Origin of the sequence: Anaerotruncus colihominis, assembly GCF_010206195.1 — a bacterium.
Classification (GTDB): Bacteria; Bacillota; Clostridia; order Oscillospirales; family Ruminococcaceae; genus Anaerotruncus; species Anaerotruncus colihominis_A.
This window is the reverse complement of the sequence record NZ_VIQT01000020.1, coordinates 1-51,202: the sequence shown is the minus strand read 5'-3', so window position 1 is coordinate 51,202 and position 51,202 is coordinate 1. Positions and strand designations below refer to the sequence as shown.

Genomic DNA, 51,202 nt, shown 5'->3' with positions numbered 1-51,202 from the left:
GAGCAGAGGTGGACGCAGGCAGATCTTGCAAGGGCTACCGGAATCAGACCCAACACGATTGGAGAACTCTATCATGAGTTTGCCGAACGGGTCAGCCTTGAACATCTCGACTTGATCTGCGAAGGAGGTGGACGCAGGCAGATCTTGCAAGGGCTACCGGAATCAGACCCAACACGATTGGAGAACTCTATCATGAGTTTGCCGAACGGGTCAGCCTTGAACATCTCGACTTGATCTGCGAAGCGCTTGGTTGCGAGCTATCAGATCTCATTGTTCGCGAGCCGAATAACGAGGCCAGGAGCAAGAGACGAACCGGCAACCCCTACATACTAAAAAATGAGCCAGTCTCCACCGACCCGGACGTTCAGGCGTCTGGGGCTTTTTTATAGTTCCTCTCCATCAGGCAAAGTGAAGCGAATCTCAACAGAACACCCGAGAGCCTTAGCCAGTTCTCCGATATCCTTTTCGGTAAAATTATCCCGTGTCATTTTATTTGATAGGTTTTGACGTGTCTGGCCGGAAACCTCGGCCAAGTCGCCCATTGTCATTTTCCTGCGTTTCATAATTAAACGGATTTTTTCGGCAACCGAAATACCCATGCGCTCACCTCCTCATTTATAATATACACTAAATCATGTCTACTGTCAAAATATTTTTTATATTTTTCATTAAAAAGTGTCAAATTTCAGTTGACAAATAACACGAATTAGTGTATCATAATACTTGTAAGGCAGAGGCGAATACCTCTTACGAAAGGAAGTGAGGACTTGGACGAGATGACTACGGCAGAACTCAATCAGTATCTCGAGAACATCGCAAAACTGATTGAGGCTACCGCCAAAGACCCCGAATCTGCCGCTAAGATTGTGCGGGACAGTAAGGTCAAGGCATAAAAAAAGAGTAGCGGCCCCCGCAAAGAACGCCGCTACTCAAACACCCCAAAAGGCGAGCCGGGAGCCTTACCCCGGCCGCCTCCATGATAGCAGAGTAAGGCAAAAAAATCAAGGAGGCAAGCAAAATGAAACTCGACCACACACTTACGCGTGAAATTAAGGCCATAAATGGCGATGGCAGCCGGGAGGCGAGGTTTTTTAGAATACGCGGGTGCTGGATGACTGTTAAGGCGACCTGCTTAAAACAAGCCCTCTTGAAACTGGTAGATGCCGACGGGGATTTCACCTACCGGGCGCACTGGTACACCAGAAGTAACCGGAAATCCTGGGCAGAGTTTGAAACTAGTTATGGTTACAAGGGCGTTGTTGAGGAAGTTTAACCCCACCTGACGAGAGCCGGACAGCGACTGGCCGAAACGCCCACCAGGGCGTCGCGGGAACCCGTCGACACAGGGGGAAATCGCCGCCCCTTTTACATATACGACCTTGAAAACCGAATAGGAGGTATACGCATGAGACATTACACGAAAAAGGAATGGGACAGGATGGTGAATCAGTGCCCAGACTACTTCGGGAAATGGGAGCCGACCCCGTTTAACCTTGACCGTGTGGCGGCTGGAGAGCTGCTCGCCGAATACATAGGCCGCAGAAACATGATGACCTATGAGCCGGGGGTGGGGACGGTTTTGCTGACGGAAGATGTGCATTTTACCGTAGAGGAGTGACGACCGTGAGTAGAGACTGGCCCCCCACCGAGCTCCAGGTCGTTAGCGCCGCCATGGAGGCCCGGGGAGAAATGGGCTACGAGGAGTTCTGCGCCGAGATGGAGAGGCAGGGCTGCTTCGGCCGTTTGACCCGCGTAACGCTGGCCGACGGGAACACCATCACCACGCGCATCAATGGCACAGATGAAGAAATTCTGGCCTACTATCGCGTCGGCTCAACGCTGAATGTCGGCGCCGTTCATGACGATCTGGTGGAGATTGCCGCAGTGGAGATTGTGGCAAACGGTTAGAAATGCCCCTGACGGCCCCATACTTGAGTTGCAACGGATACTTTGCGCCATGGGAGAGTAGACGCCCCCCACGCTCAAAAACGTTCTAAAAAGCCCTCTAGAACGAAGCCGTAAAAACACCAAAAGCCCCCCCTTGCAGGAACGATTCCTGCAAGGGGGGGGCTTTTGGTCTAAACATAAAAACATATTGAATGAAAAAACTTGCGTAGAGTAATTGCATCATTAGATTATTATATCTTGTCGGTCCCCAATATCCGCGTAACCGAATTGAGCGCCGCCGCCAGGTCATCCCGCAGCCCTTCCAGCTCCGCCTTTGGAATGGAGATCATTTCATCCTTTGGCTTGTCCGTATTTCTCCAGCCGTTGAGCAGGTTTGCCCGGATGATCTCCGGGTAATCCCGATAGCAGGCGTTGATATCCACCGGTACGGAAATGCCGTCCACACGCCCCACAAAGCCCCGCGCGTCCCCATGATGCTGCCACATCCCGTAACTGCCGGTGTAGGTGCATTTTTCGGCGTACTGCGCAACCCACTTGTCATATGCTTCAAGCTGTTTGTCGTCCACCCAGTATTGCAGCCAGTTTGTCGAAGCGTACAGCCCCGCGTAGTACCCGGCGTCCTCCAGAACTTTCAGGAACGCCTTTGCCATGTCGGTGCGAAGCTGCTTTCCCTTGCCCACTCCCCAGGCGTTACCGCAGGGAGATTCGTATTCCTGGTCCATGTACACTGGATAGGTTGGACGCAGGCCGTCAAGCGTCTTAACGAACGCTGCCGCCTCCTTTTGCGCTTCGGCGACTGTCACGGCGTCGCTCCACCAGTACGCGCCCCAGTCAAGTCCCGCGGCCAGCACTTCGGGCAGGTATTTTTGACGAAACGTCCCCATCTCACGAAGGCCCTGTCCGGCCTTGATGATCACAAAGCGGATGCCGTCCGCCTTCACGCGCTCAAAATCAATGTCCCCCTGGTGCGACGAAATATCAACGCCTTTAATCTCCATAGTTTACCGCTCCTTTCTGACATATAAAAACCGCCGACCGTTTCCGGCCAGCGGCTTAAAAGCCTACTATTAAGCATACAGTACTTTGCGTTTCATTTGGCTTTCGCCGTATCTTTCAGGCGGCGCTTTCTATTTTTTCATAAATTTATATTTTATCATTTTTAAATAGGTTTATCAACAGACTTGCCGCCCTTGAAACATGATACGACTGACTTATACAATTATTTCCATAAATCATTATAAAACGAGGCGGGAGGAAATAATTGTGAAGTACGATGAATGCAGAGTTATTTTGGCATGTAATCTTTCCGAATACCGCACAATCAATGGAATCAGCCAGGAGGAGCTGGCGCTTCGAATCGGTATCGAAGTCAAAAGCTATGCAAAAATCGAGCGGGCGGAGGTTTATACAAATTTGAAAAACCTCGATCGTATCAGCCGTGAAACTGGCATGACGCCTGCCCAACTATTGACGCCCTTCTATCAAAGCATTCCCCTGGCTTCCAATCAATAAGCCGCAGGCCAAAGGGCCTGCGGCTTGACAGATATCTCCGGTACGGATATAATAAAAACAAAGAGGCGCTGTCGACAGACGGTTAGCCCCTAAAGTTTTACGGAATGACCGCTTACTTTGTCAGGGTAGGGCGGTCATTTTTTTATGTATTTCACGGCTTCTGTGATCGCCACGACCAATAAAATCGCGAGCAACAACTCAACCATACATAACACCCCCTTTCGCAAGGGAGTGACTAACCGCCTGCCGTTTGCGACAGCGCCAGCCTTATTTTACCATGTACCGCCCTTTTTTACAAGCCGCAATCCGCATTGGCCGCCTTTATTTGTCACGATTCGGCGTCTTATACCTGAGCGCCCGCCGGCTGTCCCCAACGCCGGCCGTCGTCGGGTCGGTCACAGCGTTAAACACGCTGGCCGCCGCGGCGAGCAGCACAACGGGATTCTGTACCGCGCGCTGCAATACGTCCCACAGCGCTCCCCAGGAGGTCATATCCTCCCAGGCCAGGCCGAAGTACGCGAGTACCGGCAGCACCAGCGCCGCCGCCACCTGTGCCCACCACAGCGGGTTTTTAATGCGTACCTTCCAATTAATCTTCATTGTATTTCCTCCAGTCTCACAATCCCATACGTCCCAGCACAAAGGCGATCACCGCGGCGAGCACGGCCCATATCGCCTTATCTACAATGCTTTCCCATCGCTTCGCCGGCTTTTCCTTGAGCGCCGCAATAGTTGCCATTGCCTCGTTGAGCCGGACGGACAGCTCCGTCAATTTGTCCATGATCGCCTGGTACCGCGCCTCCTGCGCCGAGCCGGACCGTTCCAACGCTGAAATGCGTTGGAACATCTCGGCATGTGTCTCGCGCGCCTGGGTGCGGTATTCCGACATTTGCTTTTCCAGAGCGATTGCCTTATGCAGGCCAAGGCAGTCCCGCTGCGGGTCTACGATGCATTTTTCATCCGCCATATTTCTTTCACCATCTTTCTGTACGACAAGCAGCCCGGCCAAAAGGCCAGGCAAAAATCTGTATAAACGGCAGTCAGGCCACTATTTTATTGTACTGATAACGCACAGCCTCTTCGGACAGTTCAGCATAAATCAGAGTTGTTTTTGTATCCTTGTGGCCCAAAAGCCGCTGGATAACTGTGATGTCCATCCCGCCTGCCAGGGCTTGCGTAGCGAACGTATGCCGCAGCAAATGGGGGTAAATATGTATCCCCGCCCTTTCGCCAAGTCCCTTTAAGATACGCTGAATCGCTCTGGATTTCATCCCAGGATATGGCGTTTTCACACTGGAGAACAATGCCTCGCCGCCTTTCCTTTGGTGAAGATATTTCTCCAGCATCACTTTAGCCCGGACGCTGAAATAAACCGTCCTGCTTTTATTGCCCTTCCCACAAACTATGACGCTGCGTTCACGCCAGTTGATATCTTCTAGACGCAGCCCTGCCGCCTCGCTTAAGCGGCACCCGGACGACACAAGAAATTCCATTAACGCTTGTTCCTTGCAGGTTCGACAGGCTTCCCGCAGCTTTTCCAATTGTTCCTGTGAAAGGGCGCGCCGCGACCGGTTCCGGTCAAATCTCTGAGATTTAATTTTGAGCATTGGATTTTTACGAATAACATCCTCTGCGGAAAGCCATGAAAAAAAGCTGCGCAGGGTGTTGATGTGTGTTGTCAGGCTTCCATCCTTCAGTCCGCGTTTCTCCGATAACCAGGCAATGTAACTGCGCAGATCGTCTGCGGTAATTTTTGTGACGGTACGATTTACCTTCTCTACGAAAATATTCAATGTGTACCGATAATTTTCCAGTGTCTTTTTGGATAATCCATCAATGCGTTTTGCAGCCAGAAACGCCGCTACACGTCGTTTTAGGCTGCCTTGTCCTGACTCATCGCGCCGTGTTATCTGATATCCCTTCAACAAGCTTTCCGCCTGTTCCCGCGAAACGCCCGCATCCTCCAGTCTGATCATAAGCTCCTGTTTTGCATCCATCAATTTTCCCTCCCTGACATTCAGTATAACCTTGATCGCGCGGACAGGACAGACGCAATTTCCGAATAAGATGGATATGCTGGAGGCGGGAACCTGCCCGCCTCCGGGATTCTTTTTTACAGGGAAATGTCAAGATCTCCGAGAATCTCCCGCACCTGCTCCCTGAGCAGCGCCGGGACGTCCTCCAGCGTCTTTTTGCCTTTCACGATCAGCGTTGCGTAAACAACCGCCATGATGCGCACCTCCCTCCGGCAGAAGATGTTTGCGAGGAAAAGAAAAAAGCTACTCATGTTCGAGCAGCTCCTTCACCTCGGCCTGTAGGGCCTTGGGTACGTCCCCGATTGCCTTTAAGCCCTTGCGAATCAGCTCCGCGTATACTTTAGCCATTTACTTCACCTCCCTCCAGTGCCGTCACACGCGCTTGCAGCGCAAGCATGGATTCGTACACTTCGGCCAGCGCGAGCAGGGCGTCCGTGTTCTGCCTGTCCGCCGTCTCATACGCTTCGACCTGCGCCAACATGATGACCGTCGCCTGTTCGTCCGCCGCCTCGTATGCCTCAACCAGCGCCATCTGCGTGTCTGTTATCTGCTGCTCAAGTATTTCGGCCCGTTCCTCTACAGTCGGAATAGGCCCCAATATTTCCGCGCCATCCATGGCCTTCGCTTGCTCGCCCCATACCGCTAAAATTTCATCCAGCAGCTCCGGCGCCACCTCCGCCAGCATTGCCCGCCCTGATTCTGTGTTGTAAAACATCTGGCGGTGCGGTAAGGTGACCGGCACACCGTCCTCAAAATCCTGCGTCTCGATAAAAACGAAACCAGCGCACAGGCTGTCATATATTTTTTCCGTTATTTTCCCCACAATATTTTCCCTCCCCCTTAAGTCAAAATCACACCATGTCCGTAATACCAAAAATCCGTGCCTACCGACATCTGTGATTCTGTCGCAAGCGTGCCACCGGGGATGAACATCCATGTGGAATTTGTATTTGTGTTTGCCAGTACCCAATTCTTTTTAAGCGTCGGACTACCCGGTCCACGCATAATCACTCTTCCAAACGTATGGCCGGCAAACGGCGTCGTACAATACATGTTTGCGCCGTTGCTGGCTTTCCGGGTTATTTGGGTCTGGAAGTAAAACAACGCGACATTTCCAGCCTGGCACCAGACGCCGCTTGGATTTGTGTTGGTAAAACAGGCATTGTATGCGTCGTTGAGATTGGGCGTCCATGTACCTCTGGCCACCGCAGCCGCGCCTACCTGCGCCGCCGTATGCGTATGGGTCGTATCGGATTTTGCGTTTAGCTTTGTTGTTATCTCCGTCTCTGTAAAATAGCGGTCGTCGTGGGTATGGGCTGCGGGCGTAAAGCTGGACGGTTTGTTTGTCAGATCGGCGTAGCTGCCGCTCCATGCCACGGATTTTAAGTCTGCATACATCCTGGCGATCTTGCCCAGGATAATTGCCAGGGTATCGCCATTGGTAATATTCGCGCGGGCCGCTGCCTGCGCAAACGCAGGTTTGATACCTGCCAGCTTTGTGGGATTGATTGCCGGGTTGGGATAACGCCCCTGCAAGTCGCCGCCTGCCGTGCCGTCGCCCAAAATCCCGCTTAATGCAGCAATATTCTGTATCGCCTGATCAAGGGCAGCTTTATCCTCCTTCGACATCAATCCGTCCTGATCAGGTGCGGCGGTGTCAGTGCCCGCTTTGCTGTCAGCAATGCTCTTGACCGCCGCAGTATTGACGATCAGGCGGGAAAATATCTCGTTAAACATATCCGCATGGGCCGGCGTCATGGTCGTCGGCCTTAGAATATTGGATGCGTCATAAGCCGGATTCTCTGGAATCTGGTAAGGTTCTTCCATTGTATCCTGCCAGGAATTATGTACCTCTGCCATAAATATCCTCCCAATTAAAATTCCATGTCGAAGGTAAAGGAAAACTCCACATCGTCATCCTTCTGCTTCACATACATTGTCTTGATCGCAACAAAATTCCCCTCTGTATCGACCAACCCCATTTCGGAAAATTTGGTCCCGGCCTGTTCATCCTCCGGGATAACAATTACGAATCGCGCCGTTGTCTCCACCGGGAAGGCGACAGGCTGCTGTACCGCATACCGGCAAACCTCATGCGTCAAAGCCCCCTGTTCCACATCCGGGGCAACAGGCTCCCCGCTTTCATTCACCCCGCCGTCTCCCAATGCGATAAAGGCAACCGGTGGGACAGTTTCAATCACGCCGGCCGTTAATTTGGCCAGCGCAATCCGCCGCGCTTTTGTAATGATGCTGTTTTTCTCCGCCAAAATAATCCCTTCCTTCCATGATTTAAAGATCGCTTGTGATGACATCCGCGTTCAACAGCTGCTCGCCGTCAAGACTGCGGGAACCGTCCAGGCGCCACATGTTGTTTCGGCTGAGGCCGGCCTTAATACACGGGCTGGCACTTACAGACGCCCGGAAAGCGCACATCCGCAATGCGCCGCCCCGTATAAACACCGTCCCAAGCTGCCCCCCGCCGGCCAGCCTGTGGGAACCGTCCAGCATCAGCGTTTGCGGGCTGTATACATTGTTTCGGGTCCGCACGGCAAAACGGGGCAGTTTCGGTATTTTCCGATATTCAAAGCCAGTTCTTTGTGTGATGGCCATATATGCCGCCATCCGGAGCGGCATCTGTTTTTGGTGATGCAAAGCAAATTTCTTTAAATGCGCGCCCCGCTCCCAAACGCTGGACAATATCCATTCGCCCTTTAGATTACGGCTGCCGTTCAGCCGGACTTCCTGCATCCCCCATATGCTTAAACGAGTCCGCATTGCAAGCCGCCACGAGAACCCAAGTTTGAGCCGCGCCGCAGCTTCGATGATCATCGTGATTTTTTCCAGGTGGGAACGCAGGGACTTATAGAATTCAACGGCCTTTCTGATTTCTTTGGCCGGAATGGAAACAGGCATATCCTGATCGTACAGCAGTATTTTAAAGCAATACGGATTCCCGCCATACTCAAACCATTCTTTGACTGATGCGGCAGAATAGATGCCGGTCAACGCCCTGGTTACAGCGCCTCGTGTTCCCAAAAACCGGTGCACAGCGAAGCTGCTTTTAAACAACGCCCGCTTTATATCCGCGTCATAATTGTAATCATACCAATCCACTTTAAAATCACGGGCCAGGATATCCAAAAGCGATTCATCCAGGTCATCAATCGAGGGATAAACGGCAATCCGCCCGATTTCTTTTGGCCTTTTGGACAGGATATCCGCGACAGCAGAGGCCAGAGCCGCAAGCGACGCATCATGCCGCAATGCTTCGGGGAACGACGCCAGTAAATTTCCCGTTGTCAGGCCATGATCATTCATCCTCGTACCCTCCGTCAACCACATTCAGCGACCGCAGCGCGGCCACCTGTGGGACGGTCCGGTCGCTTCCATCACGCAGGACGGTAAATACAGGCGCGGTCAACTCCACACGTTTAATCCCGGTCTGCATAAGTAATCCCACCAGATAGGACGGATTGATATCACGTCCCATGCGCGCGCTCTGCCATACAGCGTATTCTTTTACAGCCGCATTTACCGCCCCTTTTAATTCTGCCGCGCTTTTTTGTACGCCCTCCTGTATATAGTAGGTGAAGGAAATGCCATACTCTATCTTTTCGGCATCCTCTACAAACACCTGATCTGTCAGAGGCCGCACAGTATCTTCGTTGCAGGCGGCCAATACTGCGTTTTTAATTTCCTCTCCCGCAGGTTCCCCGTTTTCCATCAACACATACAGCTTGACCACACCGGGAGTGGGGGAATTGGCGATTACGTCCGCGATCTCCGTACTGACGCGCCGGGCAAAGTAGGTATAACCGCCTCTGGCGCCGGCGCAGCTATATCCGTCCATACTGGCCCGCATAAGTTCATAATATTCTTCGTCCGTCGCCATGTCCGCGCCTGTGTCGGATGCAGTGATATTGACACATTTTGTGCAGTAATCGTACAAGTCCATGATGGTGTCAATCTGTCCGGGTACATAGCCGTTTCCCACCGTACCGGAGGTCTGGCATACCACTTCCGCGTCCACAGCGGTTTCACCGGCCGGGACATAGATATCCGTCTCCGTTTGCCAGATCAGGGCGCCTCCTGTATCCGTAACCCTTGTTCCCGCAGGCACCAATACGGCAAATAGCTGCGCCTCGGAAATTTCAAATCGGACGGTGCATCGGGCCGGCTTGGCTCCGGGGCGGGTCTGCTCTAAAAACAGCTCGCCCAATGCATCCAGATTCCTGCCTTCGGCGCGGCTTGGGATGTTCTGATTGCCGGTATAATTATTTAAAACACGCTCTTGTATGATTATGTTGCCCATCCATCGGATGAACAGATGTTCCGGGCTGGCGGGATGGACCGTGATACCAGTGATCTTTTCGTAAGCTGCTGTCAGCAGGGATACGATTTCGGCCGCATCCGTTGGGATAAACTGATATTCTGTATTTCTACCCATGATCGATCTCCACCTCTACCGTCGGTATCAATTTGCCTGGTTCGGACGCGTCCCCTGAAAAGGCGATATCCACAACTGCCGCCCTCGGTTCCCACCGTTCGATCGCTTCGCGGATATCGGCCCGCATCATCACTTCGGCAACAGAAACCGGCCGGTCAAGGGCGTCCATTGCTATCCCGAAGTCACGATGCAGAGGAACAGAACCTTTTGCTGTCGATAAAATGATTGCAATATTTTGAATAACAGAGTTTAAAGCATCGGTTTGGTTCAGCTGGATATTACGTAAATCCGCGGCGCTGATCGTATAGGTCATTTGTTTTCACCTCCTCAAATATTCTTGCAGGCTGACGGACAGCACCGCAACATACAGATTTCCGTATTTATCGAATGTTTGCGCTTTGACACTGTAGCTCAGAATCACCCATCTGTACTGTCCATAGACATGGCTACCGATGGTCAGAGGCAGCTTTTTGCCGCTGCTTACATATTTGGCGATCCTGGCGATTTCCTTTGCGGGTGTTACCCCAAGTTGTGCGGAAAGTGTGATATCAAAAGATATCTTATCGGGGTCCGTCCCTGTAAATTCCAGAAGTCCCCGCCCCAAATGCCGCTGATGGGTCGCATAACGCGCAGAACCGGACCATTGAAAATTGGAGAGCGTCCGGATGACGGAATCGGAAACTGTAAAGGCCACATCCCCAAGGCATCCGATCGTTGCCATGCCTAAACCCTCCCCAGGACAAAACCGTCCGTATTATCTCCCGGCAGGTACAATATCAGGACCGTTTCGTTCACCTTTGGCATCCATGGTTTTATGATCAGCTCATGGCTATGGCTTTCATAAGCCGCTTCACCGCTGCCGCCTTCTTCAAATTCTGTGCGCTGCGGCGCGTCATAGTCCGGAACGGATGGAGGGGCCGCGAGGACATAAAGCCATCCAGAGGGTAAACCCGTATCCTCATACTTTACCCGCGCCCGCCGTCTTCCGGTGTCCACAGCCGTCACAGTCCCAATGCGCACCAGCTTTTCCAGGTTTATATCCAAAGCCATCAATATCCCTCCAGTACTTTACGCAATTTGATTTGCGTCGTATAGCCGGACCCGCTGACAGAATGGTTCGCCTGCGTGATGATATACTTTCCGCCCCAAGCGCCCCACCCCTCCAGCAGAATTGTCACCCCGGCCACGAGGTCAGGATTTCCCGGTAAGGTAAATGCCGCTGTCCTGGCGTATTTGTTGTGTAGCCGCAGATGCTTTTCGGCCAGCGCCTTTGCCTCGGCGATGCTGGACACCTTTGCCGAAATTTCCAGCTGTTGATTGTTTTTTGCGCCGGCATTATAATCCTCCGTCTTGGCCGTCGCCTCGATGCATCGGCCTGTAGACGGGTCGACATAACTGACGCGGCACGACGAATACTTTGTATTCGCCGTGCCGATGTTCATCCTGTATTTTGTATAGCCCCCGTTCTTTCCCTGCCTGATGGTAAAGACAGGGGCTTTCATTTCATAAGCCGCCTGATCAAACAAAACAAGGATGCTGTTAGTCGCTTTAAGGGAGATTCCCGCGTCATGGCAGAGGGTAGATAAAAAAGCGATGTCGCTGGTTTTTACCTGCTCCAACCGCGCATAAAACGGATCGTCCACCGATTCGTACATACAAACCATACCGTTGCTGCGCGCAATCTCCTTGGCGATGCTGGACAACGAACAGGCTTCCCACGCATGGGATTTTTTCGTTTGCCTGATCTGTGCTCCAAAGGGAAGGGAGGTGGCTTTAATGGTAATGGTGGCCGGTGGCCCGGAAGCGTCCACACTGTCAAGCTCGAACTGGCCACATGGCAGCAGCTTGTCTTTGCCGTCGCTGTTCCAGTTTTCCCGGACAATCACAGCGTCGATTTTAAAGCCGGCGCTGCTGTTATTCTCCGAGTCGTTGCTGCCTATGCCCTGGAAATCCCCTTCGTTGACCCAACCATAGACATTGGAGGTATTATCGGTATGAATCAGATGCCAGGGGTGCTTACTCCCGGGATTGCTCAATGTGATTTGCGCAGGCCCCGGTATCGCTGTATATCCAGCGTCGTCGGTAGAACTTATATAGTGAAACGATCCTGTAAACTGGACGATATCCCCCACGGAATACCCATCCGACGCCGAACCGGGGGCGGACGCGGCGGCGTCAACCGCTTCTGTCAGCCATTTTTCCAACCAGATAGATTCCCTGTCCTGAAGGGTGATCTGCAAATCGTCTGTTTCGTCTTCCTCATTATCGATATAGGTCATGGACAGAAGATAAGGCTTGATAGACGATGTAATATTTATGCCGTTAAAAGATATCTCCGCAGCCGCGCGGCGTGACAGATTTTTGTCGCTCATCCTCCCACCTGTTTCCACGGGGGCATGCCATCACTGACACGCCCGGTTATTTCCGGCAGGTTCAGGACAATGCCGGCGGGAAATATGTAATATTCCCGATACTGCAAATTTGCGTTCATCAGTTTATCGGCGTAATCCGCATTCCCAAGCTGGGCGTAGGCGATGCTGTCCCACATATCACCCTGGACAGTTGTGTACTTTTTCATCGATAGGCCCTCCTTGCAACATCAATATTGTGCTGTTCGATGATATCCAGGACATATTCGGCAAATTCACTTCCGAATTCTTGCAGGGACGCTACGGTTTCCGGGGAGGCGGTTCCCTGAATATTAAATGAAACCTGGATTGTAACCGGGGAATTGGCGCCGCCGGCAGGCGGGACCAGCGCGGAAATGGCAGGCTGTGACCGCATGGCGGCGGTTTGTGCCGCGTTCACAACTTTCTCCCCGCCATTAAAATAGATCAATTCCGGTCCTTTTTCACCTACCAGAGCAAAGCCAGGTTCCGCTGATTCCGTACCAGTAGCATATCCGCGTCCATGTAAAGAGGCGATCGGGGCAAATCCGTTTCCCGGCAGGGCCGGAGTTTGCGGCACCGCCTGTGCAAAACGGGCGAAGGCGGCCTGTACCTCCGGATGCATACCATCCAATCCGTCGATGTACCCCTGAATTGTAGCCCTGGCGCTCTCGGCCGCCTCGGAGCCAAGGTTCATAGCCGCAACGCCGTCCTCCAGTTCTTTTTGCAGCTTGTCTATTTCCTGGGGAACCTCGTTCACCAGCATCGAAGTACTGTTGGACGCGTCAGACATTGCCTGTTTATTGGCATTGTAATTGGCGACCACTTCCCGCAATTCCTCGTCAGTTGCTGCGGCAAGGCCCGCAACCGCGTTCACGCCCTCCTTGCTGCCATCGGCAAAGCTTGCGATGACATCGCTCAGGCCCTCAATCTCGGCACTGCGCTCTGTCAGGGATTGCAGGTTGGCGTCATATGCCTGCCAATAGGTGATCTGGCTTTCCAAGGCAGAATTGATGCTCCCTGCACTGGTTGCAACAGCCGGTGCGGCCATATCCCACAGGGCGTATTGTCCCTGTATGGATTCCATTGCGGCTTCATACGTCGCTTTGTAAGCCTCCGTGAGCGCCGCTGCCGATGCGGTGACGCCGTCAAAAATCTGCTGAAACTCCTGTGTCTGCTGCGCGGCAGCTTTCTCGGCCTCGGTCATATCTTTGGTGGTGTCGGTCATCCGGGTAATCGCTTCTTCGGCTTCATTGATTTCGTTTTGAGCGGCAGCTACCGCTTCGGCATCTTCATCAATGGCCTTTTTCAAATTTTTGATGGTCCGTTCGGCTTTATATGCCTCATCGTCAAGGCCGTAGATGGAATTTTGAAGGTCGTAGTATTCCTGCGTCAGAAAGGTCGCAGCCTCGCTCCAGGTTCCGAATTCTTTGTAATAGTCCTGTGCCTTTTGCTGCGCTTCGGCATAAAGCTTATTCATGCGTTCCTGGGCATCGCTGCGCTTTTCTTCTATGGATTCCAGTTGTATTTGTGCCTGGGTAAGCTTGATGCTGTTTTCAGCAGATTCTGTTATAACTTGACTTTGTTGATCATACAGCGTATTTAGATATTCCTGGTATGCCTGGGCCTCCGCGTTGCGCTGCCATTCTTCCGTATTTGCACGGAGAGCTTCTGTGCCGCCATCAATGGCGTTATTAGTAAGGTCGATACTGTCGGCCAGTTCCGGCACTGTACGGGAAAGGAGGGCGAGAATATTGTGGTATTCCTGATTTTCTTTCACCGCGCCGCCCGCGGCAGCCTCGATTTCCTCCAGCCTGTCGATGTAGATTAGGGCGGTCTGCGCCGTGGCAAGCGTCTGTGTGGCGGTTTCGTCGTAGGCAGCGTTGGCCTGCTCCATAGCCTCCTGCGCATCGCGCGCCGCATCGGCCAGCTCCTTCACAGGCGGAATGCCCTCATTGACCGCAGAAACCAGCGCGACAATCCCGCCCACTACAGCGGCAAGACCCATCGCAATATTGACGCCGGGAATAGAAATAGATAGAAGGGTAGATGCTTTTGCCGCAATTTTGGCCACCGCGGTAAAAGCGGTCAGAGCGCCGACTGCTGCGCCAAGGACACCGACAAAAGCAGCCGTGCCCTTCACTAAAGCCGGGTTTGCCTTCAACAGTTCATTGATCTGCGTGAGTACGTCCGTACCGACACTGTATACCCCTTCCATAACCGGCGTAAACTGTTCCCCAACAGTGGTTTTCACGGCCTCCCAGGCAGAGTTCATCAGGGTCAGTTGTCCATTCATGTTATCCAGTTTAATCGACGCCATGCGCTGCGCCGCACCGGAGCAATTGTTGATGCTGTCGGTCAAAGAGGCGTAATCTTCATCAGCTGCATTTAGGATCGCCAGCAGGCCGTTATAGCCGCGCGCCCCGGCAATGGTCATGGCGTTATTGACGCGTTCGGCTTCGGTCATCTGGTCAAAGTAGACGCGCAGTTCATTGATGGTGCTCGAAAAGCTTTTCATGGTGCCGTCAGCCTTGATTGCCGAGTATTCATACTCGCCGAAAGCCGCGCCGGTCAGTGTTGCTCCTTCCAGTAAGCCGTTAAAGGTGTTTTTCAAAGCGGTACCGGCAATACTGCCTTTGACGCCTGAATTGGCCATCAGTCCCACCGCCACGGCCACATCCTCGATGGAGTATCCCAATGCACCGGCAATACTGGCGGATTGCTTGAATGTTTCACCCATAATCGATACGTTTGTGTTGGAGTTGGTTGCCGCCGCTGCCAATACATCGGAGAAATGAGCGGTATCCGCAGCCGTCAGTCCAAAAGCAGTAAGGTTATCAGTCACAATATCCGATACCATGGCCAAATCCTCGCCGGAGGCCGCCGCCAACTGCATCACGCCGTCCATACCATTCATCATATCTATGGCGTCCCATCCTGCCATTGCCATATAGCCCATGGCGTCAGCGGCTTCCTGTGCGGTAAACTTGGTTGTAGCGCCCAATTCCTTGGCCACGCCGCTCAATTGTTCCATTTCGGCGGCCGTAGCCCCGGACAAAGCCTCCACATTTGACATGCCCGCCTCAAAATCGCCGGCTATTTTAACGCATTCCATATAGGCGTCCGCTATTTTTTTCAGCGCCGCAGCTATGCCGGCGGCAATAAGCGCCTGCTGTACGGCGCCAATGGCCTGCACGGAACGTTCGCCAAAACTGGTCGCGCCCTCGGCGGCTTTGTCCTGTTCGGCTTGCAGCTCTTTAATCCGGGCGGTTAATTCCGCATCTTTCTGTGACAGATTGGCGGTATCAACCCCGGCTTCTTTCAGACGCGCGCCTGTGTCCGATAATTTTTGTGATTGCCGCTCCAAAGCCGCGTTTGTATTGCTGATCCGCTGTTCCAGCTTCAATTTTTCCCGTTCCAAAGCGGCAATAGCGGCGGCGTCTTGTTCTGTCGCGCTCTTAGCCGCATTTAACTGCTGTACCAGGAGCGCTTCTTGCTGCCGGAGATTATTCAATTTTGTTTGGGTAGCATCAATCGCGCCCTGCTGTTTTTGATAAGCGGAAATATCTGACTGAATTTTACTTAAACCTTGAATCTCTTTTCCCAGTCTGACAAATTCCTGCTGTGCTTTCGATAGCGTGCTGCTGAAACTGCCGTTCATTTGGGCGTTTAAAGCAAACAGCATTTCATACGATTTCCCTCTGGCCACACGCCGCCTCCCTTCTCCGGCTGCAAAGAAGAGGGAGGCCAAGGCTATTTGCCCTCGGCCCCCCTTTGTTTTTAATTTCGAACGGGTTGATTATGGCTTTCCGACGCCTCTGCGGCTACAGCGTTATGCGCTTGGATCCATGCTTTAAATTCCGACAGGGGCAAATCCAGCCAATCAAATGCGGGGGTGCTGTTCGACTTTGCTAAAATCAGGCATTGCTTGCGGATCCACAGCCCGCCGTCGCCGATTACAACCCCGCACGCAGCAAAAAATTCCGCGCCCGGTTACAGATCGCCTGAAAATCTTTCAGCGGCAAAGCGCAAATTGTATTTGTGTTTACGGTTCGATTCCCGCTGTCATCCCGATAGGTGCAGGCACGGGCCGCCATGCCGACCAAATATTCCCCGGTATATGCAGGCAGGATCAGCGTTTTCCCCTTAAGCATCATTTCCGCTTCAATCGCCAGGCTGTCTTTGCCTGTCAGGGCGTCCCAGTTAAAGGTAAGCGTATCGTAGGTCCTGCCCTCATAAATAAACGAAGGCTGGAACACATGGGTATAGGAGCTATGATCGGCGTCTGATCTTTTAGCCTCCTGTTCCAGCCTCTCCGCCGCTTCCGTCATGTCCATCATCACGCTGTCTGCTGTTCCGTCGGCCTCTGCTGCACTTGTCTTTTTCTCGTTATTCATGACAATACTCCTTTGTTCGTTTATTTTCCGAGAGCTTTTCGAACGTCAGCCATATAATCCGTCCCCATAATGACGCACCTCAGCCTGCGCTTGTCGATTTCCCATAGCTGCTGTCCGTCCCTGTAGGCAGCATAGTAATACACCGCATATTCACCGGATGTATCCGCAGCGGCCATAGGCGCTACGGTACCAGGGTCAGTGGATTTCGGCCGAACAATCACAACGTATTTTTCCGGCCAAATCCCTTCCTCCGCCGCTTCCACATCCCAGTATTCTTCCGCAACCCGCAAATCCAGCTGGTGCTTTTTCGGGGCTGCCAACCGCACCGCGTCCTGAGTGGGACTGAGCCAGTTGATCGTCATGCTCATGGCGTCGACCATACCGTACAGCGGGACTTCCATATTGCCCATCATTCCGGCGCCGGCGATATTGACGCACGGATATGTAATTGTGGGCAGTTTAACTTTTGCGATGCCCATCAGATTTATACTGTCCTCGTAAAGCTCAAGCTGGATGTAGGATGCTGCCTGTTGGCTCATTTATGATTACCTCCTTTAACCGGCGGACTGCAATGCCGCAGTGGCATAGTCAACCGAGTATTCAAGCGTAAAATCGATCTCCTGCGCAGGGCATGGCGGCGTCAGATAAATATGAATACGCAAAATTCCGGCCAACAGATCGTTCAAGGGGTTTTCATCCTCCGACACTTCCGCCCTGGCTCCCAACAAACGTTCGTCAGCCACCAGCCCGTTCAGCCAGATATTGCAGGTATCCAGGACAGTATCTATGAGCCGCCGGTTCATGGGCTTATCCAACTTGCTCCAATAAGTCCGAATCAGGGTATTTGCTACCCAATCGAACATTCTGGAAACAGGAATAAAGCAATCCTTCACATCGGTGTTTCCGGGATAGCAGGCGGTGTAATTGCCTTTTAACGTCCAGCCTATAGACATGAAATTCAGAGCCGTTACAATGCCATAGTTTCCGGCTATCATCTGCACCTGTTCCCAGGTCAGATTGATTTCTGTCCCATCCAGCAGGCAGCAGCCGTCAATTTTCAGCGCCTTATTGGATGGCGATTCGTATGGACATCCATTGTTGCCGGCGTCTACCTGCGCCATCAGCCCGGCCATTTGTGTTGAGAGGTGGAATTTGTATTCTCCCATCTTCACCATTGGCCAGCATACAATCTGGTTTTCATCTGTCATACTGTTTTTGGTTTTCCATTCGAGCAGTTTGGAAACCTCCCGGACGCCGTTATCTCCGGTAAACACGTCCACAAGGGCTTTGGCCCGAAACAAACCGTTGATGCCGGCAGCCTTGGTCGCCATAACGGCTGCTACGGCAGGGATATGTGAAAAACCGGGCGCACAGATCAGATCGGGGATTACCCCTGTGACATTCATGCAAGCGTCGACCGCGCCCAGGCCGGACACAATGTCCGTATCACTTACCGCATCCGGCGTCACTGTATTGCCGGCAACATTGAGCGATTGCGCTGAGTAATGGCCGCTTGAACTCAACAGTTCTACGATGCAGACGCCCTTTTTTTCGTCATAAAGGACGCTGTAATCTGTATCCCTTTCCAATTCGTCCTCACCGCTGCGCACCATTAGGCTGTTATCATTGATGATGCCGAAAGACAGGCTGATCTTATGGTCGACGACATCGTAATCGGCCGCCTGGACTTCTTTTTTCATGGTTGCCGGATCCAGTACATTGCAGAAGATGACCGGCTGGCATCCGAATAACCGGAAATGGGAATACATAAATTCGCAAAGGGTATAAGTTCCCCAGTCATAGGAAAAACCAAGCTTCTCCACCGCCTCAGCCCAACTGGTGCAGAGCACCGGCAAATTAGCTTTTGCAGGATTGGATGCGCAATGGCTCGGCGCCAGCCCAATCACAAATGGAATGCCGGAATTGGCCACGACGGGCGTGCTGACCGCCGTGGCCTGTTCTTTTACACGAATACCGAGATTCGCCATGATATATTGACCTCCTTATCGCAGCCCGGCAACTTTCCTATAATTGACGTACAGGGCATTGCCAGGCCTCTTGATTTTTAATCGGGCTTCGGGCAGCATATCTCCGGACACGATTAATGTTTTGACCAGGGGATATTTTTCAATAGCCGGCGCCGCAGCGGCCAGGGCGGCCGTCCTGCTCCCTCGCCAGATGGTTCCATGCTGGATAACGCCGGCGATGCTTGGACCGATATAACAGTAAAAACCAGAGCTGTTATCTTTGGGACTCAAAGCAGGTCCCTTGGCCGAGCTGTTTAACATTGTCATTTCCTTCCTTGCCATAAGGCGCCTTCCTTTCAATAGCTGGGAGCTTCCATGCAGATATCATTTCTCCAATGTAATATGGAGCTGTATCCTCGGGGTAAACCAGGGTTTCCAGCCCGGCTTCCAAATCAAGCCTAAACTGCTTACCGACGCTCCTTTGCTCCAATAGAGCAATCCTCAGCCGTTCCATAAGGTTCAGCAGCGCAAGCCCGCCCTCCTGTTCATCATGATGATAGACGCAAAAGATGGTGCGGACAGTGGCCGAATTGTCAGGACGCCGGCCGGGAGCCTGGACATCCTTGCCTGTGATGATCTGATGCAGGATATAAGGCGCTTTTTTCCTGGCCGCTTTGCTGTCAGGCAGACGCGCCCGGTATACCTCGGCGGCCCGTGGCCGGGGCTGCTCTTGATCCTCTTTTTGCAGGGCCGCGGGGAGGAGCAAATCCTTTATAGCTTCAGTGGTAAAAAGCCTTAACTGCTCCAGCAGAACTGCCTTTGTCATGTCCTATCCTCCCCAGCCGTTGAGAATGCGCAGAATCTCATGGTCAATACGTTTTTCATATGTCTCGGCCATCTTCTGTTCAATTTCATCGGTGACAGCCTCGTTGGAGTACATCATCTGAGGTGTAGCCGGTCCATAAAGTTCCGTGATCGGGAGACGGGATGAGCCTTCCCTTTCGAATATCACCCTATGTCCATGCACGGCCGATTGTGCAGAAAAAGCACGATCCAATGCTTCTCCCGCTCCGAATCTTTTAACTTGGGCGACCATCTGACCGTTGCTATTTATGCGGGTGTTAAATTTCAGGAGCGGTATCACATAGCCCTTAAACCCAAACACTACGGAGATTTCTCCGGACGATTCCCGTATAAAATGGTTGATATTTTTCGTTTGGGTCAAGAATTCGCTTTGGCTGATGGTATACTCCTGTGAAACCGCCCGCTTCGCGACGGTTTTTCCTGCCGCCGCTGCGCGTGCCAATGCGCTCCCTACAGCCCTATAAACGCCACCATTGACGCCGGCCAGCAGCTTTGTTATACGGTCAAGGCTTTCCTCGGCAACATCAACCACAATGCCGCCATAATAGGTGCTTCGATCATGCGATCTGTAAATATCACTCATTCGTCGATCGCCTCCAGTTCCACCCGCAGCATACCCATCTCGCATACAGACGAAGCCACATAGAACTCCCGGAAGAAGCCCCCGCCGCCTTCCTGGCCGTTGATTCTGATACGCTGACCCTTTTCGGGCTGATTGCCGCCCAAGTCGGATCGTGCGCAATGAAGCACGGCCGACACAAGGTAGAGGCCCTGGACATGGTTGGACTGGATCTGGTGCCGCTCCTGCTCCTTCAGGCCGGACAGCACGATGGGGATATCAGCATACCGCTCTCCGTCGTATTCCACGGTTCGTTTCTCCGCGAACTCATTCGTGTTGAGAAAAACATTGTAGATATCTGCGGTTACCATGTCCTTGAAGCCGTTCATTCCACCGGTCCCTCCGTACCGAGCGTGGGAGGCTGCTCGCCGTCGCCGGTGTTCCCCTCGTCAATCTCGACGGCCGCGATCAGTTCGGCAAGTTCGGTCTTGTTTTTGCACTTCTTGATGGCGGCAGCCTCAATACTGAGATCGGCGGCAAGAGTATCCATGTCCTTGCGTTCCAGTGCCATCAGGCTTTCAACGGTGAAATGGCCGTCAACGATATCGAGAGCTTCATCGTCCCCGCAGCCGTTTTCCTGCCCTTCTGCGCTGTCTTCGCCGTCAGGCGCGTCTTTACCTGCGCCGCCAATGGGAATGGTCACAGGAGGCGTTGCAACGCCGTTGGCGGGGGAGGCCTCGTCGACGTAGGCCGCGACCTTGAACCCGACCAAACGGGCGGCCTCCTCGTCGCTGACTTCGACGGTACCTCCAATAGAGACAGGGGTGACGCGGCTGGTCTTGTTGTCCCGAGCACCGTAGACGCCGTTGATAATTTTAACCTTCTTCATAGCGTACTCCTTTCACCTGCATCGATCAGCCGACTACAGCGGCAGCGTAGATGTAGGGGCAGTAGTTCCTGGGTGCGCACAGTGGACGAGTGCCGAGACGCAGCTTGCGGATGTCCTTGTCCTGATCCAGAGTAAACTTAGGGACGCGGATGCCGGCATGGTCGGTGAAGTTGGTGGAGCCGTAGTCGATCTGGGTGATCTGTCCGTACAGAGTGCGGCCGCAGTTGGGAGCGGTTACCATGGCGGAGGCGGTGGGGAAGTACTTCTGCTCTTGGTCCTTCTCATCCACATAGGTTTCATCCACACTGATCAAATTCAACCTGAAGCCGCCAAAGTTGACGGTGCCCATGTAAACGACGCCATCATAGGGGGACAGTTCCTCCTCGATCTTGCCGGTGATGATGCCGCTGTTCTTATCCAGCAGGCGCTGCAACTCCTCGAACTCCAGAACCGCCTCAGCGACATCAGAGCCCATGACCAGATCGGCGGCGGGTAAACCGCGCTTGGAGAGCTGGCGGCACATGGCGATTACGTCGGCGCGCATAATGGCCCAAGTGGTCCACTTGGCGGCGGGCACATACAGGTGCTCGCTGGCATTGTCGAAGAACTTGACATACAGGGTGTCGCCCTTGGTCTTGTCGTCGATGTACTCCTGCATAGTGCAGGCGTTGTTAATCATGGTCTGTGCAGCCATCCACTCCTCGCGGCGGGTGATACGCAGATCCATATCGGTCTGATCCTCCAGAATCAGGCGGGCGGCACGAGCAGCCTTATCCATGCCCGGATACAGCGCCTCGCCGAAGCCGCGTTTGTGCAGCTCGTCAACGGTCAGCAGCCGGGAAGGAGCGATAAACGCAGGCTGATACTCGTGGATAGAGTAGCCGCGGCGATCCATGGGAATATCGCCGGCACGGGGAGAAACGAAAGCGGCCATCTTACGGTCGCCCTTGCGGTACTCGGTCAGCACCTTGTCAGCGGCGAAAACATCGCCCTCACCCGTGGGGAAATAGCGATCCTTGAAAAAGGTCTGCTTGGGAACGATCTCCTCGGTGATGGCGATCAGCACATAAATGTCAAAGAAATTCAGTTCAGCAGCCATTTGTAATACCTCCTATTAGTCCGCAGGGGTAGCGGACTTGAAAACAATGCCGCGCATGCGGAGCTTGTCGTAGTCGGCAGCGGTGAGGCTGTAGCTATCGGCCACAATCACCTTGCCAGGATCGAAACAGCCGGCGGTGTAAACAGCCACACTCGCATCGGCATCGGTGCCAACAGTGACCTCGTCGCACAGGATGCAATCGGGTGTGTTGGTGCCATCATAGATGGCCAGTACGCCAGCATCGGACTTGCCAAAAACGGTGCCGCGCTTGTAGGTGGTCTCAGCAGCGCCCTTGGTGATGGTGCCTCCGCGTACCTGGACGGGAGGAGTCAGATCGGTCACCAGACCATCAAACTCCATCTCGCCGATCTTCTTGCTCAGGTTGGTCATGATTTAGCCCTCCTTCTTCTTGCCGAGCAGAGACTTGATCTCCGCTCTGGTTTTTGCCATGCGAGCTTCGGGAGTCAGAGCGTCGTCGCCCTTTGGTTCGTCTGCGCCGGGGGCAGCCCCGACATCACCGGTGTTGGCGTCTTTGGAATCGCTGTCCAACTGAGACAGAAACTGCCTGCCCTGTTTGGCGGCGTTCTGCGCAGCGCGCAGAGCCAGTTCAGCAGCGTTGCAGGCCTTTTCACCGTACTTGGCCTCCTTCACCAGAGCGTCGTCGAACAGGCCCGCGATCTCGTCGATGCCCTGCAGACGAGCCTGTTCCGCCTGAATGGCGGCGTTGACAGCCTCAGTGTTGCCGGCGGCAATCGCGTCGTTCTGCACTTCCGCGAACAGGTCCGGATACTGCATCCGGAATTCTTCCTTGGTCATGGAATTTCCTCCTTTTTGTCCGCCGGTGACCTCCGGCTGATTTGCATCTGTCGTAACCGAAGCGCAAGCCTCGGGATTGACCGTGGGGATAGTATCGGGCGCGAATGTGCCGGGTTCCATACGCATGGTGCGGCCGCGCACGAACAGGCTACGGCCGTCAACGCTGGCTGTGATATTCAGCGGCTCGGCATCTTCCAGGACTTCATCGGCAAAGCCCTTATCGACAGCCTCTTTACCCGTCATGTAGGTGGTGTCGGCCATCATGTGAGAAAGGACCGTATCAGAAAGACCAGTCTTGCGCTTATAAATCGTAATCTGCATCTTATCCCATGCGTCGTTCTGATCCGCCATCTGACGGAGTTCATCAGCGTTGTAGTCGCCCCAAATATAGCTCCAGCACTTGTGGATCATGATAAGGCTGGACGGATTGACGCGGACGGTATCGCAGGCGCACATAATGAGGGAACCGCCGGACATGGCTACGCCGTCAACGACGCAGATCAGCTCGGCGCCGTTCCGCGCAAGCTCACGCAGACGGTTGTGGATCGTGTTGGAAACACCGGCGTCGCCCCCGTAGCTGTTCATGCGAATGATGATGCTCTTGCACCTGGCGATCTGCTCCAGATCGTCCAGAAACTCGGACAGCAGAATATACTTCCCCTCGACGGGTTTCCCGGTCCACCAATCGACAGGCTGCTCCTCGTAGATATCGCCATACATGACGATTTCTGCGCTGGAGCCGTCCGTGGTGGCCATGGTGTAAACGCTGCGCTGGATATTCACGGCAGGGCTTTTGCTCTTTGAGGGATTACTCATTTCGTTTTCCTCTCTTTCCATACTTCGCTCGTCGGGATATACGGGGCATTCAGCCCCCATCACCGCTTCCTTCTCCGGGAGCTGGTGTCAAGGCCTTTGCGATGCCCCTCGTTGCGCGCAGCAGCTCGTTTTCGCGCTTGACCTGTTCCACATTGGCTTCCCAGTCGCCGCCGCTCATTTCGCGGGTGACCTGCCCGTGGGTTTTAATGGAATGGTTGATAAGCATGATATTGGCCTCGGCTTCCTTCTTGGGATCAAGCTGCCCCTGTACGGGTCCGATCCAGTTGGCGCCGCACCACGCTTTGCGGATCAGCGGGTCGTCGAAGAAGCCGGGCGCCTTAATGCGCCCGAGGGCGACAGCCTCTGCCAGCCACACTTCATAGATGGGCTGGCAGAAATCGTCCACGAACCACTTGCGGCGCATCTTGAACGCTTCCCACGCCTCCAACAGCGCTCCGCGGCTTGCGGAATAAGAGCTATTGAACTCCTTGATAAGCACATCATAAGGTTGCTCCAGAGCCGCGCCGATCAGACGGCAGAACGTCTTAATAAAGGCGTCAAATCCGGTGGTGGGGATATTGGGATTGCCGAAGCGTACCTTTTCGCCCGGTGCCAGATGGGTAACGGTGCCGGGACCGAGCGAATAATTGTTGTCGTATTCATCCTCTTCGCCGGTGCTCTCAATGTTGACTGTGCCGTCCAAAGTATCGCTCATATCAACGGGGCCGGTTTCGTTGAAGGGAATCTGAGACTGATCCGTTTCCGTCTCGATCCACGCAGTAAAGAACGACTGCACCAGAGCCGCCATCAGCTCGCTTTCGGTGTAGCGGCGCAGCTGCAAAAGGGTTTCAATGACCGGAGCCAGATACGGAACGCCTCGGTACTGATCGGGACGCTCGCTGTCCATAACTTGCAGGATATTAGGAAGCCCAGTGCGTTTGCCGTAGACCTCCACACGTGTCCATTTGATGTCTTCGGTTACATACTCGAAGGGATAGGCATTACGAATATAATACGCCTCCACCAAGCCGTTTTCGTCCACCTCGACACCGTCGTAGATCTTGTGTCCGGCGCCGGGCTTTCCTTCCGGTACCTTTCCCTCGAAATAACCGGAGGCGGAAATGCTACCGCCGTACTCTGCCGGGGTGCTGATGCGGTCTGCCTCGATCAGATGTACGCGGAGTGAGTACGGATTCAGCGGAGTCCGCTTATAGTGCTTCAGGAGGGGAAAGACGTCGCCGGAGAGCAGCCAGGATTTAAGGCCGAGCTGTTGCAGACAGCCGAAGTTGTTCATGCCGATCGCGTCACAATTGCGCTTGTCGCCCGCCCACAGGCGGAATTCTGCCTCGGTCTTGCGCTGCCACTCTTTAGCAGCATCTGCGCTCATGCCGAGCACCTGTCGATCAATGGCGCTATTCAGAACAAGGCCGGTGCCGATCACCTTGGTACGATTGGTATTGATTGCCGCCGCAGCCACAGTGGACGACATATAGAGAATGCGAGACCTCTGCCGCAGGGTATAGTTGTTGTGGTTTATATCTTCATTGGGCGACCCGCTCTGTGCGGTGAAGCCCTTCATTGAACGCCGGTCGAGGCTCGCGCCAGCTTCGCTGTACCCCTTGGCATTGGGAGCCTTGCGGCACTTTTGGCTCTTGCTCAATGTGTTCGCCTCCTATTATCGGAATAAAAACAGGTTCCCGGCGGCAAAAGAATCGAATTCCGCCGGTCAGCCTGTAGTAAGACCCTCTCGGGCGTATACCCTGGCATTTTCACAACCTCGCGAAAAAGATCACCAATCTTCGGGAACGATCCCGAACGCTCTGCGCGGCTTGCGGCCAATGAGCTGTGCCGTCAGCGTGTCAACGGCGGCCTCGGCGGCCTCAATCTCTTTTTTGAGATCGGGCAGGTCGAAACGCGTCAGTGTCCGATCGTTGATGGTATAGCTTTTCACTCCTCCGTCGATCAGCGCCAGATACGCGGCACGCAGCTTCTTCAGAGCTTCCTTTCGGAATTCCAGTCTTGCCTTGATTTCGGTCTTATCAGCCATGTCAAATCACCTTACCAACTGTCGTAATATCTATCCAGCACGGAGCCGCGCTTTTTCGCTCTTGTCTTCCGCTTCGGGGTAGTTGCCGGAGCAGTTACAACGGGTGCAGAGGGGGCTTTACCGCGGGATTCCCTCAAACGTCTGTCTACCTCATCAAGATTGACAGGGAGCGCCTTAAACGCCGCCATAGCGTAGTTGCGGCAATCCAACGCCTCGTTGCGCTCGTGCCCGGGGATCTTCTTCCAAATCCACGGCTGTTTCTTTGTGGCGTCATACTCCAACCGCTCGGAGAGCAGACCGGCAAAGTATGCGCTGCCATAGTCGTCACGCCGGGGAAAGTGGCAATACTTCGCACCTTTGGTCTTAACACGAAGATTGTCCTGAATGATTTGCTTGCCGGAGTCAACGCCGATCTGATACTGCCAACAGGTACCGATATACCTCTGGCGGACGGTGATCTTTTGTTGCTTCGGGGGCGGCACATACGGTCTGCTTGGCCCAGGCATACCCTTGATGCAAAAGACCTGCTTCGCGATACGTGCGCGGCACTGCAAGCGAACTTCTTGCGTGAAGTGGCCGCCTTCGTCCACAAAGGACGCAGACTGCCGCAGGCCGGTACCGTCAGCAAACCGGAATACGCGGTCGAAAACGATGTCATCCAGCTTTGCCCATGTCTCGGAATCGTCCGGGCGTCCCATGATGACGCCCTTTTCGATGCCCCATGTTTCTCCGAAATGCCCGTGACCGATGATCTCGTACTCAAAACGGTCGTCCTGTGTGTCGACGCCGGTCGTCAAGACAAGGACACCTTCGGGAAGCGCGGCGTCATATTCCTCTCGCCGTGCCATCAGGCTATCTTCGTCCTCCAAATCGCCACGATCTTCCCATACCTCGCCGAAGCAGGTGTTATAAACAACCTGCATCTTCCTGGTGCTGCCCTGTGCGTTCAGGAATTTCAGGATAATAGACGACCATGTTGCCCATTGGGAAACAAAGGCATTTAGCCAGAAAGAGCGAGTACCTTGTTCGTAGGCGTCGGGGTTTTCTGCCATCCACTTTGCCGGGACGCGCTTCATTTCAAACTCGCTTGATACACATGCGCATCCAGGGCAGACATACCAGACATTCGTCACCTTGTAGGTCTTGCGGCCGGCGATGATGTTTTCCTCGTATTCAAAGCGGATATCCGCCCAGCGAATCTCGTGATACTCCCCACAATGGGGGCAGCGCGATTTCCACCGTTCCATCGTTCCGGTTGCGTAGGCCAATTCGATGGCGCTGGTGTTTTTGATGGTGGGGGTAGATACCTCTACTGCTTTAGCGTTGTAGAAGGTTGTCTGTCGAGCCATTGCCAAACCCCAAGGGTCGCCCTCATTGCCGGCAGAAAGTGCCCAGCGGTCGCGTTCGTCGCCGAACACGTAACGGATGGGCTTTGATGCCAGGGCGTGCGCCTCAGTAGAGCCACACATGGTGAGGATGCCGCCGGGATAGGTCTTCTGGAGAATGGTGTTGTTGCTGTCGCGGCTCTTGGGGCTACTCACCTTTTTGCGCAGTGTGGGGCAGTCCCGGATCATCGTCGCGATACGAAGCTTGGAGTATTCCTTCGCGTCAATGCCTGTGGGGTGGACGAAAAGAATACTGCCCGGATCCTCGTCGATGATGTAGCCGATGCAGTTGTTCAGGAACTCGGATTTACCAACCTGCGACGCGGCAACCATAACAATATGCCGCACCCTCGGGTCTGTAAAAGCGTCCATCAGCTCGCGGAGATACGGCGTGCGCTCGGTGCGCCACGGTCCCGGCTCGGCAGAGCTTTCCATCGACAGGCGGCGACAAGCTTCCGCCCATTCTGTCACTGTCAGATCAGCAGGGGGTACAAGCCCCTTCAACGCCTTGGAAATTACCCTATTGATCCGGATTGCGTTCAGGCTACTTGTCATCGCCATCACGCTCCATGATATCCCAATCCCTGCGTTCTCTCACCAACTCCTCGTATTTTTGCGGGTCATAGCGGTAGTTCGCAAGCTCACGCATGACCTTGTAGACTTCCTTGCGGATGATCTCCGAGGCTTCGGCGGGGCTTTCTACTGCCGCCACGTCTACGGCCAGACGCCCGGGCAAGGCAATCAGCGCGCCGCGAACGGCGTACACCAGATCAGAGGTCACCGCTTCGACGTCCTCAGCGCGATGCATTTTGCCTTTCAGCTCCTCGGCTTCCAGCTTCGCGACCTGTGCTTTTGAGGCTTTGAGGGTGACTTCTGCCGTCCTCTTGGCCTTGTCAAGCTTGATGTCCTCCTCGTTCATGGCGTCCTTGGCAGCGTGCTTGATGTACTTCTGCACGGATTCCGCGAGGGGGAAGCGTCCTTTGTCGACCTTCGACAATACGCCGTCCTCTGCCATCTGCCGCACATAGCGGCCGGTGATGCCGAGTATGCAGGCAAGCTCCGTGGTGCTAACCTCGGTATCCTCTGTAATGGTCTTGTGGATTTCTGCCATTGTGCGCCTCCTTTCGCGGAGCACGCCCGTTTCTTGACGGGTCGTGCGGAATGTGGTATGGTATCTGTGTTACAAACACCACAATCCCGAGCACATAAGCCTCGACTGTTGCAGCAGCCGGGGCTTTTCTTTTTTACAGGGCTCACCGGAATTGCATCGGAGCACCCGTAGCCGGTACCAGCAGCCACGGACGAGACCTTTACCCTGTTGTGGTCTTATATATCTCAGGAGGTGACACGTGGACCTTTATCAAAACTCCCCGGACTTACGCCCGAGGAGCAGATAAAACATATAAATTTCCCCGCTATCTTCTGCGGTATCATGCCAAATACCACAGAAAGCGGAACGGAACAGACTAAAATTCTCCTTGGTAACTGCACGTTTTTCGGGGTCGACGCGCCCGCAGCTAAGGGTGGCGGGGCGTCACAGTACCTTTTTGAACTCGTTGCAACGCCGCTGCCTGCCCCGTCGCAGATGTGGGGAGGGTAAACACTCGTCCTCTCCGTCCCTCGGCTCTGCGCCTCTCTGCGGGGCTGTGCGCGTCCTTGCACGATGCTCACACACGTGTAATGATCTCCGCGCGACTGTACGCATTACCCTGTGCCATGAGGTTGATGAACTCCTCCTTGGAGAAGTCCGACAGTCTGAAGACTTCCGCAGGCCGCATACCCAGCTGCTTCCCGATTTCCTTGAAGGTCTTTCCATCATCCAGCAGTTTCTTCACGATGGCTTTCATCGGCTCCAACAGATGTGTACCACGGGCGCGGTTGTGCGTGATGGTGCCGTACATGTCCTCGGACTCGTCCTCATGGGCGACGATCACCACAGGGACACGACCGCCGAGCTTGGTGCGCAGCGGCTCACGGCCGGCCACAGTCCACCGATGGAAGCCGTCTGGATTCCGTTCATGGATATCCAGCACTGGAAGGGACACATGACGCTCATGGCGATCTTCATAGTCTTACTTCGAAATACCTCTCGAAGCTTCGGGATCGCCGGTGCGAAGATGCCGAAGACGATGCAAGCCAGCGTATTACCGATAGCCCAGAGGATGTACGGGATGATACCGCTGCCGCGCGCCATGATAATGCCATTGAGCAGGCTGCCGGCATTGGCCCATGTCGCAGCTATGCTCATGGCATAAAACAACGACGGGTTTTTCAGAAAATTGCTTTTCAGCGATGAAAACACAAAGGTTTCCTCCTTTTGTTTTGTGCCTGCCACCGGAGCCGTTGGCGAATGGCGCCGATCCAGACCGAGCGGCCGCGCAAAGGAGAAACGCGAACGCCAAAGCCTCCTTTCCAAAAGAATGACGGCCCTCCCGAAAGAGAGCCGCCGGCTATGTAGAATTTTACGAGTTTAAGCCTATCAGCATTTCCGCAAAACCGCAAGTAACGAGTCGCAACAGCGCAGAACAACTTTCAGCCATTAAGGTAACGGTAACACATCATCCGCACCGATTCCTCCGAATTTCGGCCTCCTATGACGGCTGCAACCTCTTTCCATGTGAGTCCCCGGAGGAAACGGAGCCTGAACACCATGCGTGTCTGGTCGTTCTCAATGGTGGAAATAAAGACTGATACCTTGGCTTCTTCCTGCGAAATCTTCTCTTGCAGGTACTCGATCTGGCTCTCCATATCAGCAATCTCGACAGCCAAGTCGCCGACCTTATCCCGGACTCCCGGGGCGTGAGGCATACCAGTCAACACCTGTGCTCCGGGGCAAGCCGTAGCTTTCAAAGATTCCAGTATCTCCTCGTCCCGCGCCAGTTGCTCCCGCAATTTGAAATACTGGGACAGTTCTTGTAATGTCATTTTGGCTCACCCCTATCTGCCTGCTTACTTCTTTTTCCCTCTCTGCGGCTGTCGGGCGTCGTAAAGCCCCATCTGACGGTACTGGGGCTGTTCCTCCGTCACCGATACCACTCGGATGTCGCCGAACCGCTCTAAGTACATCGCCAGATCCTCTTTGATACCGACAGCCTGGCCAGCCGGGGCATTGACCTGTACGGTGATAATCAGCACAGCCGGGTCTCCTCTGCTGGCTGCTTGAGCCAGTCCGTGATACACGCTTCGCATTTGTGGGTACATTTCTCCGGATACCTCACCTGCCCACATGGTACGTCTGGAATTGCCATAATCAATTTGCATAGCTCCTCGTCGCTCATGGCCCGGATGCGTTGTCCGTTCGAGACAGTTTTTGGAACAAAAGCCCCGCATGGCCACGTCAGGCCGCTCTCAGCAGCACAATCCTCATACTTCTTGCAGTTCTCGCATTCGCTCATGTTGTCCCTTCCTTTCGGCTTTTGAGCAAATTTTCCCATGGTCGCCGCATAGGGATATCCGGTACTCCTAGCCATCCCCATATCCTTTCATACCGTACTGTCAGGGTCTGCGCATAGCCAGCCGCTTCTTCCGGCGCATAGAATACTCTCTCTCCGATCTCCGATAGCTTGAAGTAATATGGCGTCCTGTGTCCATTCGGATCGTCTCCCACGAGCTGCACTTCCGTATAGCCGTCGGTGAAGAAGCCTACCACCTCTGCCTCGCATACGCAGTATTCTTTGACCGGCCCGGCGTGGTTCGGGATGCAGTATAGGTGCTCGCAAACGAAATACATTTTAGTTCCAATATCCGGTTTCTTCATTGTGGTCATTCGCCGCCGCCTTTCAGCGCCGCCCCTGCCTCCTCGTGGGTCGGAAAGACGGTTTTGCCGAAATCATTTAAGCCATAGAACTTTGTCGTCGGCAAAAAGTCAGGGTGGAGACCGCTTTCTGCTGTTCTGTTGTATTCCGGATAATATACTGTTACAACCCATCGGCCAGCTTTCCCTGCAACGTAATTCTGATGGATAGACTCTACTACGCCATCTACGATCCGTCCGTTGTGATTTCTGGCATACACCGTATCCCCCACCTTACACGGCAGCACCACCAGCCGCCCGTCCTTCTCGGCCTGGGCCAGCTTGCGGAGACGGTCGATAGCGATGCCATCAAACTCCTTGATTTCGACCACGCATTTCCCCACGCTTGCAAGTTTCAGCGCATTTAGCTCCGATGGGCCAAGGCCTATGTCAAGGTAGGGTTTCAGCTTTAATTCGAGCCGGCCAGAATAGCGCCTGCTGTCCTCAAGCATCATGCCCATTTTCACGACTTCCTCCGGAAGCAAACCGGTTTCTTCGTAGGCTGCACACCGCTGGGCACAGTCGACTAAAGGGAGATACTCGCTTTCGTAGTCGAGCCGTTCGGTATGAAGTTCATTAAGTATTCCAATGGCGACTTCGCCAAGGTTTCCTATCTTTTCTTTCATCTACTCACCCCTGCAAAGCTCTCCCGGACAGCTCGCCTGCCCTCGCCAAACTCGACTACATGGAAGCGGCCCTTGGGGTGGACGTAGACCACACGCCCGCGCATCACTTGAGCCGTTTTATTCTCGTTGTCCGAAAAGGTGACTGGGCGGCGAGCAACAATGTCTCCGACCTGCACCGGACCGCTTGACGGGAACTGCACAGCCTCTGGCTCCGGGGGTGCCTTTGCCTGCACAGTCTGATATTTCCGTTTCTTCTTCATACCTGTCATCCCTCCTGTGTTACACGCCGGCGTCCCAATACCAAAGCCCCTGAGCGCCACGCGCCGGGATTGGGGCTATTAACTGGGTCATTTGTTCAAACTCCCAGGCGTACCGCCCCAAAGAAAAGTCGCCAAGGGCCAATTCTTGCTGCGTGAGCCGCGCCATAAAGTCCTCAGTAATCAAGTTGCAACGCACCAGGAGGGCCTTTCCGATGACAGCCCCGGTAGGTAACTCGTTGATGGAGCCAGGGTGCATGAACAGGGCGTCAAAGTAGTCCAGAGCAGTCCACCCATCCCCTCGGTCGGCGACCAGCGCGTCGATAGTCCGACGCACCGGCCGCATGGCGGCGTGAATGGCTATGGGGCCTCGGTAGGCGGTGGCCCAGCTCCGGGTTTCGTATTTCTTCTGGCCAGACACCAGCAGCGAGGCCCAGGGCTGCCAAATGGTAAGAGCCTTCATCCGTCCGCCTCCTGGAACAGCTCATGGGTGCCGTCCTGGAGGGCTTTTTCCTCGTCGGACATCTCATATCCAAGCTCGGTGAGGATTTTATACAGGAAGTCCAGGCTTTCATTTTCCTGGTAGGCGCAGGCCATGCTGTGCTTCGCAGGGTCCCAGCGCCACCAGAAGTAATTTACTCTCTCGGCGTCAAAGGACGCGTAGGCGGTAGCTAGGAGGGTGTATTTTGGGCTTTCCTTCGACCGTTCATCAAAGGCCGGGATGTCGATTTCATCATTCTCGGTATCAACGCCAATACCTAAGAGCTCGGACATCATAGCGTCGTCCGGATCATCGTGGTCCCGGAGAAGCATCCCCGCAACAAACCGGCAAACAGTTGCCACATTCTTTTTCGCCGCCGAGAAGTCCTTGATGAATGCGTATCGGGTCTGGTATGCTGCCCTGGAGATGGTTTCAAGCTCTGCGTGCCGGCGCTCCAGCTCGGCCTTGATCCGCTCCGCCTGTGCCGCCGCCTCTGTGTCCTCCGGTTCCTCGACAATCTGGCGATAAAGGTCTACCTCGTGCATTCCTACATAGAAGAAGTAAGCCACAGTGTCCGCGTCATCAGGACGCTTCACCTCGTCTTGCTTGTTCCAGGTGCCATAGTTCCGCACATACTGTATGGTGGAGTGGTCCACCTTCTCAATCTGGGTCGCAAAGGCGGAAAGGGCCTGCACTCGCTCCGCGATGAGCTTGCGGCTTTTCTCTGTCTCGATGGCGCTGGCCAGCTTCTGCCGGAAGTTGTTGGTGCCGATGGCCTCCAGAACTTCATTCTTCAGCTCCGGGTCGTCGATCTTGTCCAACTCCATGTAATCCATGAGGTTGGCGCCACGACTTACGGAAGTCTTGAACTTCTCCTGGTCGAGCTCCAGCAGCTTCACTCTGCGCCGAACGGTCGTCTGGGAGAAGCCGGACTTCCGGGCAATCTCGTCAATGCTGTCCCCCAGGTCGAGCATCATCTGGAAGCCCTGGGCCTGCTCATAAAGGGTGAGGTCGGACCGCTGAATGTTCTCCATGAGCATGGTCTGCACCTGGCTCCGAAGATCCATATCGGTGATGACACATGGCAGCTCTTTCAGCCCGGCCAGCTTCGAGGCTGCGAGCCGGCGGTGGCCGATGACCACGGTGTAGCCCTTCTGCCAGGTCTCTCCCGTGATCTCCCCGGTAACGGCGCGAGGAACAACAGTCAAATTCTGAAGGACACCGTTGGCCTTAATGCTGTCGGCCAGCTCGGTCAAATCACCCAAGTCCTTCCGAGGGTTGTCGGGATGCGGGTAGAGATCTTCGACCGGGATATAGACCAGGCCGTCAGGGGTGTCATCGTCATCATCCCCTAAGGACGCAAGGAGGGCTTCGTCCATGGCCTCCCTATCCCTCCGGTCACGAATCGCCTCCTGGTCGTAGATATAGTATCCATCGCGGGCATTCGCAGAATAGTAAGGGCACTCCAGCTCCTTGCGGACATATTCACAGGTCTTCCGTTCGCACTCCGTCTGTAGTGGGCACCTTTCATTCAATACCTTCTTTGCCATTATAATAGCTCCTTTCGTCGGCCGACTTATCCCTCGGCAGGGGAATTTGATGTGATGCGGTGCGTCTTGGGGTCCATGTGCCGGAACAGAGCCTCCAGCGGCCACCGCTCCGGGCAAGCGCATATCGCTTTCCAGCGGTATATGTGGGCCAGCCGGCATTGCCGAGGGCATTGGGCATGGCAGCCGGCTCTTTTCTTTCCAGAAAGAACATCTCACGTCTCCTTTCGGGAATATCCGTTCATGCGGCACCACCGGCGCTGAGCCTGCTTCTTCCTGGCCGTGCGGCAGGCCGAGCAGAATCGGTTTTCCCTGCGCTCGTAGAAGGTAGACCCACAGCGGGCGCAGTATTGCGGGGGTATGCGGTGGAACTCTGTGCAGCTGTCGCAATTAGCACATCCGGCGGAGCACCCTCTAATGTCATCCCAGTTCATGCACATAAACCGCTGCCAATAAGGGTCGTAGCCGAGATCGTTTATGCGCTTGCGGAGCAGCGCATCGAGTATGGAAAGGTTGCGCTTGACCTCTGCCCTCGTTCTGGAGAGGTGCACGGCCTGCTTCACTGTCGGTTCCGGCGCACCATACCCCCACGGGCCGTCTCCCATGTATGCCCGTACTTTATCCGCATTTTCTGTCAGGTATACAGAGTAAACCTTGCCGCGAACGGCTTTTTCGGACTTGCCGAGTACCTGCCCAATCAGCATATAGCTATCGCCGTTTTGGATGCCGTCAGCCAGTATAGAGAAATCGTCCTCTGTCCACGTGGCATCGGGGCCGCGATTGTCAGCCTTCACGGGGCGTTCTTTTAAGCCGAGGTCTGTGCAGCGCCGCTGGATAGCGCCTGTCGATCGGCGGAGCATTTCGGAAAGCTCCGCATATCCATACTTGTGCTGTTTCAACAGCATCTTCAACCGGCTGTCTTCGTCGACTGTCCACGGCTCTTTCCTCTGGAGGGCGTAAGCCTTGAAGTCCTTTCGACGCTGTTCGGCCAACCAATCCGGCTCCTCGCCGAGTGCCAACGGCTCCATTCTGGAGAAGTCCAGAAATGACCTGTTTTTCTCTGCCCACTCCCAGAACTCGTCCAGAAAAACAACCTTGACGACCTTCTCGGTATGCCGCTTATTTCGCACAGGAAATCCTCTGTTCTGGATCCAGCTTTTGATTTTGTAGCTGCCTGAGCTTCCGCTATGTCCGAGGGCAAGGATAAGCTGACGCATTGTGACATACTCGCCGCTTTCCAAGTAAGGCGGGAGCCCGAGCCGGTTTACTCTCACCATAATGGCGTTTTTCGATCGGTTGAGCTTCTTGCACAGGCCAGCAACGGTCATTGTCCCCCAACATTCACAAAGGATCTCTTCGTCTTCAGGTGTCCATCGCTTCATGTGTTCCCCTCCCATCAAAAGAAAGCTAGCTGCCCGATCTTTGTCTGCGTCAGCAGCTGTTCAACACTGGCGGGCTGTTCCAGAGCAGATTTCTCGACCTTACCCAGCGGAGCCGCCGATCGGCACACAATGTCCATCTGCGCCCAAATTCTGCGCCAATGCCATATGTCACGAAAATACATGGGGGTAAACCAAATATTTGAGCCGCTGACAGGGAGTAGTCCCCTTGGGTCATGGCTCGTGCTGGGGTGAGCGATGGTATCGCCGATCAAAATATATCCGGGGCAACCCATGAGGCTCAACTGGATATAGCACATACATCCAGCCAAAAAGTCGATGTCCTGCGCTACGAACAGCACCGACGTCTGATAGTTGACGTCATTTTTGGGACGGCGGCACTCGTTGGCGAACGCTACCAGCAGCGCCCCCGCACCGCAGGCCGGGTCATTCACCGAGACCCAACCTTGTGTCTCGATTTTTGCTTTGAGGTCTTCGCCGCAGGACATGGCGGCCATTGCACGGCAGACGGAGTACGGGGTGAAGAACTGACCCGCCCACTCATTTCCGAGGTCGAGCGCCATAAACAATTCCCCGAGAAAGTCCTGATCGGGGTTACACTCCAGATCGGCGACAACTTCTGCGAGCATCTGGGCAAAAACCGCCATCTCTTTGGCAGAGTATTTTCCCGAGCGGGTCATGTACTCCTTTTCCCGGGCTTCCCGATGTGGGCCGTCAAAGAGATTTGCAATACTGATGGCGGACATGATGATGAAGTCCTGCCACACTTCCCACCGGGAATATCGCCCGATCAGAATGTCCATGCATCTGATGATGTTCTTCTGCGCCTCTCCTCTGACGCGACGAACGGCCTTTCCCATAGCTTACTCCTCCGCGACAGCTTCTGCGGCTGCCTGCTCCACTTTCTGACGCGTAGCTTCGGCCTTGACGCCAGCCTCGTAACCGCGGCGATAGATACGCTGCAGGTATGCGATCATTTGCATCTTGTCCATGTGCTTGACGGCCTTGTAGTCCTCGCGGCTCATTTGTTGGGCCTGCTTCATGACTTCTCCGGTGTACTCCTTGTCCATTCGGGTCTTAGCCATTCTCGTCACCGCCTTCCTGATCGTCGGGCTCGTCATAGGGCAAAACCTCGCGCGGCTCGGAGCCATTGAAGGGGCCGACCACACCGAGATCTTCTAGGGCGTCGATAATGCGCGCGGCCTTGGCATATCCGACGCCCATGCGTAGTTGCAGCAGGGAGACCGTGGCCTTGTTCTCGGCCCTGACGATACGTGCGGCTTCCTGGAGGACAGGGTCATCGAGGTCCGTAGCCGGAGGGCCCCCACTTTCGCCAACAGAGGGCGCGCCGTCCCCTTCGTCATCTCCGGAGAGGGTACCGTCATCTCCATATTCCCCTTCATCGTCAAAGCTCTCCAGCGGCTCCGCTTCTTTTGGAAGGTCATCGTCGCTTTTATCGATAACCGGCATGGTCTTCGGTGTCAAAACGCCCTTCTCGACCACATCCCGAAAGAAAAACTGGAGCCAGCAGTAGTTCATGTTTTTGAATAGGTTTTTGATTTTGGAGAACAGTGTGTCGTTAATGGTGAAGGTCTGCGAGATCTTGTAGGTTATACTGCCATCTTTGAAGAAAAACACGATGGATGCATCGGGACTGGTGTATCCCTTATCCTCGACATTCTCCAGTAAAGATAGCTGTTCCTCCAGACCAGTGACCGGCTTAATGGTCAGGGTAATAGGATATCTGTCACAGCGAAAGCGAAACACCAGATCGTTTTCGTCGCAAACACCTTGCAACTTCTTTTTGTAGGCTTCGTACTTGGAAATCTCGCTCATGATGATAAACCCCTTTCTTAATCGAGCAACAGCAGCGCACCGTTTTGTGCCGTCAGCACTCGATATTCTTGCAGATCTGATTCAGTGATGTACTTGCGGCCAAAACGCTCCTTCATGTTCCGCCAAACATCCCAAGGGAGCCGGTAAACCCCATTTGAGGCGAAGCCTGCCACGATGAAACACCTTGCTCCAAGATGCTGATAATGGGTTAAGTATTCAGCCTGGCTTTGAAGTACCCGGCTTTGTTCCATGCGATCGGCTGATGTAAACTTTGCTTCAAAAATGACCGCCTGGCCGCCTTTGATGACACCTTTATAGTCCGGTTGTGCTTTACGTTCAAAAAAAGCAATAAATTTTCCAGCGCCAAGGTTTTTGATGGGGCGCATCGGTTCAGGGGTCTTTTCGATAATGGCGCTGCCCTGATTGCGATAATATTCAAACGCAGTGTCAATCTGTTCTTCGAACTGTCTGCCTCTGGCCTTGCTGACAGCACCCTGCCATTGACGCTTGGGGTCTTTGTTCCTTACCATTCAATCACCCCTCCCAGCGTTCCGCCGACAATGAACATCGTCAGCCCAACAAACGATTGCCAGAACGTCCGGCTAATCGAGATACTGTTTAAATCACTGGCGTTGGCGGTGCCAAACAGTATCAGGAACCCCAGGCCACAAAGGGCATGTAAGAATCTTTTAAGCTGCATTTGTTTCATGACATCACTCCCAAACATAACCAAAGCAGAATATATGATCTCCAATGGCCCCCCATATGCGATCATTCTCACCGTTACGAGAAAAGTACACCACATCAGCCGGAAGAACGGACGGACCATATAAAGCGGCGGCAACCGCTTCATATTGCATTTGTCCCGGTTCTGCGGTTTGCTGAACACAAATTGCGGAGAACTGCGGCATCGCTGTGTCCTCTCCTTGATGCAGCACGTCATGTACACTGTCCGGGAAGTCCGGGGAAATCACACGGTTCAATACGACTTCCGCAACGGCCTGTTGGCCTTTTGCACTTTGATTTCCAGCCTCCAGATAGACAATCGCTGCCAGTTCATGTAATTCGTTTTCTGAAATGTTGATAGAATCATACCGCTCGATGATCTGTGGGGTTGGAGATTCTGCTTCCATTTCCTGCTCTAAAATGACCATTTCAGCAGCCGGGAGTATTTCCATTGGTGCAGTTGGCACGTCTGTCAGAGCTTTTTTATTAGGGGCGTCTCCCTTCATTACAGACGCAACCGCCATAATCGTGGCAACGGCCACAAGTACACAGAGTTTTATGTAGGGTAACATCCAAATCCTGTATTGCTTCATCATTCCTCCTGTCTGCTGCGGTAGTCATCCCAAGCCATTGTCAAAGTTTGGGATACCTCCCGCAGCCTGCTTATGATAGACTCAATTTTCTGGCATCCGTATCCCCGTGGAGTAAGTGTGCGGATTAAATCCTCGGCGCCAAAATTTGTGGTGATAATGATTGGTTTCATGGCTTCGTATCGCTCGTTGATGATGGAATAAAGAATTGACATGGACCAATCGGTACATTGTTCTTTGCCAAGATCATCAATGATCAAGAGATCACACTCCCGATATGCCTTCATGACCTCATGTTCCGATGTGTATGCGTCGTCAAAAGCCCTTTTAATTTCATCCAGCAGATCAAAGGACGTTTTCATAATAACCGAGTATTCCTTATCGGTCAGGTACATGGCGATAGCGGCGGCCAAATGTGTCTTGCCGGTCCCATTGGTTCCCTCTATGTACAGTCCATCGCCGGTCTCTTTGATAATTGCAAAATTTTCAGCATATTCCCGGGCTGCGTTATATGCCTGCTTTCTGCCCGGGGTATCGGCTTTGAAACGTTCAAACGTCCGTTGCTGAAACCGTTTTCGAATCCCGCTTTTGGCAAGTAGATCGTTTACCCGACGGCGATGCCACATCCTCTGCTGCTCTTTTTCCTTCTCAAGACGTTTTCGTTCCTGTTCTGCGTCGTACCGTTCCCAATGTTTTACAGCATCAGGGCAGGTGCACCGAATTGGCATATTTGTCCATCGGAATATCCAGGGCGGGGGAGCATTGTCACGGTCATTGGTAAGATCGGGCATAATCATGCCCTCGTAGTAAAGCGGCGCGCCGCAATATTTGCATTTTTCCGGTGGCGGAGCAGGGCCGCAGGTTGATTTTATTCCTCGATCCTCGGCTTGCTTTGAGGTAATCTTTTGGCCATACTGCCGAAGGTCGGCATACTCGTCAGGATGATTCGGCTTTTCGGAATCCAGTTGAAGGTTTAAATTCGGCAGAATGCGGCTGATCCCTTCCAGGAGCAGCACCCCCTTTCACAGACAATCCCCATCTATCTCTGCTGCATTTTCGAATTACAAGGTTCCAGTCCCGCCATTTGTTTTTGTTTTTGGTGATCTGGGCGCTCTCATCGATGTAATCAATACATCGTTGCAGTTCGGCATCGCCAAGTTCGCGTTGAAGGCGCTCGTACTGATCGTCTGTCAGCTTCACCCATCCGTATTGACCATATTTCCGCAGCTGGCTCATTTTCTCGCGCGCGGGCAATGAGATATTTTCTTCTTTCGGAATATCTCTGTTATCTTCATCTTCACTTTTATCTTCAATTTCATATTCATTTTCAATTTCAATTTCATTTTCAGCGTTTGCTTCGGTTTTTGCTTGATCAAAATCCGAAGCAAAACGAGAAGCAAAAGCCCGCGCGCCGTTTTTTTGCCCTCGCCCTTGTCCGCCTCTTTTTCCCGCAGAAGCCCTTGTATCGCTGAGTTTGCCGTCACGCACCATACGCCTCTGGAATAAAACGTCCCCATCCATGGACAGAACGCCTTCATTCAGCAATTCTGTCAATGAACGCTCGATCGTCTCTATGTCATAAGGCATTTGCCGCATTAATTTACAAGCAAAATCATAAATTTGCTTTCCAGTTTGCTTATCCTTTTGCTTGAGCAAAATCGCACCATACTGTTCAGATTTATGCATAAGACACATGAGCCGGATATAGACGCCTGTACTCTCTGCGCTGCACTCAACCAATTTTTCATCTGTAAGAAAATCCATGACATAAAGCGGAAGATACGGTTGTTCTCTGCGGGACATAGATCATCCAACTCCTTTTTAACTTTGTCCATGCCACAGGGCCTTTTGGACAGGCCGCCCGCATGGAACGGCCTGTCCAAATAAATCAGAATGGCAAATCCCCGTCATCGTCCACCTCGGTGAAGTCGGGAATAGAATACACAGGTGCAGACGGCGGCGTACCTCTTCCGCCTGGAACATCGCTGTATCCGCCCGCTGGATAATTTTGATCACTACGGCCATCATTATCTTTCTTTGAATCCCCAAAGTAAACGCTGTCGGCTATGACTTCGGCGGACTTTCGCTTATTACCATCGCGGTCCTCCCAAAGACGAATCTGAAGCCGACCCTCCACTACGGCCATACGGCCCTTGGTAAAATATCTGGCAACAAATTCGGCAGTAGAACGCCAGGCGATCATGTCGATAAAGTCCGTTTCCTTCTCTCCGGTCTGCTTATTTTTGAAGTCACGGTCTACCGCCAGGGTGAAAGAGGCAACAGACGTGCCGTTTGGGGTACTGCGCAGTTCCGGATCACGGGTCAGCCGACCCATGATGATGATTCTATTGAGCATCGCCCTCCACCTCCGGCTTGCCCAGGAGCACCTTGTTCCGGGCTTTCTTGATGGCGGCCATGACGACATCGACGTTGTAGCTCTTGTTTCCCAAAATTACGACTTCCAAGACGTCGCGCTCCGCCTCGGCCCGCACCAGTTCCTCAAAGCGGTCCTGCGGCACCAGCACGAAGCCGGGCTCCAGGCACAGCTGCGCCAGCAGCTCCTCGGGGCTTCTCTTTTCATCCATGTGAACTTCCTCCTCGCGTTTCGTTCTCAATGATATGGATGGCCTTGCGACACTGCGCCACATCAAACATTCCGATATGGGTCTGCTCCACGGGCAGGCCCATCTTCTGGGCCAGCCAGCCATAAGCCGCGTTGCGGTGGCCGCGGAAGCGCCCCCGCTGCCACAGGGGGTCAAAAACGGCGTGGGCCCGTTTCTTCCAGTAGCGGAGTTCCGCGTTGGCCAGCCGGCCCAAGGGCTTGTCGGTGCCCTTGTGAACACCGACGTAGGCCATGCAATTCCGGCAGAGGTACATCATGCCGTAGCTCTTGCCGTAGATGACCTTGCTGTCCACATACTCAGCCTGCCGGCCGCAGTAGTCGCAGTAAACTTTTCTCATTCCTTATTCCAGTCCTCCTTGTACCGGGCCAGCTGCTCCGGGGTATCCGTCTCGACGCCCAGCTCCTTGGCTACCTCGATGGCCCCGTCAATCAGCCGAGCCATTTCCTTGCTGTCCATGAGGTGCGTCTGCTTGTAGACCAAGTAGCATTTGAACATCTTGCCGTTCTCCACGCGGGTGTCAAAGCATTTCACATAGGGATAGATGGTGGTCACATCCACTGACGCAGGAAGTTTGAAACCTACGGTGAGTCCGTCCTGATCTTTGGCCAAGGCGCCGTACTCGCATACTAGAGATTCCTTGGTGCTGTCCTCGCTGCCGCCGCGTTCAGCGGCAATCTTACTGACCAGGACGTGAAAATAGGCATTGGCCGACAGAGAACGGCGGTTACGGTGTTTTTTAATCTCCACATCCAACTCGGCCTCTTTGAGCCGGTCGAAATCCTCTCGGAAATCTCTGTCGACCTCGATGGTAATACGTTGCTTTCGATTGAGGCCCAGTGATAGATCAATCAGTCGTCCCTTCATAGCGCCAGCCACTTCTTTTTGTAAAGCGGGGCCAGCTCCAGGGCATCCAGCCATTCCAAAAAGTCTGAAATGGTGGGGATGATGCTGGGCGTCTCCTCGCGGTAGTACCGCTCCGTCCATACCTCGGAGCCGTTGCTTACCAGATATGTAAAGGTCTTCGCCTCCGGGACAATTTCAAAGTAGGTTGGGTGTTGGGTGCTACTGAAATACTTACCCCGGTCATAGCTACTGGAGAACTTGATGTCCTTGATGTCTCCGGCCTTGAGGCAGTCCAGCCGGCCATACAGTACCAGCGTCAGACCGCCAACCACGATAGTTTTGTTGGCCCGGTATTGCAAAACGCCCCCGCTGACAGTTTGAGCCACCTTAGCGGCGGCATCATACCACTTATGGTCAGCCGTCTGAATGTGGAACTGTCGAATTTCCTTGGTTTTTTCGTTCATTTCGCAGTAGTCGAACTCCGCCGCATTTCTAAGAATTGCTGTGACCAAATTTTCAAACGTGATGCCGTTCAGCATCTTGCCGCTAGGTTTTGTCTGCTCCCTATTGAGCGTAGACATGAACTCTGCCATTGGATCGCGCTTGGTGGTCATATCTTCATAGGGATTGCTCGCCATTGAATAGAGCCAAGAACTGAGTAAACTGTGTGTCATCAAATACCGGGCCATTTACTCCGCCCCCTTATCTCCCTCCGGAGGTGCCGAGGTGTACTTCTTCAACACATTGTCATAGAACAGTCCCAGTTTCTTGATTTTGGCGTTGAAAGCCGCATTGACTTCCTTCTTAGAGGTCAGGGCGTGCTTGACGGCCTTGATTTTCGACATGGCAGCGTTGGCGCTGTCCGCATCGGTGATGCCGGCGACGATCTTCCGCCCTTCGGCCATTGCTGCTTCGTAAGTCTCCTGTTCCTCCACACTCTGAGCCACCTCGGCGGCGGAGAACGCGTTGTACTGGGCAAACAATCGGGTCAGGAAATCGTTGGTCTTATCCGGCCCCAGCTCGGGCACCTGCCAGACACCATGAATGCCTCTGGTTCCCTTAGCGAAGTACCGCTCACAGTTGGAGAAACCGATGGTGCGGTTGTTGCCCTGGATCTCCACGAAGCCGCCCAGGTCCATCGGCTCCCAGACATTGTTCTTGGTCTGGCCTTCGACCTTGATGCGGAGCCGGGTGTTATCCCCATCCTTTTCCTCGATCGCGTGGAACACGATCACGATGTGCTTGTCCAGCTCGTAGAAGCAGTAATCCATCAACCGAACGAATTCCTTGCCGACGAAACCATAGCCCTTGAGAGAGAGCGATCCGTCACGCTGGCCATACTTGGGGTCTTTCTTAATGGCCCATAGAGACATAAGAGAAATGAGCTTTCCGCCGGTATCAAATACCAGAGTATCGAAGTCCTGAACGTTGATAGGTGTCAGATCCTCCAAGATCTCATCATAGCTCTTGGGCTGGATATAGGGCTTACGATACCGCGGCTCGATGCGATCGATGCCGAAGTCAATGTCAATGTGCAGGGGGCGGGGAGCGGACAGGGCCAAAGTGGACTTGCCGATGCCGGGGTAGCCGGCAATCAGCATACGGATTTTCTTAGCGCCCTCCTGAATTTCGTTGGGATTTCTAATCATGGCAGATAGCTCCTTTCAGTTATTGGCGGCCTCACGCCGCAGGATGATAGTCTCACGGCACCGGTGGCCGAAGTTGCCCTTTCGGAACATCTCGGTGCGTTCAAACACAGCCTGAGGGTACATATCGCTGCAATTCAGCAGTCCTTCGGTCTTGTCGGGGTGAAACGTCCGAAATGCAAATGCTGCAGCTCTTGCTGTTGGGGCCTCGACTTCAGTCCAGCCGCCGACAAAGGGCTGGTCGTCCGTGCCGTAGGTGAAATAGAACTTCATAGGGTTTCCCTCGTTTTAATGTATTGATTGGATGTGTGGCGGTTATTCGCCTGCTCTTTAGCTGTCGCCCACCGACAATTCTTCGGGTTATAACCTCCGTCGTTGTCGATACGGTCAATAGAAAGGCCAGTGTGATATCCGGAGCAGAGAGCCCATTCCTTGAATGCTGGATAGCTTTCGGCCTATTCGGGGCACATCTTGATGCCCCTACCGCCATAGCGCGGATAATCTTTGTTCTTTGGGTTCAATGTGCGCTGTTTGATGCCCGTCCAAACTTGATATAGCCGGGAGCCACACTCTCCATGGATAGTCCGGGCATCTCGTATTGCCTCTACTCTCATGCACCCGCAGGACTTAACAATGCCATCACGCAATTTCCGCCCTTGCACGGACTTTGGCTTTCCACACTCGCAGACACAGTTCCAATAAAGCTGGTGGTTTCTGACTTCATCAGGCCCGGTGACAGTCAGGTGCCCGAACTTAAGGCCAGTTAGGTCAATTACACTCATCGCTGGTGGCCTCCCAAGCATCGGCAGTCGTTACACACTCCTCACACCCGAAGATGTCCCCGTATGTGTCCTTGTAGAATGTATCAGTTTCACAGCCGCAGATTGGGCAGTGCGGGGACCGTGGCTCTTTCCCGTTTGGGTAGCCGGTGCGTTCCATGTTCTGAACGACAGGGTGGTCTGGAAGGTATCTCAGGCTCATTTGGTCCCGTCCTCCTTTTCTGCGATATACCGAAGAACCATGGCCGTGATCCATTCCTGAGCTGTGGCATAGCCATCGATCTCCATGTGCTGTTGCAACGCCGCGTAGACGCTATCCTCCAGACGTCCCGAGATACGACAGGTAAGCCGGTGCTGGCCGTGCCGCGTCCTCTTAGGCGGCTCCAGCTGCTCGGGGGCGAACCGCTCATACAGAGCTTTCATAGCGTCCGGTCTAATATTCACACCATACTCGTCGCCACGTTCACATTTGCTTTGCATGGTTTTATCGAACTTGGGATACAAGGTTTGGACGATGGCCACCATATCCTTTGCTGGCAGGCCAAGGTCAACACGCAGGCAGCGCAATTCGTTGTCATTTTGCATGGAGTTGCCCCCCAATGAACTTGACTTTTTACCGTTCCATTGATAAACTAAATAAAGTTCTTTTTGCTTAAAGCCGTTTTCGTGGCAGCGGAGACGGCTTCTTTTTTATGAAAGTCCGATCACGGCGCTAGATCATCCTTTTGCAGTCTGAAGTATTCGAGGTAAAAGCGCGTCCTCCTTTCTTCGATAAAGCGATCTCCCGGATAAGGCCGTATTTTGTCCAACCGCTCCTTGCCGCATTTGGGGCAATATGCTTCATTGAGAATAGGAAGAAGGATGATGTTGCTGATGCCGGCCAATCTGCTTAGACAATTGTCACAAATAGGGTTGTCCATCCCAGAATAGCCGGACAGCTCCTCACAGGTAATTTCGAGCCAAGGTGTTCCATTCTTTGTCCGATGAAATTCCGCCAAATCGTCAGCTCCTTTCAGCAAACGCATGGATGCAGTTGCCGCACAGAGAGACATCCTTGAAATTCACCAGGTCTTCTGTAGAACCACAGCAGATACAGCCCTGCTTGTAAGGCCGCGCCAGAATTCCATCATCTGTGACGAGAATCTCCATAGGGTCGTTCTCGTTGATACCCAGGGTTCGGCGAAACTCCTTTGGGATTACCAATCGGCCGAGATGATCAATACGGCGAACAATTCCAACAGCTTTCATAAGAAATCACCTCCTTTCAGTTCTCGGGGGTTGGCCCTCCATTGATTTGCGCCGCGCAGTTTCTTCGGCCAGCATCCTGCGGCCGTCCGGCTGCCTGAGAATACTTTCGGTCAACTCTATAGCCGCGAGAGCCGCCAGTTTTCGGATATATTCCGGGATATCGGACGTTGAAAATTCGAGGGTATCATGGGGCGCATTGCATTGGTATGTATCCATTGAAAGTCTCCTTTGTACTTGCAGATCATCAGAAAGATATGTTATAATCCAGTTGCAAGCCTTTGTTTTGGATTGGTTTGTATGCCCTGTCAGGTGTCGTCAGCACTTGTCGGGGCGTTTTCTTGGTTATGCATTCCCGATATCGGGAAGTAGTGCAGCCGGTGTCAATCCCCAAACTTGGAGCACAGCCCTTGGATAATCCGGGTCGTAGTCAAATACTACCCGGATTTTGCTTTTCTCCGCCTTATACAGACCGAGTGCCTCCGGCAATTGTCCCAGCCGCGCAATTGCAGTGCCATCATTGGGCCAAAGCCCTATAGTCTGCGCCGTACTGTCGCCATTGTACCCATAGTGTTTCAGGATTGCTTTGGCATCCGGATTGTTATCATCCACTTAATGCACCTCCCTCCTGCCGCCCGCTGGGCGGTTTTTTTCTTGCACGGGTTCATACCGCCCCTTCCTTTTTTTCTCCGGTTTGATATACTGGTCTCGACGGTGTTACCGCGTCGCTAAAACTCAGTATGGAAGGGGGGGTGTTTCCATGTCCAACACGCGCTCTTTTTGTGACCAACCAGGTCACGAACATGCGCTTGTCCCTCAAATTGTCGAAGTCCGCGACAACTTAGGCACTCTGGCCGTACAGGTGCTTGCAGCAAGGGAGGACTTATCCAAAATGGACTACTCTGAAATGCTGGATAAGCTCTACCAGATTGTAGATGACCTGCACACTGAATACGACCGCCGTAAACCTACGAGCATCACCGATTAAAGCGTTCTTTCTTGGCAACCTCTTGGATGCTGACACCATCCAGGAGGTTGTTTGCTTTATCGTTGAGCACAGTTCTCACATAGTTGAGTGCGCTGATTGCCTCTTGGTAAGACAGATTGCTATCCACAACAGCGGTCATCAGCTTATCGCGTAGTGATAACTCCCCCTCTGAACAGTAAAACGGCATCTCACAACCTCCTTCACACCACCCTCGGGCGGCTTTTTCTTGCTTTTTTGTTTGCCCCTTTTCTCGCTATATGGTATAATTTGGGTGGAAAGGGGATGAACTTATGAATACGCAAAAATTAGCCTATGACTTGGCACTTGTTTATGCGCAGGCACAGTACACACAGGCGTTAGCCGAAAACAGAGTAGTAGTCGAACCAGATAATCCACAATATCCCAGTCATTCTTTACTGCTGACAGAGGCCTTCACCGATATGTACATAGAGCTGCTCAACTCTCCCGGTCTCGTTGAAGGGCTTCAAGAGTGGGAACCGAAACTTCTCGACACAGACTGATCGCCAGGTTGCAGGCCTTTTCTAACTGCCAGATGGACAGCCCGTGTGCGCTTGCGTTTTCGAGAATTACACGGGCAAATCGTTCTGCGGCGATTTCTTTTCCCCGCTTTTCCTCGTAGAGCCGTCTCAAAGCTGGAATCTTTGGGGCGGTTGCTTTTTCGTCTTGCATCGCTTTCACCTTCTTTCATTGCTAGACTCTGATATTGCTATAGTGGGATTATGCGCTGGTCGGGTCCGTATCTCGTTTTACCGGATATCCGAAAAGGTCATTTGGCGTAGTGTCAAGCGCAATTGCGATAGCCATAACATCAATATCCTTGATGATTCGCCTGCCAGTCATCAATGCACTGAACTGCTTTTCAGAAAATCCAGCTTTAGCGGCAACCACTCGCTGTTTTAGCCCCTTATCAGCGATAATACGTTTGGTGTTTGCAGCAATTAGAGATGTTCCCATTTTTCACCCCTCCGATCTAAAGAATCTTGATGACAAAACCATAATAACTCAAGATTCTTTATAAGTCAAGTGTTTTTTCTAAAGTTTCTTGAATTTTTATCTTGACGAATTAAGGGTTTTATGTTTAAATATGGGTATAAGGGGGGGCATTATGGGAATTGGAAAACGTCTCAGGGAGGCCCGTGAAAAGGCTGGATTCACTCAAGAGGAATTGGGGAAAATGATAGGAGTTACTGGTTCCGCAATTACCAACTACGAAAAAGAAACCAGTCATCCTAAAGAACCTATCATGTACGCACTCATTGATGCGCTTAATGTTGAGCCTAATTTTCTATTTCAAGATTGCGTACATCTTCCTCAAAAAGCGAAATCCCCCGGTACAACTGAAGTTGTACCGGGGGAAGATAACATATCATTGGAAGAATCAAATTATTTGTTGCGTGCTCTCGGCTTGATTCAAGAGGGACAACAACTCTCCGATGATGATCTTGCGTTTCTCGCTCACATTATCGGTTTGTTGGAGGCTTGGTTTAGCAAAGGTAAGTAGGGCATTATAAACCTGTTGCGCATGAGAGCATGAATTGAGCAGGGCGTTGAACTTTTCGTTGTTGCTCACGGGGACTCCTTTCCGCCCTGGCGCCAAGGCTATGTATTTGTACAGGAAAATTATATCATATTTTACTAAAAATAATTAAAAATGTGATAAAATAACTGTTTTCGTTATTGCAAAAGGCAGGGACATTTTAATTTGAGGAGGACGTTCTTATGAAAAAAGTTGCAATTATCCTTGCTTGTGTGCTGTTTTTTGTCGGGTGTAGTAACGGCGCAGGAGGCAATGCCCAACAAAGTGAACCGTCTATTGAAACGTCAAGCACTTTAGGAGTTTATGAGGGAGAAATTACCCTTAACTTCTTGTTTGGAACGCGTACTGGAACCTACTCTGGAGAAATCGACGAGAACGGGCTTCCAGATGGGCGGGGAAAGTTTACATCAAAAAACTTAACCGGAGAAATATGGACATATGAGGGAGAATGGATTGCTGGTCATTGGGAAGGGACTGGTACGTCTACTTGGGAAAGTGGACAGGTTTATAGCGGTGAATTTACTAACGATTCTGAAACAGGACGTGGGACCTTTATTATGGAGACGGGAGAAAAATATGAGGGTACATTTAACGCTAGAGTCCTCTCTGGTGATGGGATACTCTACTACCCTGATGGATCCAGTTTTATAGGAACTTTTACTGATTTTTACAATGCCACAGGTGAATATTGCGATAAAGATGGGGTTTCATACGAGGCAACTATAAAAGATGGGGAACTCGATCTGCGTCCTTTATGTGACTTTTTTAGCGATGAAGAACGGCAAAATCAGTATAACAACTTATATCAATCTTATCGTTATTCAGAACTTATTGCATACATTAACGAGTATTTGTCAGAAAATGATGCAACACCGCTTGATTCCGCCTACGCAATACTTGATTTGATTATTCCAGCATCACAGTATGAGGAGAATTGGAACATCAGTTTAGATGAATTTGACAGTAAATATGTTTTATCTTTTGTTGGGGCTGACAGCATCACAAAAGATAGCTCTGTTGCCGTTTCTGTCGAAGGTACAAGCCTAAATATAAAAGTTGGCTTTAGAAAAACCGACTGGTTATTCTTTGATCATATTGAATTGAGCATCAACGGAGAACGGGTTTATACTGCAAGAGTGAATTCTTACGACTGTACAAGAAACGTAATATCAGGAAATACAATTGAGGAGTATTGCGAATGCGGCTTTTATGACAGCGTATTGGAACAACTTGAAACAGCCGAAACGGCTATTCTTAGATTCTCCTGCGAGGAAAGCGGAGAAGTTTATGATCACACTCTTACCCAAAATGAGATAGATGCGCTATATTGCGGATTACTATTGAGGGTAAACAACAGAGAGTTAAGCAATCTTATTTATCGTTACAATAATCCAAAGTGAAGCGGGAGGTGCAGAATGTCTCCACGCAAGAAACTGGCGGACCAGCAGGAACGCTATTCCGGCACCGCCGTCATCTACGCTCGGTACAGTTCCCACAACCAGCGGGATGTGAGCATTGAGCAGCAGGTTAAGCAGTGCCAGGAATTTGCCCAGCAGAATAGCTTTCAAATCATAGAGATCTACGCTGATCGGGCCATCAGTGGCAAAACGGACAAACGCCCCAATTTCCAGCGGATGATGCGAGACGCTGAAAAGAAAAAGTTTAAATATGTAATCGCCTGGAAGTCAAACCGTATGGGTCGCAATATGCTCCAAGCTATGATGAACGAGGCCAAGTTAAATGATTTGGGCATACGGGTTCTCTATGCCGAGGAGGATTTCGACGATACTGCTGCCGGCCGGTTTGCGCTTCGCTCAATGATGAATGTCAATCAGTTCTATAGTGAGAATATGGCGGAGGATATCAAGCGCGGGTTATACGACAATGCCGCCAAATGTAAAATTGCCAATGGAGGGTTGCCGCTTGGTTACAAAAAAGGCGATGATCTGCGCTATGCTCTGGACCCGCCGAATGATGAAATTGTCCGCGAGATTTTCAGCCGGACGGCCTGCGGAGATTCATTCGCTGATATTGCCGCCGACTTAAACGCCCGAGGGATAAAGACCAGCAGGGGAAAAACATGGGGGAAAAACAGTTTCCATGCTCTGTTGACCAATGAAAGATACACAGGAGTATATATTTATGGTGATATACGAATCGAAGGAGGGGTTCCTCAGATTGTGGACAAAGGGCTTTTCTTTCGCGTACAGGAGGTGTTGAAAACGAAAAAGAATCCGCAAGGCCGACATCGGATCAACGGAGATTATTTACTTACTGGAAAACTGTTTTGTGGTCACTGTAAAAGTCCCATGGCCGGTATCTCAGGCACTGGAAAGAACGGAAAACTGCATCATTACTACATCTGCCAAAAAAGGCGTATGGAGAAGTCCTGTGATAAAGCCAATATACGCCGGGATAAGATCGAGCATGAGGTTGCTGTCGCAATTCGTAATTATATCATGCGTGACGATGTCCTGGAATGGATCGCCGACAGCGCAATGACCTTTGCTAAGGAATACCGAAACCAGACCTGTATAGGCTCTTTGGAAACCCAGTTGGCCGAGAATAAACAGGCTACTAAAAACCTACTGACAGCCATTGAACATGGCATCATCACCTCCACTACAAAGGATCGGCTGCTGGAATTGGAAAGAGAACAGGCTATTTTGGTTTCTCGTTTGGATGAAGAACAGGCTTCCCTCCTGCATTACTCACGGGATGATATTATTTCCGCTATGTCCCTATATAAAAACGGAAACATTGAGGATAAAGCTTTTCAAGCAAAACTGTTCGATACATTTCTAATTGCTGTATATCTCTATGATGATCACTTAAAAATAGAATTCAGTGTTACAGGAAAGAAAACCTTTGTAAATCTCCCACTGGATACTTCTGTTATAGATAATATAGAAAGCTTTGCCGCAGAAGAATGTTCGTTTAGTCTCTCTTTAGGGCCACCAAACAGTCAAAATCCGAACCCAACGGGTTCGGATTTTGTATTTTTAATTCCACCAAAAGAAAACCAGACGAACACAATGCCAGCCATTTATATGCTTGGCGGGGTGTTCGTTTTGGTTTATCCACCTAAAATTTAAAAAGCCAAAAGTCTATTATACAGATTTTCACTGTATAAT

The 51,202-nt window shown here is 52.6% G+C and carries 77 protein-coding genes; 12 read left to right on the top strand and 65 right to left on the bottom strand.

Translation table 11 applies throughout. The annotated features are described in order from the left end of the window. Window positions 1-42 precede the first annotated feature (42 nt). Together FMM72_RS17625 and FMM72_RS14275 are read left to right on the top strand one after the other, a co-directional pair. Window positions 43-234, top strand: a complete 192-nt coding sequence (locus FMM72_RS17625; protein WP_431603341.1) for a hypothetical protein — start codon at window positions 43-45, stop codon at window positions 232-234. Beyond that, entirely contained in the window at window positions 162-389 is a 228-nt protein-coding gene (locus tag FMM72_RS14275; protein ID WP_431603340.1) for a helix-turn-helix domain-containing protein, read from the top strand. Before FMM72_RS17625 ends, FMM72_RS14275 begins: the two co-directional genes overlap by 73 nt. Here FMM72_RS14275 and FMM72_RS14270 read toward each other — a convergent pair. Continuing rightward, window positions 384-599, bottom strand: coding sequence for a helix-turn-helix domain-containing protein (locus FMM72_RS14270; protein WP_160211083.1), 216 nt, complete (start codon window positions 597-599; stop codon window positions 384-386). The genes FMM72_RS14275 and FMM72_RS14270 overlap by 6 nt on opposite strands. Window positions 600-767: 168 nt before the next feature. Between FMM72_RS14270 and FMM72_RS17420 the strand changes: the two genes are divergently transcribed. From FMM72_RS17420 to FMM72_RS14255, 4 genes are all read left to right on the top strand, one after another. Beyond that, complete coding sequence (locus tag FMM72_RS17420) at window positions 768-893, top strand: hypothetical protein (RefSeq protein WP_257432214.1); 126 nt, start codon at window positions 768-770, stop codon at window positions 891-893. Window positions 894-1,018: 125 nt separating this feature from the next. Then, window positions 1,019-1,273: a hypothetical protein gene (locus FMM72_RS14265; protein WP_162221810.1), complete on the top strand. Its 255-nt coding sequence runs from the start codon at window positions 1,019-1,021 to the stop codon at window positions 1,271-1,273. A gap of 132 nt (window positions 1,274-1,405) precedes the next feature. Then, window positions 1,406-1,618: a hypothetical protein gene (locus FMM72_RS14260; RefSeq protein ID WP_162221809.1), complete on the top strand. Its 213-nt coding sequence runs from the start codon at window positions 1,406-1,408 to the stop codon at window positions 1,616-1,618. 5 nt (window positions 1,619-1,623) lie between these two features. Beyond that, window positions 1,624-1,908, top strand: a complete 285-nt coding sequence (locus tag FMM72_RS14255; RefSeq protein WP_162221808.1) for a hypothetical protein — start codon at window positions 1,624-1,626, stop codon at window positions 1,906-1,908. 230 nt (window positions 1,909-2,138) lie between these two features. On the opposite strand, the gene FMM72_RS14250 is transcribed toward FMM72_RS14255, so the two are convergent. Further along, window positions 2,139-2,906: a glycoside hydrolase family 25 protein gene (locus FMM72_RS14250; RefSeq protein ID WP_162221807.1), complete on the bottom strand. Its 768-nt coding sequence runs from the start codon at window positions 2,904-2,906 to the stop codon at window positions 2,139-2,141. A 265-nt stretch (window positions 2,907-3,171) separates the two neighbouring features. Between FMM72_RS14250 and FMM72_RS14245 the strand changes: the two genes are divergently transcribed. Then, a complete protein-coding gene (locus FMM72_RS14245) occupies window positions 3,172-3,420 on the top strand; it encodes a helix-turn-helix domain-containing protein (RefSeq protein WP_160209610.1) in 249 nt (82 codons plus the stop codon). 321 nt (window positions 3,421-3,741) lie between these two features. Here the strand turns inward: FMM72_RS14245 and FMM72_RS14240 are convergent, their stop codons facing one another. The 61 genes from FMM72_RS14240 to FMM72_RS13945 form a co-directional block, all read right to left on the bottom strand. After that, on the bottom strand, window positions 3,742-4,020 hold the full coding sequence (locus FMM72_RS14240) for a phage holin (RefSeq protein ID WP_162221806.1): 279 nt from the start codon (window positions 4,018-4,020) through the stop codon (window positions 3,742-3,744). A 16-nt stretch (window positions 4,021-4,036) separates the two neighbouring features. Beyond that, complete coding sequence (locus tag FMM72_RS14235) at window positions 4,037-4,387, bottom strand: hypothetical protein (protein ID WP_160210738.1); 351 nt, start codon at window positions 4,385-4,387, stop codon at window positions 4,037-4,039. 73 nt (window positions 4,388-4,460) lie between these two features. Further along, window positions 4,461-5,417 carry a site-specific tyrosine recombinase/integron integrase gene (gene xerA / locus FMM72_RS14230; RefSeq protein ID WP_160210739.1) on the bottom strand — a complete coding sequence of 319 codons (957 nt, stop codon included), beginning with the start codon at window positions 5,415-5,417 and terminating at the stop codon, window positions 4,461-4,463. A 116-nt stretch (window positions 5,418-5,533) separates the two neighbouring features. Next, entirely contained in the window at window positions 5,534-5,707 is a 174-nt protein-coding gene (locus tag FMM72_RS14225) for a CD1375 family protein (RefSeq protein WP_162221768.1), read from the bottom strand. Then, on the bottom strand, window positions 5,700-5,804 hold the full coding sequence (locus FMM72_RS17415) for a CD1375 family protein (RefSeq protein ID WP_256137430.1): 105 nt from the start codon (window positions 5,802-5,804) through the stop codon (window positions 5,700-5,702). The genes FMM72_RS14225 and FMM72_RS17415 overlap by 8 nt, the downstream gene beginning before the upstream one ends. After that, entirely contained in the window at window positions 5,797-6,279 is a 483-nt protein-coding gene (locus FMM72_RS17245) for a hypothetical protein (protein WP_257432217.1), read from the bottom strand. Before FMM72_RS17245 ends, FMM72_RS17415 begins: the two co-directional genes overlap by 8 nt. 17 nt (window positions 6,280-6,296) lie before the next feature. Next, window positions 6,297-7,316, bottom strand: a complete 1,020-nt coding sequence (locus FMM72_RS14215; protein WP_162221805.1) for a hypothetical protein — start codon at window positions 7,314-7,316, stop codon at window positions 6,297-6,299. Window positions 7,317-7,330: 14 nt separating this feature from the next. After that, complete coding sequence (locus FMM72_RS14210; RefSeq protein ID WP_162221804.1) at window positions 7,331-7,723, bottom strand: phage tail protein; 393 nt, start codon at window positions 7,721-7,723, stop codon at window positions 7,331-7,333. Between the two features lie 22 nt (window positions 7,724-7,745). After that, complete coding sequence (locus tag FMM72_RS14205; protein ID WP_162221803.1) at window positions 7,746-8,774, bottom strand: phage tail protein I; 1,029 nt, start codon at window positions 8,772-8,774, stop codon at window positions 7,746-7,748. Continuing rightward, on the bottom strand, window positions 8,767-9,903 hold the full coding sequence (locus FMM72_RS14200) for a baseplate J/gp47 family protein (protein ID WP_162221802.1): 1,137 nt from the start codon (window positions 9,901-9,903) through the stop codon (window positions 8,767-8,769). Before FMM72_RS14200 ends, FMM72_RS14205 begins: the two co-directional genes overlap by 8 nt. Continuing rightward, on the bottom strand, window positions 9,896-10,216 hold the full coding sequence (locus FMM72_RS14195; protein WP_162221801.1) for a GPW/gp25 family protein: 321 nt from the start codon (window positions 10,214-10,216) through the stop codon (window positions 9,896-9,898). Before FMM72_RS14195 ends, FMM72_RS14200 begins: the two co-directional genes overlap by 8 nt. Window positions 10,217-10,222: 6 nt before the next feature. Further along, window positions 10,223-10,624, bottom strand: coding sequence for a phage tail protein (locus FMM72_RS14190; RefSeq protein ID WP_162221800.1), 402 nt, complete (start codon window positions 10,622-10,624; stop codon window positions 10,223-10,225). A 2-nt stretch (window positions 10,625-10,626) separates the two neighbouring features. Further along, window positions 10,627-10,953, bottom strand: a complete 327-nt coding sequence (locus FMM72_RS14185) for a hypothetical protein (protein WP_162221799.1) — start codon at window positions 10,951-10,953, stop codon at window positions 10,627-10,629. Next, window positions 10,953-12,275 (bottom strand): phage late control D family protein, encoded by a 1,323-nt coding sequence (locus FMM72_RS14180; RefSeq protein ID WP_162221798.1) that lies wholly within the window; start codon window positions 12,273-12,275, stop codon window positions 10,953-10,955. The genes FMM72_RS14185 and FMM72_RS14180 overlap by 1 nt, the downstream gene beginning before the upstream one ends. Next, a complete protein-coding gene (locus FMM72_RS14175; RefSeq protein WP_006873610.1) occupies window positions 12,272-12,481 on the bottom strand; it encodes a tail protein X in 210 nt (69 codons plus the stop codon). Before FMM72_RS14175 ends, FMM72_RS14180 begins: the two co-directional genes overlap by 4 nt. After that, entirely contained in the window at window positions 12,478-15,999 is a 3,522-nt protein-coding gene (locus FMM72_RS14170; protein ID WP_162221797.1) for a phage tail tape measure protein, read from the bottom strand. The genes FMM72_RS14175 and FMM72_RS14170 overlap by 4 nt, the downstream gene beginning before the upstream one ends. A 247-nt stretch (window positions 16,000-16,246) precedes the next feature. After that, window positions 16,247-16,687: a hypothetical protein gene (locus tag FMM72_RS14165; protein WP_162221796.1), complete on the bottom strand. Its 441-nt coding sequence runs from the start codon at window positions 16,685-16,687 to the stop codon at window positions 16,247-16,249. Window positions 16,688-16,707: 20 nt separating this feature from the next. Further along, window positions 16,708-17,226: a phage major tail tube protein gene (locus FMM72_RS14160; protein WP_162221795.1), complete on the bottom strand. Its 519-nt coding sequence runs from the start codon at window positions 17,224-17,226 to the stop codon at window positions 16,708-16,710. 15 nt (window positions 17,227-17,241) lie between these two features. Further along, window positions 17,242-18,675, bottom strand: coding sequence for a phage tail sheath family protein (locus tag FMM72_RS14155; RefSeq protein ID WP_162221794.1), 1,434 nt, complete (start codon window positions 18,673-18,675; stop codon window positions 17,242-17,244). A 253-nt stretch (window positions 18,676-18,928) separates the two neighbouring features. After that, window positions 18,929-19,480 (bottom strand): hypothetical protein, encoded by a 552-nt coding sequence (locus FMM72_RS14150; RefSeq protein ID WP_162221793.1) that lies wholly within the window; start codon window positions 19,478-19,480, stop codon window positions 18,929-18,931. Between the two features lie 3 nt (window positions 19,481-19,483). Then, window positions 19,484-20,101: a hypothetical protein gene (locus FMM72_RS14145; protein ID WP_162221792.1), complete on the bottom strand. Its 618-nt coding sequence runs from the start codon at window positions 20,099-20,101 to the stop codon at window positions 19,484-19,486. Further along, entirely contained in the window at window positions 20,098-20,466 is a 369-nt protein-coding gene (locus FMM72_RS14140) for a hypothetical protein (protein WP_162221791.1), read from the bottom strand. The genes FMM72_RS14145 and FMM72_RS14140 overlap by 4 nt, the downstream gene beginning before the upstream one ends. Next, window positions 20,463-20,966 carry a hypothetical protein gene (locus FMM72_RS14135; RefSeq protein ID WP_162221790.1) on the bottom strand — a complete coding sequence of 168 codons (504 nt, stop codon included), beginning with the start codon at window positions 20,964-20,966 and terminating at the stop codon, window positions 20,463-20,465. The genes FMM72_RS14140 and FMM72_RS14135 overlap by 4 nt, the downstream gene beginning before the upstream one ends. 25 nt (window positions 20,967-20,991) lie before the next feature. Then, window positions 20,992-22,065, bottom strand: coding sequence for a major capsid protein (locus FMM72_RS14130; RefSeq protein ID WP_162221789.1), 1,074 nt, complete (start codon window positions 22,063-22,065; stop codon window positions 20,992-20,994). Between the two features lie 15 nt (window positions 22,066-22,080). After that, window positions 22,081-22,455, bottom strand: a complete 375-nt coding sequence (locus tag FMM72_RS14125; RefSeq protein ID WP_162221788.1) for a head decoration protein — start codon at window positions 22,453-22,455, stop codon at window positions 22,081-22,083. Between the two features lie 3 nt (window positions 22,456-22,458). Continuing rightward, window positions 22,459-23,697 (bottom strand): head maturation protease, ClpP-related, encoded by a 1,239-nt coding sequence (locus tag FMM72_RS14120; RefSeq protein WP_243157831.1) that lies wholly within the window; start codon window positions 23,695-23,697, stop codon window positions 22,459-22,461. Window positions 23,698-23,746: 49 nt separating this feature from the next. Beyond that, a complete protein-coding gene (locus FMM72_RS14115) occupies window positions 23,747-25,357 on the bottom strand; it encodes a phage portal protein (RefSeq protein WP_243157830.1) in 1,611 nt (536 codons plus the stop codon). Between the two features lie 129 nt (window positions 25,358-25,486). Then, window positions 25,487-25,744: a hypothetical protein gene (locus FMM72_RS14110; RefSeq protein WP_006873596.1), complete on the bottom strand. Its 258-nt coding sequence runs from the start codon at window positions 25,742-25,744 to the stop codon at window positions 25,487-25,489. A gap of 11 nt (window positions 25,745-25,755) precedes the next feature. Beyond that, window positions 25,756-27,684, bottom strand: a complete 1,929-nt coding sequence (locus FMM72_RS14105) for a phage terminase large subunit family protein (RefSeq protein ID WP_243157829.1) — start codon at window positions 27,682-27,684, stop codon at window positions 25,756-25,758. Continuing rightward, complete coding sequence (locus tag FMM72_RS14100; protein ID WP_347561301.1) at window positions 27,674-28,264, bottom strand: hypothetical protein; 591 nt, start codon at window positions 28,262-28,264, stop codon at window positions 27,674-27,676. Before FMM72_RS14100 ends, FMM72_RS14105 begins: the two co-directional genes overlap by 11 nt. A gap of 532 nt (window positions 28,265-28,796) precedes the next feature. After that, window positions 28,797-29,066, bottom strand: coding sequence for a hypothetical protein (locus FMM72_RS14095; RefSeq protein WP_180322937.1), 270 nt, complete (start codon window positions 29,064-29,066; stop codon window positions 28,797-28,799). Next, on the bottom strand, window positions 29,060-29,545 hold the full coding sequence (locus FMM72_RS14090) for a hypothetical protein (protein ID WP_162221767.1): 486 nt from the start codon (window positions 29,543-29,545) through the stop codon (window positions 29,060-29,062). Before FMM72_RS14090 ends, FMM72_RS14095 begins: the two co-directional genes overlap by 7 nt. A gap of 116 nt (window positions 29,546-29,661) precedes the next feature. After that, window positions 29,662-30,054 carry a hypothetical protein gene (locus FMM72_RS14085; RefSeq protein WP_162221785.1) on the bottom strand — a complete coding sequence of 131 codons (393 nt, stop codon included), beginning with the start codon at window positions 30,052-30,054 and terminating at the stop codon, window positions 29,662-29,664. A 24-nt stretch (window positions 30,055-30,078) separates the two neighbouring features. Continuing rightward, on the bottom strand, window positions 30,079-30,264 hold the full coding sequence (locus FMM72_RS14080; RefSeq protein WP_040342009.1) for a hypothetical protein: 186 nt from the start codon (window positions 30,262-30,264) through the stop codon (window positions 30,079-30,081). Then, window positions 30,258-30,524 carry a hypothetical protein gene (locus tag FMM72_RS14075; protein WP_162221784.1) on the bottom strand — a complete coding sequence of 89 codons (267 nt, stop codon included), beginning with the start codon at window positions 30,522-30,524 and terminating at the stop codon, window positions 30,258-30,260. Before FMM72_RS14075 ends, FMM72_RS14080 begins: the two co-directional genes overlap by 7 nt. Further along, window positions 30,521-30,895, bottom strand: a complete 375-nt coding sequence (locus FMM72_RS14070; RefSeq protein ID WP_162221783.1) for a hypothetical protein — start codon at window positions 30,893-30,895, stop codon at window positions 30,521-30,523. The genes FMM72_RS14075 and FMM72_RS14070 overlap by 4 nt, the downstream gene beginning before the upstream one ends. Further along, on the bottom strand, window positions 30,892-31,548 hold the full coding sequence (locus FMM72_RS14065; protein ID WP_162221782.1) for a hypothetical protein: 657 nt from the start codon (window positions 31,546-31,548) through the stop codon (window positions 30,892-30,894). The genes FMM72_RS14070 and FMM72_RS14065 overlap by 4 nt, the downstream gene beginning before the upstream one ends. Further along, on the bottom strand, window positions 31,545-31,808 hold the full coding sequence (locus FMM72_RS14060; protein ID WP_040342006.1) for a hypothetical protein: 264 nt from the start codon (window positions 31,806-31,808) through the stop codon (window positions 31,545-31,547). The genes FMM72_RS14065 and FMM72_RS14060 overlap by 4 nt, the downstream gene beginning before the upstream one ends. 19 nt (window positions 31,809-31,827) lie before the next feature. Further along, complete coding sequence (locus FMM72_RS14055; RefSeq protein ID WP_006873581.1) at window positions 31,828-32,268, bottom strand: ASCH domain-containing protein; 441 nt, start codon at window positions 32,266-32,268, stop codon at window positions 31,828-31,830. Next, window positions 32,265-33,665, bottom strand: a complete 1,401-nt coding sequence (locus FMM72_RS14050; protein ID WP_162221813.1) for a ParB/RepB/Spo0J family partition protein — start codon at window positions 33,663-33,665, stop codon at window positions 32,265-32,267. The genes FMM72_RS14055 and FMM72_RS14050 overlap by 4 nt, the downstream gene beginning before the upstream one ends. A 383-nt stretch (window positions 33,666-34,048) precedes the next feature. Continuing rightward, complete coding sequence (locus FMM72_RS14045; protein WP_243157827.1) at window positions 34,049-34,963, bottom strand: hypothetical protein; 915 nt, start codon at window positions 34,961-34,963, stop codon at window positions 34,049-34,051. A gap of 266 nt (window positions 34,964-35,229) precedes the next feature. Next, window positions 35,230-36,093, bottom strand: coding sequence for an N-6 DNA methylase (locus tag FMM72_RS14040; RefSeq protein ID WP_162221781.1), 864 nt, complete (start codon window positions 36,091-36,093; stop codon window positions 35,230-35,232). 3 nt (window positions 36,094-36,096) lie between these two features. After that, window positions 36,097-36,318, bottom strand: a complete 222-nt coding sequence (locus FMM72_RS14035; RefSeq protein WP_162221780.1) for a hypothetical protein — start codon at window positions 36,316-36,318, stop codon at window positions 36,097-36,099. Then, on the bottom strand, window positions 36,311-37,069 hold the full coding sequence (locus FMM72_RS17410) for a DNA translocase FtsK (protein ID WP_162221779.1): 759 nt from the start codon (window positions 37,067-37,069) through the stop codon (window positions 36,311-36,313). The genes FMM72_RS14035 and FMM72_RS17410 overlap by 8 nt, the downstream gene beginning before the upstream one ends. A 17-nt stretch (window positions 37,070-37,086) precedes the next feature. Then, the gene (locus FMM72_RS14025; RefSeq protein WP_162221778.1) at window positions 37,087-37,599 is read right to left on the bottom strand and encodes a Holliday junction resolvase RecU; all 513 of its coding nucleotides are present in this window, start codon (window positions 37,597-37,599) and stop codon (window positions 37,087-37,089) included. Continuing rightward, window positions 37,593-37,778 (bottom strand): hypothetical protein, encoded by a 186-nt coding sequence (locus tag FMM72_RS14020; protein ID WP_162221777.1) that lies wholly within the window; start codon window positions 37,776-37,778, stop codon window positions 37,593-37,595. Before FMM72_RS14020 ends, FMM72_RS14025 begins: the two co-directional genes overlap by 7 nt. A 4-nt stretch (window positions 37,779-37,782) precedes the next feature. Then, window positions 37,783-38,391 carry a cell wall hydrolase gene (locus FMM72_RS14015; protein WP_162221776.1) on the bottom strand — a complete coding sequence of 203 codons (609 nt, stop codon included), beginning with the start codon at window positions 38,389-38,391 and terminating at the stop codon, window positions 37,783-37,785. Further along, window positions 38,388-39,176, bottom strand: a complete 789-nt coding sequence (locus FMM72_RS14010) for an ATP-binding protein (RefSeq protein WP_055245901.1) — start codon at window positions 39,174-39,176, stop codon at window positions 38,388-38,390. Before FMM72_RS14010 ends, FMM72_RS14015 begins: the two co-directional genes overlap by 4 nt. A 145-nt stretch (window positions 39,177-39,321) precedes the next feature. Continuing rightward, a complete protein-coding gene (locus FMM72_RS14005; protein ID WP_162221775.1) occupies window positions 39,322-40,188 on the bottom strand; it encodes a hypothetical protein in 867 nt (288 codons plus the stop codon). Window positions 40,189-40,273: 85 nt separating this feature from the next. After that, entirely contained in the window at window positions 40,274-40,741 is a 468-nt protein-coding gene (locus FMM72_RS14000; RefSeq protein WP_006873569.1) for a single-stranded DNA-binding protein, read from the bottom strand. After that, window positions 40,731-40,970, bottom strand: coding sequence for a hypothetical protein (locus FMM72_RS13995; RefSeq protein ID WP_006873568.1), 240 nt, complete (start codon window positions 40,968-40,970; stop codon window positions 40,731-40,733). Before FMM72_RS13995 ends, FMM72_RS14000 begins: the two co-directional genes overlap by 11 nt. Beyond that, complete coding sequence (locus tag FMM72_RS13990; RefSeq protein ID WP_055245902.1) at window positions 40,963-41,346, bottom strand: DUF3268 family zinc-finger domain-containing protein; 384 nt, start codon at window positions 41,344-41,346, stop codon at window positions 40,963-40,965. Before FMM72_RS13990 ends, FMM72_RS13995 begins: the two co-directional genes overlap by 8 nt. Next, the gene (locus FMM72_RS13985) at window positions 41,343-41,762 is read right to left on the bottom strand and encodes a hypothetical protein (RefSeq protein ID WP_243157826.1); all 420 of its coding nucleotides are present in this window, start codon (window positions 41,760-41,762) and stop codon (window positions 41,343-41,345) included. Before FMM72_RS13985 ends, FMM72_RS13990 begins: the two co-directional genes overlap by 4 nt. Before the next feature lie 107 nt (window positions 41,763-41,869). Next, window positions 41,870-42,490 carry a hypothetical protein gene (locus FMM72_RS13980; protein ID WP_243157825.1) on the bottom strand — a complete coding sequence of 207 codons (621 nt, stop codon included), beginning with the start codon at window positions 42,488-42,490 and terminating at the stop codon, window positions 41,870-41,872. Window positions 42,491-42,541: 51 nt separating this feature from the next. Beyond that, a complete protein-coding gene (locus FMM72_RS13975) occupies window positions 42,542-43,501 on the bottom strand; it encodes an ATP-binding protein (protein ID WP_162221774.1) in 960 nt (319 codons plus the stop codon). Window positions 43,502-43,516: 15 nt separating this feature from the next. Continuing rightward, window positions 43,517-43,771, bottom strand: a complete 255-nt coding sequence (locus FMM72_RS13970) for a hypothetical protein (RefSeq protein WP_162221773.1) — start codon at window positions 43,769-43,771, stop codon at window positions 43,517-43,519. A 704-nt stretch (window positions 43,772-44,475) separates the two neighbouring features. Further along, entirely contained in the window at window positions 44,476-44,862 is a 387-nt protein-coding gene (locus FMM72_RS13965) for a hypothetical protein (RefSeq protein ID WP_162221772.1), read from the bottom strand. A gap of 119 nt (window positions 44,863-44,981) precedes the next feature. Continuing rightward, window positions 44,982-45,275 carry a hypothetical protein gene (locus FMM72_RS13960; protein ID WP_162221771.1) on the bottom strand — a complete coding sequence of 98 codons (294 nt, stop codon included), beginning with the start codon at window positions 45,273-45,275 and terminating at the stop codon, window positions 44,982-44,984. 4 nt (window positions 45,276-45,279) lie between these two features. Further along, the gene (locus tag FMM72_RS13955; RefSeq protein ID WP_040341999.1) at window positions 45,280-45,525 is read right to left on the bottom strand and encodes an AbrB/MazE/SpoVT family DNA-binding domain-containing protein; all 246 of its coding nucleotides are present in this window, start codon (window positions 45,523-45,525) and stop codon (window positions 45,280-45,282) included. Between the two features lie 6 nt (window positions 45,526-45,531). Further along, window positions 45,532-45,741 (bottom strand): hypothetical protein, encoded by a 210-nt coding sequence (locus FMM72_RS13950; protein ID WP_162221770.1) that lies wholly within the window; start codon window positions 45,739-45,741, stop codon window positions 45,532-45,534. A 126-nt stretch (window positions 45,742-45,867) separates the two neighbouring features. Continuing rightward, on the bottom strand, window positions 45,868-46,134 hold the full coding sequence (locus tag FMM72_RS13945) for a hypothetical protein (RefSeq protein WP_006873559.1): 267 nt from the start codon (window positions 46,132-46,134) through the stop codon (window positions 45,868-45,870). 148 nt (window positions 46,135-46,282) lie between these two features. Here FMM72_RS13945 and FMM72_RS13940 point away from each other — a divergent pair, with 148 nt between their 5' ends. Next, the gene (locus tag FMM72_RS13940) at window positions 46,283-46,510 is read left to right on the top strand and encodes a hypothetical protein (RefSeq protein WP_006873558.1); all 228 of its coding nucleotides are present in this window, start codon (window positions 46,283-46,285) and stop codon (window positions 46,508-46,510) included. On the opposite strand, the gene FMM72_RS13935 is transcribed toward FMM72_RS13940, so the two are convergent. Continuing rightward, window positions 46,500-46,697 carry a hypothetical protein gene (locus tag FMM72_RS13935; RefSeq protein WP_006873557.1) on the bottom strand — a complete coding sequence of 66 codons (198 nt, stop codon included), beginning with the start codon at window positions 46,695-46,697 and terminating at the stop codon, window positions 46,500-46,502. The genes FMM72_RS13940 and FMM72_RS13935 overlap by 11 nt on opposite strands. A 103-nt stretch (window positions 46,698-46,800) precedes the next feature. On the opposite strand from FMM72_RS13935, the gene FMM72_RS13930 reads away from it, so the two are divergent. Next, window positions 46,801-47,031 (top strand): hypothetical protein, encoded by a 231-nt coding sequence (locus FMM72_RS13930; protein ID WP_006873556.1) that lies wholly within the window; start codon window positions 46,801-46,803, stop codon window positions 47,029-47,031. A 217-nt stretch (window positions 47,032-47,248) separates the two neighbouring features. Here the strand turns inward: FMM72_RS13930 and FMM72_RS13925 are convergent, their stop codons facing one another. After that, complete coding sequence (locus tag FMM72_RS13925; RefSeq protein ID WP_006873554.1) at window positions 47,249-47,485, bottom strand: helix-turn-helix domain-containing protein; 237 nt, start codon at window positions 47,483-47,485, stop codon at window positions 47,249-47,251. Window positions 47,486-47,636: 151 nt separating this feature from the next. Between FMM72_RS13925 and FMM72_RS13920 the strand changes: the two genes are divergently transcribed. The 3 genes from FMM72_RS13920 to FMM72_RS13910 all read left to right on the top strand — a co-directional run bounded on the left by FMM72_RS13920 (window position 47,637) and on the right by FMM72_RS13910 (window position 51,163). Continuing rightward, window positions 47,637-48,032 (top strand): helix-turn-helix domain-containing protein, encoded by a 396-nt coding sequence (locus tag FMM72_RS13920; RefSeq protein WP_050751757.1) that lies wholly within the window; start codon window positions 47,637-47,639, stop codon window positions 48,030-48,032. A gap of 218 nt (window positions 48,033-48,250) precedes the next feature. Continuing rightward, window positions 48,251-49,468, top strand: coding sequence for an MORN repeat-containing protein (locus tag FMM72_RS13915; protein WP_162221769.1), 1,218 nt, complete (start codon window positions 48,251-48,253; stop codon window positions 49,466-49,468). Between the two features lie 15 nt (window positions 49,469-49,483). Further along, complete coding sequence (locus tag FMM72_RS13910; protein ID WP_243157824.1) at window positions 49,484-51,163, top strand: recombinase family protein; 1,680 nt, start codon at window positions 49,484-49,486, stop codon at window positions 51,161-51,163. The last annotated feature ends 39 nt before the right edge of the window (window positions 51,164-51,202 follow it).

Coding starts and splice junctions, on each gene's coding strand:
- FMM72_RS14270 (WP_160211083.1), bottom strand. CDS start 599: ATGGGTATTTCGGTTGCCGAAAAAATCCGTTTAATTATGAAACGCAGG.
- FMM72_RS14265 (WP_162221810.1), top strand. CDS start 1,019: ATGAAACTCGACCACACACTTACGCGTGAAATTAAGGCCATAAATGGC.
- FMM72_RS14260 (WP_162221809.1), top strand. CDS start 1,406: ATGAGACATTACACGAAAAAGGAATGGGACAGGATGGTGAATCAGTGC.
- FMM72_RS14250 (WP_162221807.1), bottom strand. CDS start 2,906: ATGGAGATTAAAGGCGTTGATATTTCGTCGCACCAGGGGGACATTGAT.
- FMM72_RS14240 (WP_162221806.1), bottom strand. CDS start 4,020: ATGAAGATTAATTGGAAGGTACGCATTAAAAACCCGCTGTGGTGGGCA.
- FMM72_RS14235 (WP_160210738.1), bottom strand. CDS start 4,387: ATGGCGGATGAAAAATGCATCGTAGACCCGCAGCGGGACTGCCTTGGC.
- xerA (WP_160210739.1), bottom strand. CDS start 5,417: ATGGATGCAAAACAGGAGCTTATGATCAGACTGGAGGATGCGGGCGTT.
- FMM72_RS14225 (WP_162221768.1), bottom strand. CDS start 5,707: ATGAGTAGCTTTTTTCTTTTCCTCGCAAACATCTTCTGCCGGAGGGAG.
- FMM72_RS17415 (WP_256137430.1), bottom strand. CDS start 5,804: ATGGCTAAAGTATACGCGGAGCTGATTCGCAAGGGCTTAAAGGCAATC.
- FMM72_RS14215 (WP_162221805.1), bottom strand. CDS start 7,316: ATGGCAGAGGTACATAATTCCTGGCAGGATACAATGGAAGAACCTTAC.
- FMM72_RS14205 (WP_162221803.1), bottom strand. CDS start 8,774: ATGAATGATCATGGCCTGACAACGGGAAATTTACTGGCGTCGTTCCCC.
- FMM72_RS14200 (WP_162221802.1), bottom strand. CDS start 9,903: ATGGGTAGAAATACAGAATATCAGTTTATCCCAACGGATGCGGCCGAA.
- FMM72_RS14195 (WP_162221801.1), bottom strand. CDS start 10,216: ATGACCTATACGATCAGCGCCGCGGATTTACGTAATATCCAGCTGAAC.
- FMM72_RS14190 (WP_162221800.1), bottom strand. CDS start 10,624: ATGGCAACGATCGGATGCCTTGGGGATGTGGCCTTTACAGTTTCCGAT.
- FMM72_RS14185 (WP_162221799.1), bottom strand. CDS start 10,953: ATGGCTTTGGATATAAACCTGGAAAAGCTGGTGCGCATTGGGACTGTG.
- FMM72_RS14180 (WP_162221798.1), bottom strand. CDS start 12,275: ATGAGCGACAAAAATCTGTCACGCCGCGCGGCTGCGGAGATATCTTTT.
- FMM72_RS14175 (WP_006873610.1), bottom strand. CDS start 12,481: ATGAAAAAGTACACAACTGTCCAGGGTGATATGTGGGACAGCATCGCC.
- FMM72_RS14165 (WP_162221796.1), bottom strand. CDS start 16,687: ATGAATAACGAGAAAAAGACAAGTGCAGCAGAGGCCGACGGAACAGCA.
- FMM72_RS14160 (WP_162221795.1), bottom strand. CDS start 17,226: ATGAGCCAACAGGCAGCATCCTACATCCAGCTTGAGCTTTACGAGGAC.
- FMM72_RS14155 (WP_162221794.1), bottom strand. CDS start 18,675: ATGGCGAATCTCGGTATTCGTGTAAAAGAACAGGCCACGGCGGTCAGC.
- FMM72_RS14150 (WP_162221793.1), bottom strand. CDS start 19,480: ATGACAAAGGCAGTTCTGCTGGAGCAGTTAAGGCTTTTTACCACTGAA.
- FMM72_RS14145 (WP_162221792.1), bottom strand. CDS start 20,101: ATGAGTGATATTTACAGATCGCATGATCGAAGCACCTATTATGGCGGC.
- FMM72_RS14140 (WP_162221791.1), bottom strand. CDS start 20,466: ATGAACGGCTTCAAGGACATGGTAACCGCAGATATCTACAATGTTTTT.
- FMM72_RS14135 (WP_162221790.1), bottom strand. CDS start 20,966: ATGAAGAAGGTTAAAATTATCAACGGCGTCTACGGTGCTCGGGACAAC.
- FMM72_RS14130 (WP_162221789.1), bottom strand. CDS start 22,065: ATGGCTGCTGAACTGAATTTCTTTGACATTTATGTGCTGATCGCCATC.
- FMM72_RS14125 (WP_162221788.1), bottom strand. CDS start 22,455: ATGACCAACCTGAGCAAGAAGATCGGCGAGATGGAGTTTGATGGTCTG.
- FMM72_RS14120 (WP_243157831.1), bottom strand. CDS start 23,697: ATGAGTAATCCCTCAAAGAGCAAAAGCCCTGCCGTGAATATCCAGCGC.
- FMM72_RS14110 (WP_006873596.1), bottom strand. CDS start 25,744: ATGGCTGATAAGACCGAAATCAAGGCAAGACTGGAATTCCGAAAGGAA.
- FMM72_RS14105 (WP_243157829.1), bottom strand. CDS start 27,684: ATGACAAGTAGCCTGAACGCAATCCGGATCAATAGGGTAATTTCCAAG.
- FMM72_RS14085 (WP_162221785.1), bottom strand. CDS start 30,054: ATGACATTACAAGAACTGTCCCAGTATTTCAAATTGCGGGAGCAACTG.
- FMM72_RS14075 (WP_162221784.1), bottom strand. CDS start 30,524: ATGAGCGAATGCGAGAACTGCAAGAAGTATGAGGATTGTGCTGCTGAG.
- FMM72_RS14070 (WP_162221783.1), bottom strand. CDS start 30,895: ATGACCACAATGAAGAAACCGGATATTGGAACTAAAATGTATTTCGTT.
- FMM72_RS14065 (WP_162221782.1), bottom strand. CDS start 31,548: ATGAAAGAAAAGATAGGAAACCTTGGCGAAGTCGCCATTGGAATACTT.
- FMM72_RS14060 (WP_040342006.1), bottom strand. CDS start 31,808: ATGAAGAAGAAACGGAAATATCAGACTGTGCAGGCAAAGGCACCCCCG.
- FMM72_RS14055 (WP_006873581.1), bottom strand. CDS start 32,268: ATGAAGGCTCTTACCATTTGGCAGCCCTGGGCCTCGCTGCTGGTGTCT.
- FMM72_RS14050 (WP_162221813.1), bottom strand. CDS start 33,665: ATGGACGAAGCCCTCCTTGCGTCCTTAGGGGATGATGACGATGACACC.
- FMM72_RS14040 (WP_162221781.1), bottom strand. CDS start 36,093: ATGGGAAAGGCCGTTCGTCGCGTCAGAGGAGAGGCGCAGAAGAACATC.
- FMM72_RS14035 (WP_162221780.1), bottom strand. CDS start 36,318: ATGGCTAAGACCCGAATGGACAAGGAGTACACCGGAGAAGTCATGAAG.
- FMM72_RS17410 (WP_162221779.1), bottom strand. CDS start 37,069: ATGAGCGAGATTTCCAAGTACGAAGCCTACAAAAAGAAGTTGCAAGGT.
- FMM72_RS14025 (WP_162221778.1), bottom strand. CDS start 37,599: ATGGTAAGGAACAAAGACCCCAAGCGTCAATGGCAGGGTGCTGTCAGC.
- FMM72_RS14020 (WP_162221777.1), bottom strand. CDS start 37,778: ATGAAACAAATGCAGCTTAAAAGATTCTTACATGCCCTTTGTGGCCTG.
- FMM72_RS14015 (WP_162221776.1), bottom strand. CDS start 38,391: ATGATGAAGCAATACAGGATTTGGATGTTACCCTACATAAAACTCTGT.
- FMM72_RS14010 (WP_055245901.1), bottom strand. CDS start 39,176: ATGCCCGATCTTACCAATGACCGTGACAATGCTCCCCCGCCCTGGATA.
- FMM72_RS14005 (WP_162221775.1), bottom strand. CDS start 40,188: ATGTCCCGCAGAGAACAACCGTATCTTCCGCTTTATGTCATGGATTTT.
- FMM72_RS14000 (WP_006873569.1), bottom strand. CDS start 40,741: ATGCTCAATAGAATCATCATCATGGGTCGGCTGACCCGTGATCCGGAA.
- FMM72_RS13995 (WP_006873568.1), bottom strand. CDS start 40,970: ATGGATGAAAAGAGAAGCCCCGAGGAGCTGCTGGCGCAGCTGTGCCTG.
- FMM72_RS13990 (WP_055245902.1), bottom strand. CDS start 41,346: ATGAGAAAAGTTTACTGCGACTACTGCGGCCGGCAGGCTGAGTATGTG.
- FMM72_RS13980 (WP_243157825.1), bottom strand. CDS start 42,490: ATGGCGAGCAATCCCTATGAAGATATGACCACCAAGCGCGATCCAATG.
- FMM72_RS13975 (WP_162221774.1), bottom strand. CDS start 43,501: ATGATTAGAAATCCCAACGAAATTCAGGAGGGCGCTAAGAAAATCCGT.
- FMM72_RS13970 (WP_162221773.1), bottom strand. CDS start 43,771: ATGAAGTTCTATTTCACCTACGGCACGGACGACCAGCCCTTTGTCGGC.
- FMM72_RS13965 (WP_162221772.1), bottom strand. CDS start 44,862: ATGCAAAATGACAACGAATTGCGCTGCCTGCGTGTTGACCTTGGCCTG.
- FMM72_RS13955 (WP_040341999.1), bottom strand. CDS start 45,525: ATGAAAGCTGTTGGAATTGTTCGCCGTATTGATCATCTCGGCCGATTG.
- FMM72_RS13950 (WP_162221770.1), bottom strand. CDS start 45,741: ATGGATACATACCAATGCAATGCGCCCCATGATACCCTCGAATTTTCA.
- FMM72_RS13940 (WP_006873558.1), top strand. CDS start 46,283: ATGTCCAACACGCGCTCTTTTTGTGACCAACCAGGTCACGAACATGCG.
- FMM72_RS13935 (WP_006873557.1), bottom strand. CDS start 46,697: ATGCCGTTTTACTGTTCAGAGGGGGAGTTATCACTACGCGATAAGCTG.
- FMM72_RS13930 (WP_006873556.1), top strand. CDS start 46,801: ATGAATACGCAAAAATTAGCCTATGACTTGGCACTTGTTTATGCGCAG.
- FMM72_RS13925 (WP_006873554.1), bottom strand. CDS start 47,485: ATGGGAACATCTCTAATTGCTGCAAACACCAAACGTATTATCGCTGAT.
- FMM72_RS13920 (WP_050751757.1), top strand. CDS start 47,637: ATGGGAATTGGAAAACGTCTCAGGGAGGCCCGTGAAAAGGCTGGATTC.
- FMM72_RS13915 (WP_162221769.1), top strand. CDS start 48,251: ATGAAAAAAGTTGCAATTATCCTTGCTTGTGTGCTGTTTTTTGTCGGG.
- FMM72_RS13910 (WP_243157824.1), top strand. CDS start 49,484: ATGTCTCCACGCAAGAAACTGGCGGACCAGCAGGAACGCTATTCCGGC.